This window comes from Kitasatospora sp. NPDC093102 (genome assembly GCF_040683915.1).
GTDB lineage: Bacteria > Actinomycetota > Actinomycetes > Streptomycetales > Streptomycetaceae > Kitasatospora.
In genome coordinates this window covers 1-56922 of record NZ_JBFBFA010000031.1, presented here as the reverse complement: position 1 = coordinate 56922, position 56922 = coordinate 1, and the positions used below count along the sequence as shown (strand labels likewise).

The 56922-nt window shown below is 73.0% G+C and carries 52 protein-coding genes and 2 tRNA genes (1 of these 54 only partly in view); 32 read left to right on the top strand and 22 right to left on the bottom strand.

The features are described 5' to 3' along the window. Nucleotides 1-394 carry the 5' end (the start) of a histidine kinase gene (locus AB0O11_RS28750; protein ID WP_363392575.1) on the bottom strand. The gene continues 824 nt to the left of window position 1, outside the view, so the window shows 394 of its 1218 coding nt (coding positions 1-394); the start codon lies at nucleotides 392-394; its stop codon lies off the left edge, out of view. Between the two features lie 191 nt (nucleotides 395-585). On the opposite strand from AB0O11_RS28750, the gene AB0O11_RS28745 reads away from it, so the two are divergent. From AB0O11_RS28745 to AB0O11_RS28730, 4 genes are all read left to right on the top strand, one after another. Next, nucleotides 586-870, top strand: coding sequence for a hypothetical protein (locus AB0O11_RS28745; RefSeq protein ID WP_363392572.1), 285 nt, complete (start codon nucleotides 586-588; stop codon nucleotides 868-870). A gap of 196 nt (nucleotides 871-1066) precedes the next feature. Then, entirely contained in the window at nucleotides 1067-1402 is a 336-nt protein-coding gene (locus AB0O11_RS28740) for a hypothetical protein (RefSeq protein WP_363392569.1), read from the top strand. Nucleotides 1403-1675: 273 nt separating this feature from the next. Then, entirely contained in the window at nucleotides 1676-1945 is a 270-nt protein-coding gene (locus tag AB0O11_RS28735; RefSeq protein WP_363392566.1) for a hypothetical protein, read from the top strand. Between the two features lie 386 nt (nucleotides 1946-2331). Then, the gene (locus AB0O11_RS28730; RefSeq protein ID WP_363392563.1) at nucleotides 2332-3786 is read left to right on the top strand and encodes a DUF4157 domain-containing protein; all 1455 of its coding nucleotides are present in this window, start codon (nucleotides 2332-2334) and stop codon (nucleotides 3784-3786) included. Nucleotides 3787-3833: 47 nt separating this feature from the next. Here AB0O11_RS28730 and AB0O11_RS28725 read toward each other — a convergent pair whose 3' ends face one another. From AB0O11_RS28725 to AB0O11_RS28705, 5 genes are all read right to left on the bottom strand, one after another. Further along, entirely contained in the window at nucleotides 3834-7259 is a 3426-nt protein-coding gene (locus AB0O11_RS28725; protein ID WP_363392560.1) for an ATP-binding protein, read from the bottom strand. A gap of 317 nt (nucleotides 7260-7576) precedes the next feature. Continuing rightward, nucleotides 7577-7660 (bottom strand) — tRNA-Leu (locus AB0O11_RS28720). A 134-nt stretch (nucleotides 7661-7794) separates the two neighbouring features. Further along, a complete protein-coding gene (locus tag AB0O11_RS28715) occupies nucleotides 7795-8100 on the bottom strand; it encodes a hypothetical protein (RefSeq protein WP_363392557.1) in 306 nt (101 codons plus the stop codon). 89 nt (nucleotides 8101-8189) lie between these two features. Then, nucleotides 8190-8327 carry a DUF397 domain-containing protein gene (locus AB0O11_RS28710; RefSeq protein WP_363392554.1) on the bottom strand — a complete coding sequence of 46 codons (138 nt, stop codon included), beginning with the start codon at nucleotides 8325-8327 and terminating at the stop codon, nucleotides 8190-8192. After that, complete coding sequence (locus tag AB0O11_RS28705; protein ID WP_363392551.1) at nucleotides 8290-9237, bottom strand: helix-turn-helix transcriptional regulator; 948 nt, start codon at nucleotides 9235-9237, stop codon at nucleotides 8290-8292. The genes AB0O11_RS28710 and AB0O11_RS28705 overlap by 38 nt, the downstream gene beginning before the upstream one ends. Nucleotides 9238-9396: 159 nt before the next feature. Here AB0O11_RS28705 and AB0O11_RS28700 point away from each other — a divergent pair, with 159 nt between their 5' ends. The 5 genes from AB0O11_RS28700 to AB0O11_RS28680 all read left to right on the top strand — a co-directional run bounded on the left by AB0O11_RS28700 (nucleotide 9397) and on the right by AB0O11_RS28680 (nucleotide 12677). Next, nucleotides 9397-9831, top strand: a complete 435-nt coding sequence (locus AB0O11_RS28700) for an ATP-binding protein (RefSeq protein WP_363392549.1) — start codon at nucleotides 9397-9399, stop codon at nucleotides 9829-9831. Nucleotides 9832-9845: 14 nt separating this feature from the next. Further along, a complete protein-coding gene (locus tag AB0O11_RS28695) occupies nucleotides 9846-10406 on the top strand; it encodes a hypothetical protein (protein ID WP_363392547.1) in 561 nt (186 codons plus the stop codon). Nucleotides 10407-10551: 145 nt separating this feature from the next. Further along, nucleotides 10552-11427, top strand: a complete 876-nt coding sequence (locus AB0O11_RS28690) for an alpha/beta fold hydrolase (RefSeq protein ID WP_363392545.1) — start codon at nucleotides 10552-10554, stop codon at nucleotides 11425-11427. A 443-nt stretch (nucleotides 11428-11870) separates the two neighbouring features. Further along, nucleotides 11871-12266, top strand: coding sequence for a copper chaperone PCu(A)C (locus AB0O11_RS28685; RefSeq protein ID WP_363392544.1), 396 nt, complete (start codon nucleotides 11871-11873; stop codon nucleotides 12264-12266). A 33-nt stretch (nucleotides 12267-12299) separates the two neighbouring features. Beyond that, nucleotides 12300-12677: a hypothetical protein gene (locus AB0O11_RS28680; protein ID WP_363392542.1), complete on the top strand. Its 378-nt coding sequence runs from the start codon at nucleotides 12300-12302 to the stop codon at nucleotides 12675-12677. 256 nt (nucleotides 12678-12933) lie between these two features. Here the strand turns inward: AB0O11_RS28680 and AB0O11_RS28675 are convergent, their stop codons facing one another. Then, on the bottom strand, nucleotides 12934-13806 hold the full coding sequence (locus tag AB0O11_RS28675; protein ID WP_363392540.1) for a ribosome-inactivating family protein: 873 nt from the start codon (nucleotides 13804-13806) through the stop codon (nucleotides 12934-12936). 258 nt (nucleotides 13807-14064) lie between these two features. Then, nucleotides 14065-14757 carry an alpha/beta hydrolase gene (locus tag AB0O11_RS28670; RefSeq protein ID WP_363392538.1) on the bottom strand — a complete coding sequence of 231 codons (693 nt, stop codon included), beginning with the start codon at nucleotides 14755-14757 and terminating at the stop codon, nucleotides 14065-14067. A gap of 135 nt (nucleotides 14758-14892) precedes the next feature. Between AB0O11_RS28670 and AB0O11_RS28665 the strand changes: the two genes are divergently transcribed. Together AB0O11_RS28665 and AB0O11_RS28660 are read left to right on the top strand one after the other, a co-directional pair. Beyond that, a complete protein-coding gene (locus AB0O11_RS28665; RefSeq protein WP_363392536.1) occupies nucleotides 14893-15408 on the top strand; it encodes a hypothetical protein in 516 nt (171 codons plus the stop codon). A gap of 190 nt (nucleotides 15409-15598) precedes the next feature. Then, nucleotides 15599-17152 (top strand): AMP-binding protein, encoded by a 1554-nt coding sequence (locus AB0O11_RS28660; protein ID WP_363392534.1) that lies wholly within the window; start codon nucleotides 15599-15601, stop codon nucleotides 17150-17152. A gap of 237 nt (nucleotides 17153-17389) precedes the next feature. Here the strand turns inward: AB0O11_RS28660 and AB0O11_RS28655 are convergent, their stop codons facing one another. Further along, nucleotides 17390-18352, bottom strand: coding sequence for a helix-turn-helix domain-containing protein (locus AB0O11_RS28655; protein WP_363392532.1), 963 nt, complete (start codon nucleotides 18350-18352; stop codon nucleotides 17390-17392). A gap of 72 nt (nucleotides 18353-18424) precedes the next feature. Between AB0O11_RS28655 and AB0O11_RS28650 the strand changes: the two genes are divergently transcribed. After that, nucleotides 18425-19018 (top strand): cysteine hydrolase family protein, encoded by a 594-nt coding sequence (locus AB0O11_RS28650; protein ID WP_363392530.1) that lies wholly within the window; start codon nucleotides 18425-18427, stop codon nucleotides 19016-19018. Here the strand turns inward: AB0O11_RS28650 and AB0O11_RS28645 are convergent. From AB0O11_RS28645 to AB0O11_RS28635, 3 genes are all read right to left on the bottom strand, one after another. Continuing rightward, a complete protein-coding gene (locus AB0O11_RS28645; RefSeq protein WP_363392528.1) occupies nucleotides 19008-19529 on the bottom strand; it encodes a hypothetical protein in 522 nt (173 codons plus the stop codon). The genes AB0O11_RS28650 and AB0O11_RS28645 overlap by 11 nt on opposite strands. Nucleotides 19530-19823: 294 nt before the next feature. Continuing rightward, nucleotides 19824-20345, bottom strand: coding sequence for a DinB family protein (locus AB0O11_RS28640; protein ID WP_363392526.1), 522 nt, complete (start codon nucleotides 20343-20345; stop codon nucleotides 19824-19826). A gap of 40 nt (nucleotides 20346-20385) precedes the next feature. After that, nucleotides 20386-20961 (bottom strand): nucleosidase, encoded by a 576-nt coding sequence (locus tag AB0O11_RS28635; protein WP_363392524.1) that lies wholly within the window; start codon nucleotides 20959-20961, stop codon nucleotides 20386-20388. 337 nt (nucleotides 20962-21298) lie between these two features. On the opposite strand from AB0O11_RS28635, the gene AB0O11_RS28630 reads away from it, so the two are divergent. The 10 genes from AB0O11_RS28630 (at nucleotide 21299) to AB0O11_RS28585 (ending at nucleotide 34926) form a co-directional block, all read left to right on the top strand. Beyond that, nucleotides 21299-22828 carry a hypothetical protein gene (locus AB0O11_RS28630; RefSeq protein WP_363392522.1) on the top strand — a complete coding sequence of 510 codons (1530 nt, stop codon included), beginning with the start codon at nucleotides 21299-21301 and terminating at the stop codon, nucleotides 22826-22828. A gap of 23 nt (nucleotides 22829-22851) precedes the next feature. Next, complete coding sequence (locus tag AB0O11_RS28625; RefSeq protein WP_363392520.1) at nucleotides 22852-23805, top strand: glutamate ABC transporter substrate-binding protein; 954 nt, start codon at nucleotides 22852-22854, stop codon at nucleotides 23803-23805. Nucleotides 23806-24029: 224 nt separating this feature from the next. Further along, nucleotides 24030-25397, top strand: coding sequence for a hypothetical protein (locus tag AB0O11_RS28620; protein ID WP_363392518.1), 1368 nt, complete (start codon nucleotides 24030-24032; stop codon nucleotides 25395-25397). A gap of 5 nt (nucleotides 25398-25402) precedes the next feature. Beyond that, nucleotides 25403-28087 (top strand): tetratricopeptide repeat protein, encoded by a 2685-nt coding sequence (locus AB0O11_RS28615; RefSeq protein ID WP_363392516.1) that lies wholly within the window; start codon nucleotides 25403-25405, stop codon nucleotides 28085-28087. 3 nt (nucleotides 28088-28090) lie between these two features. Then, the gene (locus AB0O11_RS28610) at nucleotides 28091-29371 is read left to right on the top strand and encodes a PP2C family serine/threonine-protein phosphatase (RefSeq protein ID WP_363392515.1); all 1281 of its coding nucleotides are present in this window, start codon (nucleotides 28091-28093) and stop codon (nucleotides 29369-29371) included. A 110-nt stretch (nucleotides 29372-29481) separates the two neighbouring features. Then, complete coding sequence (locus AB0O11_RS28605; RefSeq protein WP_363392513.1) at nucleotides 29482-30837, top strand: VWA domain-containing protein; 1356 nt, start codon at nucleotides 29482-29484, stop codon at nucleotides 30835-30837. A 373-nt stretch (nucleotides 30838-31210) separates the two neighbouring features. Next, entirely contained in the window at nucleotides 31211-32188 is a 978-nt protein-coding gene (locus AB0O11_RS28600; RefSeq protein ID WP_363392511.1) for an FHA domain-containing protein, read from the top strand. Between the two features lie 192 nt (nucleotides 32189-32380). Beyond that, complete coding sequence (locus tag AB0O11_RS28595) at nucleotides 32381-33298, top strand: ABC transporter ATP-binding protein (RefSeq protein WP_363392509.1); 918 nt, start codon at nucleotides 32381-32383, stop codon at nucleotides 33296-33298. Then, nucleotides 33295-34431, top strand: a complete 1137-nt coding sequence (locus tag AB0O11_RS28590) for an ABC transporter permease (RefSeq protein ID WP_363392507.1) — start codon at nucleotides 33295-33297, stop codon at nucleotides 34429-34431. Before AB0O11_RS28595 ends, AB0O11_RS28590 begins: the two co-directional genes overlap by 4 nt. A 90-nt stretch (nucleotides 34432-34521) precedes the next feature. Beyond that, complete coding sequence (locus AB0O11_RS28585) at nucleotides 34522-34926, top strand: globin (RefSeq protein ID WP_363392505.1); 405 nt, start codon at nucleotides 34522-34524, stop codon at nucleotides 34924-34926. Nucleotides 34927-35025: 99 nt separating this feature from the next. Here AB0O11_RS28585 and AB0O11_RS28580 read toward each other — a convergent pair whose 3' ends face one another. From AB0O11_RS28580 to AB0O11_RS28560, 5 genes are all read right to left on the bottom strand, one after another. Then, nucleotides 35026-35712, bottom strand: a complete 687-nt coding sequence (locus AB0O11_RS28580; RefSeq protein ID WP_363392641.1) for a hypothetical protein — start codon at nucleotides 35710-35712, stop codon at nucleotides 35026-35028. Between the two features lie 35 nt (nucleotides 35713-35747). Continuing rightward, entirely contained in the window at nucleotides 35748-36191 is a 444-nt protein-coding gene (locus AB0O11_RS28575) for a thioesterase family protein (RefSeq protein WP_363392503.1), read from the bottom strand. Between the two features lie 127 nt (nucleotides 36192-36318). Next, nucleotides 36319-37983, bottom strand: a complete 1665-nt coding sequence (gene ettA, locus AB0O11_RS28570; RefSeq protein ID WP_363392501.1) for an energy-dependent translational throttle protein EttA — start codon at nucleotides 37981-37983, stop codon at nucleotides 36319-36321. A gap of 351 nt (nucleotides 37984-38334) precedes the next feature. Further along, the gene (locus AB0O11_RS28565; protein WP_363392499.1) at nucleotides 38335-39768 is read right to left on the bottom strand and encodes a Cys-Gln thioester bond-forming surface protein; all 1434 of its coding nucleotides are present in this window, start codon (nucleotides 39766-39768) and stop codon (nucleotides 38335-38337) included. Nucleotides 39769-40120: 352 nt separating this feature from the next. Continuing rightward, nucleotides 40121-40741 (bottom strand): single-stranded DNA-binding protein, encoded by a 621-nt coding sequence (locus AB0O11_RS28560; protein ID WP_363392497.1) that lies wholly within the window; start codon nucleotides 40739-40741, stop codon nucleotides 40121-40123. Nucleotides 40742-41408: 667 nt separating this feature from the next. Between AB0O11_RS28560 and AB0O11_RS28555 the strand changes: the two genes are divergently transcribed. After that, nucleotides 41409-41484, top strand: a tRNA-Arg gene (locus AB0O11_RS28555). A gap of 250 nt (nucleotides 41485-41734) precedes the next feature. Here AB0O11_RS28555 and AB0O11_RS28550 read toward each other — a convergent pair. After that, nucleotides 41735-42343: a TetR/AcrR family transcriptional regulator gene (locus tag AB0O11_RS28550; RefSeq protein ID WP_363392495.1), complete on the bottom strand. Its 609-nt coding sequence runs from the start codon at nucleotides 42341-42343 to the stop codon at nucleotides 41735-41737. A gap of 75 nt (nucleotides 42344-42418) precedes the next feature. Between AB0O11_RS28550 and AB0O11_RS28545 the strand changes: the two genes are divergently transcribed. Then, the gene (locus AB0O11_RS28545; protein WP_363392493.1) at nucleotides 42419-42973 is read left to right on the top strand and encodes a GNAT family protein; all 555 of its coding nucleotides are present in this window, start codon (nucleotides 42419-42421) and stop codon (nucleotides 42971-42973) included. A 72-nt stretch (nucleotides 42974-43045) separates the two neighbouring features. Here AB0O11_RS28545 and AB0O11_RS28540 read toward each other — a convergent pair whose 3' ends face one another. Continuing rightward, nucleotides 43046-44626, bottom strand: coding sequence for an MFS transporter (locus AB0O11_RS28540; protein ID WP_363392491.1), 1581 nt, complete (start codon nucleotides 44624-44626; stop codon nucleotides 43046-43048). Nucleotides 44627-44778: 152 nt separating this feature from the next. On the opposite strand from AB0O11_RS28540, the gene AB0O11_RS28535 reads away from it, so the two are divergent. The 3 genes from AB0O11_RS28535 (at nucleotide 44779) to AB0O11_RS28525 (ending at nucleotide 47034) form a co-directional block, all read left to right on the top strand. Continuing rightward, nucleotides 44779-45468, top strand: a complete 690-nt coding sequence (locus AB0O11_RS28535; protein WP_363392489.1) for a TetR family transcriptional regulator — start codon at nucleotides 44779-44781, stop codon at nucleotides 45466-45468. A gap of 35 nt (nucleotides 45469-45503) precedes the next feature. Then, entirely contained in the window at nucleotides 45504-46313 is an 810-nt protein-coding gene (locus AB0O11_RS28530) for an enoyl-CoA hydratase/isomerase family protein (RefSeq protein ID WP_363392487.1), read from the top strand. A gap of 112 nt (nucleotides 46314-46425) precedes the next feature. Continuing rightward, nucleotides 46426-47034, top strand: coding sequence for a hypothetical protein (locus AB0O11_RS28525; protein WP_363392485.1), 609 nt, complete (start codon nucleotides 46426-46428; stop codon nucleotides 47032-47034). Between the two features lie 129 nt (nucleotides 47035-47163). On the opposite strand, the gene AB0O11_RS28520 is transcribed toward AB0O11_RS28525, so the two are convergent. Further along, the gene (locus AB0O11_RS28520; RefSeq protein WP_363392483.1) at nucleotides 47164-48390 is read right to left on the bottom strand and encodes an acyl-CoA dehydrogenase family protein; all 1227 of its coding nucleotides are present in this window, start codon (nucleotides 48388-48390) and stop codon (nucleotides 47164-47166) included. A 133-nt stretch (nucleotides 48391-48523) separates the two neighbouring features. Between AB0O11_RS28520 and AB0O11_RS28515 the strand changes: the two genes are divergently transcribed. Both AB0O11_RS28515 and AB0O11_RS28510 read left to right on the top strand, forming a co-directional pair. Next, nucleotides 48524-49159: a TetR family transcriptional regulator gene (locus AB0O11_RS28515; RefSeq protein WP_363392481.1), complete on the top strand. Its 636-nt coding sequence runs from the start codon at nucleotides 48524-48526 to the stop codon at nucleotides 49157-49159. A 119-nt stretch (nucleotides 49160-49278) separates the two neighbouring features. Further along, a complete protein-coding gene (locus AB0O11_RS28510) occupies nucleotides 49279-50718 on the top strand; it encodes a cellulase family glycosylhydrolase (RefSeq protein WP_363392479.1) in 1440 nt (479 codons plus the stop codon). 55 nt (nucleotides 50719-50773) lie between these two features. Here AB0O11_RS28510 and AB0O11_RS28505 read toward each other — a convergent pair whose 3' ends face one another. After that, nucleotides 50774-52798: a M3 family metallopeptidase gene (locus tag AB0O11_RS28505; protein ID WP_363392477.1), complete on the bottom strand. Its 2025-nt coding sequence runs from the start codon at nucleotides 52796-52798 to the stop codon at nucleotides 50774-50776. Nucleotides 52799-53005: 207 nt separating this feature from the next. Between AB0O11_RS28505 and AB0O11_RS28500 the strand changes: the two genes are divergently transcribed. Further along, nucleotides 53006-54733 (top strand): bifunctional 3'-5' exonuclease/DNA polymerase, encoded by a 1728-nt coding sequence (locus AB0O11_RS28500; RefSeq protein WP_363392475.1) that lies wholly within the window; start codon nucleotides 53006-53008, stop codon nucleotides 54731-54733. Nucleotides 54734-54736: 3 nt separating this feature from the next. Here the strand turns inward: AB0O11_RS28500 and dhaM are convergent, their stop codons facing one another. Continuing rightward, nucleotides 54737-55129 carry a dihydroxyacetone kinase phosphoryl donor subunit DhaM gene (gene dhaM / locus AB0O11_RS28495; protein ID WP_363392473.1) on the bottom strand — a complete coding sequence of 131 codons (393 nt, stop codon included), beginning with the start codon at nucleotides 55127-55129 and terminating at the stop codon, nucleotides 54737-54739. 147 nt (nucleotides 55130-55276) lie between these two features. On the opposite strand from dhaM, the gene dhaK reads away from it, so the two are divergent. After that, nucleotides 55277-56272, top strand: coding sequence for a dihydroxyacetone kinase subunit DhaK (gene dhaK, locus AB0O11_RS28490; protein WP_363392471.1), 996 nt, complete (start codon nucleotides 55277-55279; stop codon nucleotides 56270-56272). 68 nt (nucleotides 56273-56340) lie between these two features. Beyond that, nucleotides 56341-56922: dihydroxyacetone kinase subunit DhaL (dhaL, locus tag AB0O11_RS28485; RefSeq protein ID WP_363392469.1), on the top strand; the 582-nt coding region annotated here is incomplete at its 3' end.

Below are 56922 nucleotides of genomic sequence, written 5' to 3'. Positions count from 1 at the left end.
CCGCCCACCGCCCCGGCAGTGCCACCCCCGTCACGACGAGCGCACTGCCGCCGATCAGCACCGTCCACCCCAGCGCCACGTGCACCACCACGAAGGCCGGCGTCCGCCACCGCTCGGCCGCGGCCCCCTTCACCGGGGCGGGCACGGCGACGCCCAGCAGCCGCCGCGCCCCTGCCGCCAGCACCCGGCGCGCCACCGGGGGCAGTCCGGCCACCCCGAGCAGCACCGCCCACAGCGGCAGCGCCACCCAGACCGCGTCCGGCCGCCCCGACACCCCCAGCGTCATCCCGAGCGCCACCATCGCCACCGGCAGCCCCGCCAGGGCGCCGAGCACGGCGAACAGCACGCCCGTATACGTCGACCCGCGCAGCAGCAACCGCATTCCCTTGATCATGTTCGCCAGTATCGCCGGGCGTCCCGGGCGCGGTCCTCCCCCGATCGAGGGAGGATCTCCGGCACCCCCCGGGCGACCCGTCGGCAGCACGTCGGGGGCCGCCGCGAACTCGGCCGGATCACGACCACCCGTTCGCGTGAATACGAGTCGAAGCCGCCGCCAGGTCGCCGGAGTTCCAGACCATCGCATTAATGACGATCAATCAAAAGCTCTTCCGACAAGGCCTGTTGGCGACCGCATCCACCGTCGCGGCGCTGGCCGCGACGGCCTCCCAGGCCGCACCCGTCCAGCGGGACGACGGCCCGCACCGCTACAAGGTTTCCACCCGGACCACCGGGGCCTGGGCACTGCCCGCGGGCCTGGCTTCCTTCACCGTGCACGCCCGGGGTCCCGGCGGCGGCGCGGCCGGCCAGGACGGCCGGCCCGGCGACTACGGCACCGGCGGCGGCGACGGCCCGGCGGTCGCCGCCCGGTAGCGAAGCCGGCGCGCCGAGGGGCGGGGAGCAGTACGCCCCCGCCGCCTCGGCACACCCCGGCCGGCAGCACGCGCCGGGACCACCGCCCGAGTACCTGCCGCAGCCGCCCGGCACCGCTCCGGCCGCCACTCCGCAGACCGACCGAAAGGGGAACGATTCCGGCCGATTCGGCGATCGCCCTGCCGATGAACGGGCAATGGAGGGGACTTGGCCATCGCACCGGGGCTCACCCCCAGACAGCCCGGCCGGCCCGGCCATCGCGGCTCGGCCGCCGACCCGAGGGCGTCGCGCGGCCCACCCGCGGGATCCGCAGAACGGCAGCTCCGTCACCCTGGGCGGCTTCCGCCCGAACGACGACGGCCACCTGTGGTGCACGACCTCGGACGGTTCGGGGACCCTGCCGACCAACCACACGGACACCTCGGCGCACCTGGACCTCACCAAGAGCCCGATACCGGACGCGGCGGTGCTCAGCGGCCCCGACTCCCGCATCCCCAGGCTCCACTGGCTCCTCCGCGCGGCCGGCCAGTGACCCTCGCGGCCCGGTGAGCCCGGTGGCCGGTCGGTTCTCGGACCGACCGGCCGTCAGCCGCCGCCGGGCCGGTGCCTGCTCCGCCCGAACGACCTCGCAAGGTGATCACCCGATCGGCCATTTCCGCAGGTCGGAACGGTGTGTTTGACGGACCGTGAGGCCTGTTCGGATTGCGGCATCGATTGCGAGGGGTGGCGGCACATGTCTGGCTGGTTCCGGCGGGGCCGATCGGCGCCGCCACCTGCTACCTCGAACTCCACGGAGGAGACCATCATGCGTGCTGTCAAGCGTGTCCTGGCCGTCGGCGCAATCACCGCCCCGCTCGTGATCGGCTGTGCCGGCCTGGCCTCGGCCCAGGAGGGCCTGGACGCGTCCTTCGGCCAGGGCTACTTCACCGCCAACCAGAACGGCGCCGGCTTCGGCGCCAACCAGTCCTCCGTCAGCCCCGACGGCCTCTCCCACGCCACCGCCTGGACCTATGCCGACAACGAGGGCGTCACCGGCGGGTTCACCGGCGCGGGCGCCACTTGGCAGCAGGGCTGACCGAGCCCGCACCGCCGGAGGCGTGAGGCCCCCGCCGGCGCAGGGACGGGGCGGGCGCTGAAATCCGGTTCTCCGCAGGACGGAACGGCCGGTCGACCACGTGGTCGACCGGCCGTTCCCGTGGGCCCGGGAGCGGGCCCTGGTGGTCGCCCGAGCCGCCCTGATGTCCGGCGTACCGACCACCACCCATTCTTCCGTCATGTGCTGGGCTCTCGTGGTACTGCGGAGTGACGGAGCCGACGGGAGCCTGTGCCGGTGCACGGTGAGCCACGGACGCGCTGCCCACAGGGGCACCGCATCGTGCCCGTACACCCCTTACCCACAACCGCCGCACCAGGTATGTAGGAAGAGCACAGCGAAACTGCCGGCCCTACGAGCGGAGTTCCATGCACGCGCAAGAGCCGACGAAGAAGGAAAAGCAGCCGCAGCGCACCGCCGAGACCTCGGCCGCGCGGCCGGGGGAGGCTCCGAGCAGGCGGGTGCCCGATGCGCTTCTCGAACTGCAGCGCACCGCCGGCAACGCGGCCGTCGTCCGCATGCTCCAGCGGAACCGGCACCAGCACGGCGCGGGCCGGAACCACCACCAGCGCGCGGCGGGGCCGGTGCAACGGTCCGCCGTGCACGACGTGCTGCGCTCGCCGGGCAAGCCGCTGGACGAAGCGCTGCGCCGGGAAATGGAATCCCGCCTCGGCGCCGACTTCTCCGACGTCCGCCTGCACACCGACTCCGCGGCCCGCGACTCCGCCGCCGAGGTGGGTGCCCGCGCCTACACCTCCGGCAGCCATGTCGTCATCGGCAACGGCGGCGCCGACAAGCACACCCTCGCCCATGAGCTGACCCACGTCATCCAGCAGCGCCAGGGTCCGGTGGCCGGCACGGACAACGGGTCGGGCCTGAGCGTCTCCGACCCCGGTGACCGCTTCGAGCGCGAGGCCGAGGCCAACGCGATCCGGGTGATGAGCCGGACGCCCGAGCAGAGCACCCGCGGCGACCACGGCCTCCGTGCCGCCCCCGTACAGCGGGTGGCCGACGCCATGGCCCGGGGCACGGCGCGCGGCACCGACGCAACGGCCCTCCAGCGATTTGCCCAGGTCACCACCGCGGAGTTGGGGCCCGCACGGGTCTCGCAGAACGGCCTCTACCTCATGACCGTCGATCCCGGGGCGGACACCACCGTCATCTGGGTCGCGCAGGGCGCCCCAGCGCCCCGGTACTGCACGCCGACCGGGGAGAGCGGGCAGATCGCGGGGCGCACGTACGCGGAGTACGAGCCGTCAACGGCCTTCCTCGCGGACTGTGCCCACACCGCCGAGGAGATCATGCACCAGCAGCGGCTGGCCCTGGGGCAGGACGCCAGCGAATTCGCCTTGGGCGGCCACCAGTTCGGCTTGGGCGACGAGGAGAACGCGCAGGGCGCCATGGCCTACGCGAATGCCAGGCCCGGCGGCCCGGGCTCGAACGGTGAGGAGCGGCCGAACCCCGGCCAGGCGTTCGCCATCGTGGAGACCGCATGGCACGGGGATTTCGAGCGGCCCGACAACACCAGCGGATGGCCCTACCACGTGGCGGCCGTGGTCGCCGAGGACGGCGATGACCGCATCACCGTGGAGCAGGCCGCGGACGGCAACGACGCACGGGCCCGCCAAGGGCACGAGGGCATCGTCGACATGTATACGGCGGGCACGGACCCGACCAACGGGCATGCGCTGCCGCACAGCTTCCACGGGCGAAACACCGGAGGTCCGGTGCAGCACTTCTCGGTCGGCGCGATCACCGTCATCCTCCAGCCGATCAACGTGGGCGGTCTCAAGAAGGAGACCGGCCGCCGGAAGCTCATGTGACTGCCAGGCGATCGACCGGCCGACGACCGGGGCTTCTCAGGCGCTCTCTAACCGCCGACGCCCGTGGTGCGGTTGCGGTCGGCCATCGCCTCCCAGAAACGGTGCAGCCTTCTGACGGGGGTGCCGACCCAGGGCGGCGTGTGGCGGCTCACCGCGACCAGCCGCCAGCGTGCCCTGGCGTGCAGGAGCGCCTCCTGCTGCCGGCAGAACGGTTCCTCGAGCTCGGCCTGCGGCTGACGGCTCCTGGGCGGGTAAGGGCACAGCCGGAAGGGGCAGTTGGGCAGACAGGTGCTGCCGGGCTCGTCGGCCTCCGCCTTGCCGACGGTGAACTCCGGGTGCAGCGGGCCGCGGTCCTGAGTGAGGCAGGGCGGGAGCCCCTCCTGGTTCGCCAGCCTCAGCCGTTCCTCCACCTCGTCGAACTTCCCGTTGCGCCCGGTGAGGTTGTTCATGATGAGGACGTCGGCGACCAGTCGCTGGGCACGGGGGTGGAGAATGCTCCATCCCACGGAGGGAGGGATCCACAGATTGTGCTTGCGGTAGCGGTCCGGATCGGCCGGCCGGGACCCCACGTTGTCCAGGGCCATCTTCTCGTCGATCCAGATGAAGAACTCCGGATGCCCCGTCTCCAGGGCCAGCGTCGCCAGATCGCCCGCTTCCGCCACGAAGGGGTGGAGGAGCCGGTCATGGTCGACGCCGCCCGCCGCCGCACGGTGTTCGGCGCCGATCAGGGAGAGCCAGTGCGCCACCGACCGTACGGGGTCGGCGGTGCCGTGCGTCACCTGGTCGTGACCGCTGGCTGAAGCCGCCTTGTGTGAGCGCTGCCGCGGTCGGTGCTCCGCCGCGACGGCACTGGCCTCCTGCCCCACGGCATCCGGCAGCTCCCAGAGACACAACGCTTGCAGCAGACTGAGCTGGGAGTACCAGTAGCGGCTACGGCCGAGCATCTTCTCGGCCCGATTGATCAGGAAGGTCCTGGTCTCCTCGGAGGTGCTGGCGTGCCGCCGCCTTCGGTTCGCGGCGTTCTTGAAGCCCTGGGCCAGTGCGTTCTCCAGGGAAAGCGGCAGGTCGGGCTTCCTGACGGCGGCGGGTCCGAGGTGTCCCAGCCAGAAATCGAGCCGCTCCTTCGCCTCGTCACGGTACTTCTCGCTGACCGAGCCCACGAGCGTGGGGCCTATCCAGGCTCGCATGACGAAATGACGGCAGAGTTCCTCTTTGGAGAGTTCCAGGTCCTTCACTCGGCTACGGAAGATCTCGTCCTGGAGCCGCTCGTTCCCCTGGCCGTCGACGGCGCTCAACCACTCCTGGTAGGCATCCGCCCACGCTCTCTGAAGCCTGCGCTTTTCCTGCAGAAACCGCGCCACGGGATCCTCGCCCGCGGGAAAGCCCTTGAGCACGGCCCGGTACGCGGCATCACCACCCGCACCCATCTCCTGGGCTATGGCCAGCCGAACGGGATACGACTCCTCGATGCAGCCGATCTCGAACAGCAGGTCGTAGGAGAGCTGCCTACCTGCCTCGCCTGCCTCCCGCAGCACCTCACCGTACCGGTACACCAGCCGCAGCTTCGCCTCCTCGACCGTCCGTTGATCGTCCAGGACCTCCTTCCAGGCTCTCTTCAGCTCCTCGGCGATGTCACCGCGCGCCAACAGATCCGGGCTCACGGCGCCGATCTCCAGGGCCGCGGCACAGAGATCCAAGGCCTTGGCGTCCCTGCGGCCGCCGGCGGCGTCACGCAGCATACGGGTCAGCGCCTCGGCGGCATCCGGACGTTGCCGTGACAGCAGAACCAGCGCTATCAGCAATTCCCGCCCGGGGCCCGGCGGTTCGAGCGCGGGCCCCACCATCCCGACAACCTTCTCAACGTCCATGCGGCTCAGCAGATAGAACCCCAGGAATGCCTGGATGATGCTGTGCGGGAAGCGCACCTTGTTCTCGTAGCTCACCGTCAGACCGAGCTGTTGCCCGAAGGCGGCGCACTTCGCCACCTGCCGGTGGATCTGATATTCGTCCTCGGCCACGGCCTCACCACTGACCGAGGCGATCGAATCCCGTGCCACCTCCTTGATCAGCTCCAACTGGCCTGCCGTCAGGACCAGTCGGGATGCCGAGCGGGCACCCGCCGCCGCGGCTTCCGAGCCTCGCCCGACGACATCATCGAAGACCACCTCAAGGCTGTCCTGCAGCATCCCTGCGCAAGCCAGCGCGGACACCGCTACGACGGTCTCCGCGCGCTCCCCCGGGGACAACACCAGCTCGCTCTCCAGACGCCCCTCGACCAGCGCCTGCCGCCATGTCTCCAGAAGCAGCAGCCGCAGCCTTGAGCAGTCATGGCTGCGGGTGTCCAGGTGGCCCGGGTGGCGACGCAGACCCAAGTGTTCCAGGCAGTCGTGCTGTTGCAGGATCCGGGCGATCCGCATGTAGATCGGCGAGTCCGAGACATTGGCGGTTTCCACGATCCAGTCCAGCCGCCGCTCATCCGCCTCCCGCGCGTCCTGCAACAGGTATTCCAGCACCGCCTCTTCGCTGAGTGGCTCCAGCTTCATGATCGCCGCCGGCGCGCTCTCCAGCGGAGTGTGCGGGCGGGACGCGATGACCAGCGGCAGCCCCTGCCGGTACGCGCGGTCGATGGCGCGACGGATGATGTTGTCGCGGTCGTCCCGGTGCTGCTCGTCCTGTACGGCCTCCTCCAGACCGTCCGCGAGGACAACCGCCTTGTCGTCCATGCGCAATTGCCGCCAGGTCCGTTCACCCTGCGCGCTGGAGGGAACGCTCTGGTCCGCCAGCTCCAGGAAGCGGCGTTTGGCTATCTCCTCGAAATCCAGCTCGCCGTTGCCGGACGCGTCGCGCAGCTGAATCGGCACCGGGACCGCCTGCTGCTCCGCCAGCACCCGCGTCAGCTCCACCAGGACGGCGGTCTTTCCGGTTCCCACCCCGCCGATCAGCAGATAGGGCTTGCGCGTTCTGCGGTCGCGGAGCGTCTCGGCGATGACCTGGGCGAGTTCCCGCCGCCCCACGATCTGGTCGACCATCGTCCCCGACGTGGGAACCAGTTCGTGCGGGTGCTTGCGGGCCTGTTCGACGATCGGCTTCCTGCTCTTTCGGTACCGGTAGAGCAGGAAGAACCCCAGGGAGGCGGCGGCCACCAGGAAGCTGATGAATCCACTGAGCACGTTGAGCCAGGGGAGCTTCTGCGGAACGGGCTTCTGCGAACTCGACCACCAGGTCGCCCCCACCCACAAGAGGAGCAGAAGCGTGCCCACGATGCTGACGACCCAGTGGAAGGACGGCCGCCGCCGGCGCCAACTGCGGTTGGGGACGATGCTGTGGCGCGCCTCCAACCTGGTCCAGAACGTGCGCCAGTGGTACCCCAGCCACTGTCCCAGGCGGGACAGCCACCGCTGTGGGTAGAGCGTGGCCCAGGGTGCGTTGTGCGGGCGCTTCTTGCCCTCCGGAGGCCGGACGACTTTGATCATCGCTACGCTCCCTCCTGTTCAGCACTGGGAGGGGCGGGAGCATCGCCGCGTAATTCCATGGAATCACGGCCGCCGCGGATCGCAACACGGCCGCACGGGCTCCTCGGGGGTATCCACCGGCAGCACCTTGATGCGGTCGGAGTTCGACAAGCCACCCCCAAGGGCCACCTCCCCCGGGCCACCCCGCCTGACCAACCAGAACGTGATTGGGCCCTCCGCAACCGCGGAGGGCCCAATCACGTTTCCGGAAAGCAGTGAGGCCGGCCGACCCGACATTCCGTCGGATCGACCGGCCACACTGGGTCGGTTGACCTTTGTGCGCGAGGGGGGAGTTGAACCCCCACGCCCTTTCGGGCACTGGAACCTGAATCCAGCGCGTCTGCCTATTCCGCCACCCGCGCATCTGGGTGATGAGGAAAACTATAGACCATCCGGAGGGGTGCTTCCGACCACCCCCGAGCGAACGGGCGGGCCTGCGGCGGCAGGCCGCAGCAGGCGGACCGGCGCGTCCGGGCCGTCCGCCCGGCTTGCGAGGTCAGGCCCGGAACTCGTCGATGACGACCACGCCGGTCGGCCCGTACGTCTCCAGGGACTCCAGCACTCCGCCCGCTTCGTGGAGGCCGACGGTGCGGGTCACGATCCGGCCGGGGTTGAGGCGGCCGGCCCCGATCATGTTGAGCATCGTGCCGAACCGCTGGCCCTGCATGCCGAAGGCGCCAAGGATCTCCAGTTCCTTGACCATCATCACGTCGATCGGCAGCGCGACGTCGCCCTTCTCCGCGCCGGTGGTGTGCCCGAGCTGGAGGTGGCGGCCGCGCGTCCGCAGGGAGAGCACGGACACCTGCCGACGACGAGTAGACCGGTCGAGCGGAACATGCCTCGGGGCGGGGCGCCGAGTGGCGCCCCGCCCCGAGGGCGGTGAGGAGTGGATCAGCCCTTGATCGGGAACTCGCCCGACCGAACGGCTTCGACGAAGGCGCCCCACGCGGAGTCGGCGAAGACGAGGGCCGGGCCCTGCGGGTCCTTGGAGTCACGCACCGGAACGAGGCCGGGGAATCCGGGGGCCACCTCGATGCAGTTGCCGCCGTTGTCGCCGCTGTAGCTGCTCTTCCGCCAGGCGGCCGCGGCGAGCTCGTTGCTCATCATCCTTGAAACCCTCCAGCGCCTCGGTGATCAGCCGAAGCGAGTCGAACTCTGACAGACATTCGGCGCGGAGCTGATCATAGCGACGCTGATGCCTGGCCACGACGTCAGAAGCATCACTCAGATGCCCGCGATCGAGGCTCTCCGAGTACACCGAACGCTGCCCATCCGGCAGCTCCAGCAACACCATAGCCGCGTTGAAGACGATCCGACGGCACGAGAACGGAGCCACCTGAACGACGATGTTCGGGAGCTGAGCCACTCGCAGCAAATGCTCCATCTGGCTTCTCATCACATCCGGCCCACCCACGACCGTTCGGATCGCGCTCTCGTCGAGAATGACGAGTAGCAGCGGCCCATCAGGTTCAAGGAACCGGCTCTGCCGACTGAGTCGGGCCCTGATCAGCTCCTCGATTTCCTCCGGCTTGCCGGCCCCAACGCCACTGGCAAACAGGGCCTGTGCGTACTGCCTGCACTGCAACAGGCCGTACATCATGCTGTCCTGGTACGCGCGCAGCCCGACCGCGATGGCCTCCTGGTCCACATATTCCTGGAACCAATCCGGGTGCTCGATCGAGGCGTTCCAGTCCACCCGGTTGTACAGCCGCATCAGCAGGTCACCGGTGTTCAGCAGCTGCCCGAGCTCCTCGACCTCCTCGACCGACGGCCGCCGTCGCCCGCTCTCGGTCCGCGAGATCACCGTCCGGTCGAGGTGGAGCAGCTTGCCCAGGTCCTCCTGGGTGTAGCCCGCCAACTCGCGTGCGTAGCGGACCTCTTCGCCGAACATGATCGCGGAGCTTGCCGTCGGTCCGCGCTTGATCTTCCGGTGTGCCATCGCTGCTCCCACCTGTGCGTCACGTGCCCAACACGTGGATCTGGGCGTCACCGTACCTCCGCGGACCGATCATTGATACCGGAACGCGATCATCTGCATGCACAGCGTGAATGCGCGCTCCCTTCGTACGCCCCCTCCCGCCCCCTGAGGTACTCCCCCATGCTCACGTCCCGTCGCCCCCGCACGTTCGTCGCGCGCCTCGACTCCCGGACCGAATCCACGCCCCTGGCCCGGTACTTGCTCCGCGCCTACCTCTCCGGCCTGTCCGCCGGGGAGCACTACTCCGACACCGCCGAGTTGCTCCTCGGCGAGCTGTTCGCCAACGCCGTCCAGCACTCCGACGCGCCCGCCGACCGCCACATCGAGATCCGCTTCGCCCTCGCCGGCGACCGTCTGCGCCTCGAAGTCCACGATGCCGGCACCGGCCACCCCTCCCTCCACACCCCGAGCGCCGACGACGAGCACGGCCGCGGCCTGTTCCTCGTCAACGAACTGGCCGAACGCTGGGGCTGCGCCTCCCGTCCGGGCGGGATCGGCAAGTTCGTCTGGGCCCTCGTCGCCCCCGCCCCCACTCCCACCCTCGTCACCGCCTGAAAGCCCGAACCCCCATGCACCTCGCCACCCTCGCCCGCCACGCCCTCTCCCGCGGCACCACCCCCGCCGCCACCTACGCCCTCCTCGCCCGCCGCACCCACAAGCCCCTGCCCTCCGCCCGCGCCGTCTGCCTCGCCCTCACCATCCCCCTCGCCGAAACCACCCGCCGCCTCGACGACTGCTACGACGCCCTCCTCGCCAACCCCCGCCCGAACTCCGAAACCGACACCGGCGAACTCCTCGAAGCCCTCGGCGTCTTCGACGTCCCCGCCTCCCTCACCGATACCGAACTCTCCGTCGTCGACCTCTTCCTGACCGCCGTCGACGCCATGGGCGGCATCCGCCCCGGCCACCAGCACGGCCTGAGCCGCTGGTTCACCACCGGCAACCTCACCACCGCCTACCTCTCCCTCGCCGCCGCCCAACCCCTCCCCCGCACCGGCGACCCCGCCCGCTACTGGACCACCCTCGTCACCGCAGGCGAACTCCTCACCACCACCCCCGGCCCCGACACCCGCATCAAACTCGCCCTCACCCACTGCCGCACCCAAGCAGCGAAGGGCCTTTCCGGGTAGTGCGGTGATCACTCACTGAGTACTGTGAGCCGTCGAACAGTTGGGCAGCTGTCGGCTGCCCTCGTGACTCCGCGCTCGACCGCGAGGTGGTTCGCGGCATCGGAGCGGGCAACGCGCGTGCCGCCGACGCCACGGAGGTCAGAAAGTGAGCAGACAGATGCAACCGACGTTCGTCCTGGTTCACGGAGCTTTCGCGAACTCCTTCTCCTTCGCGCCGCTCCAAGCCGAACTCGGCCTCCTCGGACACCGATCCGTCGCCGTCGACCTTCCGGGGCACGGCTTCGCCGCGACCTACCTGCGGGCCTACCAGGCGCCGCAGGACCTCGAAGGGCTCGCCACCGCGCCCGGGGCCATCAAGGGCGTCACGCTCGCCGACAACGTCGCGCACCTCATCGGGATACTGGAGCGGGCCAAGCGGAACGGGCCCGTCGTCCTCGTCTCCCACAGCCGCGGCGGCCTGACGGCCACCGTCGCGGCGAACCAGCGGCCCGACCTGATCGACCGCATCGTCTACGTATCCGCGTGGTGCCCCGTCAACCTCGACGTCGTCGCCTACTACGCCGAGCCCGAGATGGCCACGGCCGACGCCGCTGGACTGGCCTCGGGGATGGTCGGGAACCCCGCCGAACTCGGGCTGCTGCGCGTCAACTTCCGCACCGCCGACCCCGGTGTCCTCGCGACCTTCAAGGCGGCTTTCCTCGCCGACGGGACGGACGAGGAGTTCCTGGCGTTCCTCAACACCTTCCAGCCCGACGAGAACCTCGACGCCGGCACCAACGACGACCGGGCACAGGCCGACACCTGGGGGCGCATCCCCAAGACGTACGTCCGGCTGACCGAGGACGCCGGCATCCCGCTCGCCATGCAGGACCGGATGATCTGCGAGGGCGACGCGCTGACGCCGGAGAACCCCTATGACGTCCGCACGCTCCCCGGCAGCCACCTGAAGTGGCTGGTCGACCCGGCACCGGCCGCCCGGGTCCTGGGCGAACTCGCCGCACTCCTGCCCACCGAAGCCTGACCGGACCGTCACGGCTCCTGCGCCGAGGTGGCCGCACCCTGGCCTGAACCGGACTGGGTACGGCCACCTCGGCCCATGGCCCCGCACAGGAAGTCGGCCCCGCCGACTTCTGGTGTTCCGAAGGAATCGGCCCGGGACCTGTCCGGCCGTTCACAGACCGGATATGGCAGGTCATCGTGCCCTGCGCACGGCCTCACGGGCACCTCACTCCCGGCCGGCGCGCGCCACTGGGCAGCCACCTCCGCACGGCGGGGCGGACACGGCAAGGCCGCCTCCACCCGAGCAAGCGCGCTTACCAGCCCCGTCGCCCGACGTCATGGAGTCGGGCCGTGCCATGACCGGATCGAGTGACCTTCCAACGGATCACCTTGCGTGATCAACAGCCGACCCGGTGTGCTGGCCGTGCGAGGCCGATGGCCGATCCCCGGCGAGGAGTCACTTCCATGAAGACACCGGTCAACACCGACATCACGGTCCGGGAGAAGTCCGCCTGGATCCGCTGGCTGCCGAACGCCCTGCCCGCCGCGGGCTACATCGGCCTGAAGAACTCCTCGGACGAACGCCTCGACATCACCAGGATCGCCAGCCCCGACTACCGGAGCATCGAGATCTGCCGGACCGTCACCGACGCCGGGGCCTCGAAGACGGTCAAGCACGACCGGGTCACCCTCTCCGCCAAGGGCGGGTTCGCCTTCGCGCCGGGCGGCTACCACCTCGCGCTGGAGAAGCCGACCCGCCTGATCACCCCCGGCGACAACGCCCGGATCGTCTTCTTCCTCGGCGACGGCAAGGTCTTCAAGGTCAGGATTCCCGTCCGCACCTCCCCCGAGCCGCACTGACCCGCGCCCGCGCCGCCACCAGGAGACCCGGACATGACCACGTACCACCTCGACCTCGGCGACAACCGGACCGAAGCACTCGCGTCCGTCAGCAAGCTCACCCTCGTCGACATCGAACTCGACATCGACGCCTGCCTCGCCGGCAACTACCAGGCCCCCGTGCCGCTGTGGGGCAGCGTGGTCCTCACACGCGGCGACCTCCGCGACGAGGCCACCACCGAGTGGGTCGAGGACCTCGGGAACACCAGCACCCGCCAGGACGCCATCCTCGTCGCGGGCGACCCCGCCGACCCCGCGTCCCCCCGCGTCCGGCTCGTCGGCGCCTGGGCCAGCGCCACCTACCACCTGGACGAGGACGACGACCCCGACGCCTTCGCCGTCAGTTTCGCCGACATCGCCGTCGAGAAGTAGCCCCCCGTGCACCCGGCCGCAGCCCTTCTCCCCGGCCCTGCGCTCGCACAGCCGACGGGTCCGCGCCCGCTCCTGGCGATCACGGGCGGAGCCGACCGGGCCGCACGCCTCGGCGCGACCCTCCAGGCCCTGGTGAACGAGGCCGATCACCTACTTCGCCAGCAGAGTCGACGGGCCTGCTTCCTGTGCGGCGAAGGGGAACGGGCCGTGGGGCGGCCCACCGGCCGGTGCCGGTGGGCCGCCCCGGGGCTTCGCCTTACCTCGGCTTGTGCATGATGGCCCCGTTGGCCTCGAAGAAGCCGGTGTAGTAGAGCACGGCCGCGATGGTGGCGACGGTGTGGCCCATGACGGAGATGGTCGCCGTGGACGGGTCGTTGCGGGCGTTGCGGATGAACTCGCTGATCTGCCCCCACTGGTTCTCGACGTTGGCGGCCAGGATGTTGCCGCGCTGCGGATCGAAGTAGTTCAGCGGCCGGTTTCGGCCGGGATCCTGGATGTTGCCCCGGACGACGTCGAAGACCACGCCGAAGCGTGACGCCTCCGAGAAGATCTGGATCGCCGTCAGCAGCGCCCGGCCCGTCGAGTCGTTGTACGCCGTCGCGCGGCCGAGGGTGCGCATGGCGTTGTAGATGTGCTCGGGGTTGAGGACGAGGCTTCCCCGCTCGTTGCCGCCCGGGATGTGGCTGTAGTTGCCGCTGGCGATGCGGTGGTTCCCGGGCACCGTCACGCCCAGCGCGCTCTGGAACTCGTTGATCCGGTCCTGGAACGCCCAGTGGGTGTTGCTCTGCGGGGCGTAGAAGCCGGCGACGTAGAGGTCGTTCGCCCAGAGGTAGACGGAGACGAGGTGGGCGTTGTTGGTGTCGAGGACGCGCACCTGGATCAGGCGGCCGTGTTCGGTGGTGGTCTCGGCGACGCCGTTGAGACCGGTCGGACTGCCGTAGGTGTACCGGTGGATGGCGTCGATCAGGTTCCAGTAGTTCTGCTGGTGGGAGTTTCCACCCGCGGTGATGTTCGAGATGCGCCAGTCGATCACCTGGTAGTTGGCCGCGGACGCGGTGCCGCTGAGCGTCGTGACCAGGCCCATGGAGATGGCCAGGGTCAGCAGGGCGGAGCAGAGTTTTTTCAGCACGGTTTCTTTCGGTCCCTCCGGATCGACGATGGAGCACTCCTGTCGCGGCACGAGGCTAGGAGCCACCGGGCGGGCGAAGTCGGCTGTCCGCGCATCGTCATGTGTCCGAGAGCGCACGGGCCGTTCGCCTGCAACTGGCTGGACGTGACACGGCCTCAGCGGTGGTGCGGGCGATCGGAGGTCGAGTGGTCGTCGGCCGGGACGCGCGGGAAGTCGCCCCGCCGACTTCCTGCGCACCACCCCTGCCTGCTGCGCCGTCTACAGCGCCGCCCGGTACGCCTCCAGCCGCTCGGCCAGCTCCTTCGGGTGACCGAGCATGGGGCAGTGGTCGCCCGGCATCTCGTCCGGCCGGAAGCCGAGCCGCTCCTCGACGTGCCGCCGCAGGAACGCGGCCGGGAAGAACCGGTCGCCGGAGGACATCAGGAACCTGGTCGGCACCTGCGGCCAGGCGGCCGCCGGCCACGGCGTCCCGAACGGAGCCGGCGACTGCTGCCGCTGGTGCTCCGCGATGAACTCCTCTGCCAGTGCGGCCGGAGTGTCGTGCACGACCAGGGAGCGCACGTCCTCCTCCGTGCCCTCCGCCACGCCCCGGGCGGCGTCGGCCTCCCTCCGGTCCGCCCAGTAGCCGGTGTTCTCCCACCACGCGCCCGGCGACTCCCCGGGAGCCGGCACCTGGGCCTGGAGCATGACCAGCAGGTCCACCGGCAGCCGCTCGCACACCAGCGGGCCCGTGAAGCCACCGAACGAGTGGGCGACCAGCACGAGCCGGCCCGTCCGCTCGCCGATCGCCGCCACCACCGCGTCCGCGTACTCGGCGAGGCCGGCCGCCTCGTCCTCGCACGGCAGGTCCGGCGCGACCACCTCATGGCCCCGCTCCCGCAGCTCGGCCGCCAGCGGCCCCCAGTACCAGGCGTCGACAGCCGCGGCATGGATCAGAACGTACGTCGCCATGATCAGTCCCCCTCAGGAATCGGTCACTCCCCGCACCGCGCCCGAGCCTACCGGCCGGTCCGCGCCCGAACCTCCGGGCGGCACCCGCATACTCATCCCAATGACCATCCGTGAACGGCCCGTTGGGGGAAGTCCTTGTTCCGCGACACCCGCCCGCGCAGCATCCGCATACCGACCCACCGCGAGACGGCCGAGGAGTGGGGCGAGCAGATCGCCGTCCTCCGCGCCGCTCCGCCCGGGTGGTTCTTCCTGCTCGGGCGGCTGTCCTCCGACGGCTACCTCTGCCACCTGGACCTCAACTACCACCTGGACGGCGAGCTCGTCGCCGTCGTCCAGACCTCGCGGCCCGTTCCGGCCGGCCACCGGGTGGGCTCCCTCACCACCCCGCAGTCCCAACTCTCCACCTTCCTGGCCAATTCGGACCGTCTCGACCCCCGAACCCACCTGGCCCCGCTCGACGGCCCGCCCACCCCGGGCGAGGTGCTGCTCCACGGCGTCCCCACCCCCGTCGAGGTCCACGACAGCCACGGTTGCCGCAGCGCCCTGATCCCCCGACTCCCCTCCCAGCAGGGCTACGCGATCGTCACCGCCGGCGCCACGCACTGGGCCACCGTCACCGACCTCGCCCTCCGACCCCCGGCGGCGTTCTGAGCGGGCCGCTCCGGACTCCCCGTGATTCACTCGAACGGGGCGGCGCGGGGGGCGCCCTGATCTGAATAACCGTCATGAATGCGCCGGTAGAGGAGCGTTCGCGCCAACCATGCACGGGGAAACCCCAGCACGACGGCGAGGTCGGGGTTAGCCTGTGGTCATGGTTGCAAACTACAAGGAAGAAGTAGCCATGTCCGACGCGGAGTTCGTCAGCGGTCCCGCCCTGATCCTCCGGTCCCTCGCCTCCGACCCCTCCCGGCGGGCCATCACCTCCGCCGACGGCGTCGAGATCACCGCCGGCGACTTCGCCGCCACCACCTACCGCCTCGCCCACGAGCTGATCGCCCGGGGCGTCACCGTCGGCAGCACCGTGACCCTGCTGACCGGCAACACCCCCGAGGCCCTGAGCGCCCGGTACGCCGCGGGCCTCGCGGGCGCCCGGGTGGTGAACCTGTACGACGGCATGAGCACCCCGATCCTCGCCGAGATCACGGCGAGCGTCGACACCACCGTGCTGCTCGTGGACGCCGAACGCTACGCCGCCGCGGCCGAGTTGCTCCCGCTGATCGACGTGCCGACCGTCCTCACCCTCGGCCCCGGGCCCGGCGGCGACCCCGACGCCGTCGGCGCGGACGCGATCGCCGCCTCCACCCACCGCCCCGCCGAACCGCCGGCCGTCCGGATCGGCCCCGACGACGACCTCGGCATCCGACACACCGGCGGCACCACCGGCATCCCGAAGGGCATCCTCAGCCTGCACGGGCCCCACCGCCGCGTCTTCGACGCCCCGATCGGCAGCGACCCCGCCGACGGCACACCCCGGCTCCTCGCCGCCACCCCGCTCGCCCACCTCGCGGGCATCATGTGCGACCTGACGCTCTACCACGGCGGCGCGGTGGTCCTCCAGCGCTCCTTCGAGCCCGGCGCGGTGCTCGCCGCCATCGAGCGCGAACGCATCACCGACCTCTGGCTGCTGCCGCCGCTGCTCTACCAGCTGCTCGACCACCCGGCGATCGGCCGCACCGACCTGTCCAGCCTGCGGCAGATCGCGTACGGGGGCTGCGCCGCCTCGCCGACCCGGATCCGCGAGGCGCTCAAGGTGTTCGGGCCGGTCCTGATGGGCGCCTACGGGATGTCGGAGGCGCAGATGATCTCCGTGCTCACCCCGCAGGAGCACGACCGGATCGGCCCGGGCAGCACCCAGGTCCCGGTCGGCCGGCCCGCCCCGGGCGTCGAGGTGGCGATCCGCTCGCCCGACGGCACCGACCTGCCGGCCGGCGAGCAGGGCGAGATCCACCTGCGCTCCGACACCGTCATGGCCGGGTACTGGAAGCGGCCCGACCTCACCGCCGCGGTACTGCGGGACGGCTGGCTGGACACCGGCGACGTCGGCTACTTCGACAAGGACGGCTACCTCTACCTCTCCGACCGGGTCAAGGACCTGATCATCGTGGTCGGCGGGCACGTCTACCCCTCCGAGGTGGAGGACCTCCTCCTCACCCACCCGGCGGTCGCCCGCTGCGCCGTCTTCGGGGTCCGCGACGACCAGGAGACGGAGCACGTCCACGTCGCCGTCGTCCCCGCCCCGGGACAGCGGCCGGAGCTGGACGAACTCCGCGCCTTCGTCACCGAGCGCAAGGGGCGGATCTACGCCCCCGAGGCGCTGCACCTCGTGGACGAGATCCCGCTGACGCCCGTCGGCAAGCCGGACAGGAAGCGCCTGCGCGAGGTCGCCGCGGGCTGAGGGCACCAGGGGTGGCGGTGCCCGGTCCACTTCCGCCCCTCGCCTCCCGACTTCACCCCAAGGTGGGGTTTGGCTCAACGGACCACGGCCCCCGTGCCGAGAAGCCAACGGGGTGGCGGCGCTGAGGGCCGCCACCCCGCCCCACCAGTCCGCCGCCGGCTGATTCTCCCGCCGGGCCGGGCCGTCGGGTGCGATCGAGATCGTGGTGGCGCTTCCCGTCGGAGCGGTGGTCCACGCTCAGCCCTCCTCCCGGCCCCGGAAGGCCCGGCGGTACTCCCTCGGCGCGACGCCGACCCGGGCCACGAAGACCGGCCGCAGCGAGACCGCCGAGGCGAAGCCGCAGTGGGTGGCGACGGTGTCGACGGGCAGGTCGGTCTCCTCCAGGAGGCGCTGGGCGGTGAGGATGCGCTGGTCGAGGAGCCAGCGCATCGGGGTGGTGCCGGTGGTGGCGGTGAAGTGGCGGGCGAAGGTGCGTTCGGACATCAGGGCGGCGGCGGCCATCCGGCGCACCGTCCAGGGGGTGCCGAGGGAGGCCAGAACCTCCGCACGCAGCCGGGCGAGCGAGTCGTCGTCGGCGGCGGCGTCCGGGACCGGAGAGGGGATGAACTGGGCCTGGCCGCCCGCCCGGAAGGGGGCGGTGACCATGGCCCGGGCGATGGTGGCGGCGGCCTGCTGGCCGTGGGCGGTGCGGACGAGGTGGAGGCAGAGGTCGATGCCCGCCGCGACGCCGGCCGAGGTCCACAGGCCCTCGCCGCCGGTGAAGAGCACCTCGGGCCGGACCGTCACCGCCGGGAAGCGGCGGGCGAGTTCGGGGACGAGCGCCCAGTGGGTGGTGGCCTCGCGGCCGTCCAGCAGGCCGGCCTCGGCGAGGACGAAGGCGCCCGCGCAGAGCGAGGCGATCGGGACACCGGCGGCGGCGACGGCCCGCAGGGCCTCCAGGATCTCCGGGCTCCGCCGGGCGCCCGGGTCCTCGACGCCCGGCACCACCACCAGGTCGCACGCGGCCAGCGCCGCCGGCCCGTCGTCGGGTACCCGCTCCAGCCCGCCGCCCAGCCGCACCCGCGCGCCCTCCGGCCCGCAGACCCGCAGGTCGAAGGCGGGCAGGCCGAACCGGGCGGACCGGTCCGTCCACACCTCGCCGATCACGGCGTAGTCGAAGGCCCGGACACCGTCGAAGATCAGGCAACCCACCGTGCGCATGGCAGGAATCTATCGATAGCTGGCATCTCCGCCCATCACGCCCCACCGGTGGCGCCGACCACCATGGACGGCATGACGAACACCGATGCCTTCGACGCCCCGCTCACCCTCGACCCCGACGCCGTCCTGCTGCTCATCGACGTCCAGAAGGGCTTCGAGGCCCCGGACTTCGGCCCCCGCGACAACCCGCAGGCCGAGCAGCGGATGGCCGAGCTGATCGCCGTCTGGCAGGCCACCGGCCGTCCGATCGTCACCGTGCAGCACTCCGCCCCGGTCGGCCCGCTGGCCGAGGGCACCCCGGGGTACGAGCTGAAGGACTTCGTCGCCGAGCTCACCCCCGCGCTGCACATCACCAAGAGCGTCAACAGCGCCTTCTACGGCACCCCCGACCTGCACGCCTGGCTCCAGGAGCGCGGCGCCCGGCAGGTGGTGGTCACCGGGATCATCACCAACGTGTGCAACGAGACCACCGCCCGGATGGCCGGCAACCTCGGCTACGACGCGATCTTCCCCACCGACGCCATGCACTCCTTCGACATGACCGGCCCCGACGGCACCACCGTCCCGGCCGCCGAACTCGCCCGCGCCACGGCGACGACCCTGCACGCGATGCGCTTCGCCAAGGTGGTGACGACCAAGGACGTCACCACCGCCGCTACGGTCTGAACAGCGGCTCGTAGGCGGTTCCCTCCTCGGCGTTGAGCAGCACGTACGAGGCCCCGAGGCCCAGCGCGAGCTCCCGCAGCCGCGCCAGGGCCTCGGCGGCGGAGGGGACGTCGAGCCCGAGCGCGGCGGCCGCCGCGTCCCGCTCGGCGTGGAGCCCGGGCTCGTCCTCCAGGTGCTCCTCGGCCGCCTCCGCGCTCTCCTCGACCGTCAGCCGGGGGCAGTCCCGCCACCACGGCACCGCCAGCAGCAGCCGGACCAGCTCGGGCACCCCGACGGCCAGCAGGGCCGCGCCGCCCTCGGAGTCGGCGTACAGCACCGGCCGCTCCTCGCCGCCCTCGCCGCAGAGGAAGAAGGTGCCGCCCGCGCCGTCCTTGGCCACCGGCTCCAGGGCCGCGCCCGAGGCGAGCACCACCTCCTCCCCGTGCTCGTAGACGTCGAGGGAGAAGTCGCCCGGCCAGGCCAGGAAGTCGGCGGCGGCGGGCTCGGCGCGGATCGCATCGAGGAGGGACATGGCGGCCACCTTACGGACCGCCACGGACAGTCCTCAGGCCGCGGGCGCTCCGCCGGGTACGTCTCCCGGGCCCGCGCCACGCCACCGGTGACCGGCACGGGGGTTCCTCGTCGTGATCGTCTCCGATTCGTCCCGGGAAGGGAGTTGATCTCCCCGCCGCGGCCGTTGTTGGGTGGCTCCTGCTGCGCCCGGGAGCGGGGACGGAACGGGGTGGGAGGGCCGCGGCGCTCCCACCCCGTTCCACGCCCTGTGCCCTCGGCGGCACCATCGGCACCATCGGCGCACTCGGCGCCGTCAGCGCCCGATCGCGCCGTCCAGCTGCTCGCGGATGATGTCCGCGTGCCCGGCGTGCCGCCCGGTCTCCTCGATCATGTGGACCAGCACCCACCGCAGCGACGGCCCCTCGGCGTCGTCCGGCCGCAGCGAGCGCACGCCCGGCCGGTCCAGGTCCGGGGCGGCCGCGGCCACCGCGTCGGACCGCTCGACCGCCTCCCGGTAGGCGGCGAGTTCCCCGGCCACGGTCGCACCGTCCAGCGGCACCTCGTCCGACTCGCCCGGCTCCTCGCCCGCGCCCCGGTAGGCCCAGGTGAACCAGTTGTCCTCGACCACGGCGAGGTGTCGCACCAGCCACAGCAGGCTCGTGCCGGAGGCGACGCCGGGGCGCCGGGCGTCCTCGTCGGAGATCCCGTCGAGCTTGGCGATCACCGCCGCGCGCAGGTAGTCGAGGAAGGCCAGCAGGGTGGTCGGTTCGTCCGCGTTCGTGCTCGGCGGACGGACGTCGGAGAGCTTGGCCGGCTCGGTGTTCCTCTCGGTCACCGCGTCACCCCGGCCAGCACCCCGACACCCTGATGGGGCGTCACCATCCCTGTGCGGCCACCCAGGCCGCGAGGTGCCGGGCGCACTCGTCCACCGACTCCTTCCAGGTGTGCCCCGCGCCGTCCCCGGCCTCGTCGCTGACGTGCTTGACCAGTCGCACCGGCACTCCGGCCCGGTGCGCGACCGTGGCGACGGCGTAGCCCTCCATGTCCACCAGGTCGGCGTGCTCGGCGAGCCGGTCGCGGGCGGCCTCCTCGGAGACGAAGAGGTCACCGGTGGCCAGCACCGGGCCGTCGCCCTTGCCGATCACCAGTGGGGCGCCGTACTCCCGCCCGGTGAGCGCGTGCAGGGTGGCGGTGTCGAGGTCGTGCTGGATCACCTGGACCACGTGGTGGGTGCCCTCCCAGCCCGGGCGCAGCGCGCCGGCCGTGCCCAGGTTGATCACCTCGGAGGGCTTCTCGCCCTGCGCGAGGACGGTGGCCAGCGCGACGGCGGCGTTGACCTTCCCGATCCCGGTGAGCAGCACGGGCAGGCGGTCGTCCAGGTGGGCGGCCTCCTCGCGCACGGCGACGACGAGCAGCGGGCGGTCGGGCGAGATCGTTCCAAGCAGACGCATACCTCCATCGTACGGAGCCAGGGGGCGCCGCACCCGGGATTGCGCGCCCGCAAGCGGACCCCCGCGCTCCGCCGGTCGGGGGAACCGCGTAGGGTGCGGCCCGCGTCGGACGGTTCGCCACCTCCCGGGAGGAGCTGCACGGGCTGCACGAGCGGTACGGGCCGCACCAACGGCACGGACAGCACCGGCCGCACCAGCAGCACGAGCCGTCCCGGGGAGCGTGCACGACATGCTCAAGATCGGCGCAAGTCGGGTGTGGCCGGGGGGAGTCGCGGCCATACTGCTGCCATCGGTCGGGCCCCGGGGACGGGCCCGGCCCCAGGGGAGGATGAGGCGGGTGGCAACACCAGTAGGCAACGGCGCGTCCGGCGCCGCGTTCCCGGCACGGCCGAACCAGCCGCCGGGGACGCCGGGCGCACCGGTCGCGACGGCCGTACCGGCGACGACGGCCGGGACGGGGAGCCCGGCCGTCCCCGGAGCGGCCCCGCTCACGAAGCCCGGCGGCACTCCCCCGGCGCCCAGACCCGGCGGGGCGCCCGCGAAGCGCCCCCCGACGGCCGTCGCCACCGGCGGGCGCGCCCGGCTCGCGCAGGCCACCCGCACGCCGCCCGGCCGGCTGCGGCTGGCCGGAGTGGTGCTCGCGGTGCTCACCGTGGCCTTCGGCGGGCTCACCGCCTGGCAGTTGGAGAGCAGGGCGCAGGCCGCCGACCGGGTGGTCTCGTACAGCCAGCCGCTCAGCCGGGACGCCGCCGAGATCCACCGCAACCTGGCCGACGCCGCCACCACCGCGGCGAGCGGCTTCCTGCTGGCCGACGCCGAGCCCGACGAGGTCCGCAGCCGCTACGAGCAGGACATCGCCACTGCCGCCAAGCTGATCGCCCAGGCCGCCGCCCGGACCACGGCGACCTCCCCCGCACAGGGCTCGCTCGCCCGGCTGAACCAGCAACTCCCGGCGTACGCCGGGCTGGTGGAGACCGCGCGGGCCGACAACCGACAGGGCATCCCGCTCGGCGGCGCCTACCTGCGGTACGCATCCGAGCAGATGCAGACCGTACTGCTGCCGGCCGCCGCCGAACTGGCCGCCGCCGAGAACCGGGAGCTGGCCGACGACTACGCCGCCGCCCAGGCGGTGCCGTGGGGGGCGTACGGCCTGGCGGTGGTCACCCTGGCCGCGCTGGCCTGGGTGCAGCTGACGCTGTTCCGCCGCACCAACCGGGTGTTCAACATCGGGCTGCTGGGCGCCACCGCCGCCGTCCTGGCCGGCGCCCTGTGGCTGACCGTCGCCGGGCTGACCACCCGTTCGGCGCTCGAACAGAGCGCCCGCGAGGGCGCGACCCCGCTGCGGGCGCTCAACTCCGCCCGGGTGGACGTGCTGACCGCCCGGCTGGCGGAGAACCTGCACTTCGTCGCCCGCGGCTCGACCACCCGGTACGCCGACCAGTGGACGAAGGCCACCGAGCACCTGGCCGGCACCGAGGACCGGTCCGGCGGCTCGCTGCCGGAGGCCGTCCGGCTGGCGCCGGCGGCCGCCGGGCCGAGTCTCCAGGACGCCTCGAAGCAGTTCGACCAGTGGCGCCGGCAGCACGACGCCGCCCGGGCGCTGGAGGTCAACAACGCCGACTACCAGGGCGCGCTGGAGGCCACCGTGACGGCCAAGGGCGGTGCGAACACCGCCGACGCCGCCTTCAACGCCACCGACAAGGCGCTCGCGCAGGCCGCCGACATCGAACAGAACGGTTTCAAGCGGGCCGCCGGGGGCACCGGCGGGGACCTGCGCACCGCCGCCGTCGCCGCCGCGCTGCTCGGCCTGGCGGCCGCGGCCGCCGCGCTGCGGGGCCTGGGCCGGCGACTGGCCGAGTACCGGTAACGGGCAGAGGGGGAGACCGACCGATGCGCACCAGAGGTTTCAGGAGAAGGACCAGGCCCGCCGCCGCGCTGGCCCTGCTGGCGTCCGGCGCGGCCGTGCTCGCCGGGGGCGGCCCGGTCGGCGCCGCACCGGCGGCCGCGACCGCCGCGCCCCTGGCCGTACAGCAGGAGCAGCAGGAGCAGGCCGACGGCTGCGACGTCAACAAGAGCGTGCCGCCGAGCACCGAGGACGGCCCCGCCGTGAAGGCCATCAAAGCCAGGCACAGCCTGGTGATCGGGGTGGACCAGAACAGCTACCGCTGGGGCGCCCGCAACCCGAACACCGGCCAGATCGAGGGCTTCGACATCGACCTCGCCCGGGCGATCGGCGCGGCCGTCATGGGCGACCCGGAGAAGGTGGTGCTCAAGCCGGTGGCCACGGCCGACCGGATCGACGCCATCAAGAAGGGCCGGGTCGACCTGATCGTCCGCACCATGACGATCAACTGCAAGCGGATGGAGGACGTCGCCTTCTCCAAGCCGTACTTCAACATCAGCCAGCGCGTCCTGGTGCCGAAGTCGTCGTCGGCGAAGAACCTCGACGACGCGGTCAAGGACAGGGCGGTCTGCGCCGCCGACGGTTCCACCGCGCTGAACGTGGTCAAGGAGATGAAGACCGCCCGGCAGGTCGTCACGGTGGAGAACCAGCTGGACTGCCTGGTCCTGATGCAGCTCGGCAAGGTCGACGCCACCATGACCGACAACGGCCTGGCGGCCGGTCAGGCCGCGCAGGACCAGACCGTGCGGATCGTGGACGGCGAGGCCCAGCCGGAGGTGGTCGGCGTCGCCATGCTGAAGGACAGCACCGACCTGACCGCCCGGGTCAACCAGGTGCTGGCCGATTACTACGCGCGCGGCGACTGGGCCCGTTCTTACGACCGCTGGCTCAAGCCGTACATGCTCAACGAGGCCGACCGCTACTGGCCGGGCACGCACTGAGCCGGTCCGGGGGGTGACGGGGAGGACGGCGCGGGAGGGGTAGCGCACGGGCCGTCAGCGGGGCGTTGACGGCGCCTTGACGCCCCGCGCCCGCTCGGCCCGAACGGCCACCGGTTAGGGTTCGGGACGATCACCACGGGGAGACCGGTGGTGGACACGGGGGTTGTCGTGGGACCGCACGTCAGGCACGTCGGGATCGCACGTGAGGAAGGAAGGACACCGCGGTGGCGGCATCGGCTGGCCCGGTACTGAGCCGGGAGGAGGTGGACCGCGCGCTCGCCCGCCTCGGCGCGGAGCGGGACGCGGTCGAGTCGGCGCTGCTCGCCCTCCAGGACCACCCGGGCCTGCGGCTGCTGGACGGCGCCGAGCTGTCCGGGCGCACCCTGGAGCGCTGGTCCGTCGCCGGCCGGGGCCTGCCGCTGCTCTGGGCGCTGTTCGACCGCTACTCCGAGGCGCTGGCCTCCGCGCGTGCCGTCCGGGCCCGCAAGGCCAAGCCCGGCGCGCCCGAACTCGCCGAGCTGAGCGAACTGCTGACCGGCGACGCGGTGACCGTCCCGGGCAGCGCGGTGCCGGACGGCCCGCAGCTGCTCGGCGCGCCCGCCAAGCTGGTCGAGCGGATCAGCCTGGACGCGCTGATGGCCCGGATGAACTCCTGGTACGCCACCGTGCTGGAGGTGGTCAGCGCCGCCGACGCGGTCTGGTCGGCCCTGCCGGCCCGGATCGACCTGCTGCTGGCCGAGCTCCAGCGGGTGCGCACCCTGGCCGCCTCGCTCGGCGTGCGCACCGGCAACCACCCGCTGGGCGACGACCTGACCGGGATCGAGAAGGACCTCACCGAGCTGCGTACCGAGGTGCGCGGGGACCCGCTGGCGCTGTGGCGCCCGGCCCGGGTGCCCGCCCAGCGCGGCACGGTCCCGGAGGGCTCGGCCTTCGCCGGCCCGGCCGGGGTGGTGGACACCGAGCGGTTCGACCGGGCCGGGCGGGCGCTGGACGGCGTCCGGCTGGAGCTGGAGGACCTGCTGCGGCTGCGCGACGAGGCCGAGGAACGCCTCCAGGGCGTCGGCGACCTGCTCCAGCGGGCCGACGCCACCCTCGCCGAGGCCCGCCGGGCGCGCGGCGAGGTGCTGGCGAAGATAGCGTCCAGCGACGTCCCGGCGGTGCCCGGACCGGCCTCGGCGCTGCGCGAGCGGATCGTCGCGGCGCTGGACCTGCGCCAGGCCGGGCAGTGGGGCCGGCTGGCGCCGCTGCTGGACGCGCTGGAGGACGCCGCCGCCAAGGAGCTGGGCCGGGCCCGGCAGTCGCTCACCGAGGTGACCCAGCCGCTGGCCGTCCGGGCCGAACTGCGCGGCCGGCTGGACGCCTACAAGGCGATGGCGGCCCGGCTGCGGGTCTCCGAGGACCCGGAAGTGATCGAGCGGTACGAGAAGGCGCGCTGGCTGCTGTGGAGCGCGCCCTGCGACCTGCGGGCGGCGGCCGCCGCGGTGGCCCGGTTCCAGCAGTCGCTGCGGCCGGCCCACACCGAGGCCGAGGCCGGGCAGGATCAGGAGGGGGTCGGCCGGCCACCGGTCGACGGACAGGTCCAGGGGGGCTGAGGGTGATGGGCGAGACGTGCGAACGGCCGGAGTGCTCCGGCAGCGGCAGGATCGACGCCGACGGCTACTGCGACGAGTGCGGGCTGGCCCCGGCGGGCAGGACCACCGCGACGCCCGCGGCCTCCGGGGCCTCCGCCCCCTCGGCCACGGCGGCCGGCCCCGGCTCGCCCTGCCCGCGCGACTGCTCCGGCACCATCGACCCGGACGGCTACTGCGACGAGTGCGGGCTGACCCCGCCCACCGGCGACACCGGCGTCACCCAGCCCTACGTCCCCTCCGCCCGGGTCTCCGCCGGCTCCGGCCACAACGGCTCCGACCACAACGGCTCCGGCCGAAGCGGCTCGGCCCGCTCGCTGTCGGCCCGCACCGGTTCGGCCCGTTCGATGTCCGGCCGCTCCCGCTCGCACCGCTCCACCCGCACCGGCAGCAGCCGCTCGCTCTCGGTCCGCTCCACCCGGGGCGGCGTCACCGCGGGCACCCGCAGCCGGCTGGGCGCCGGCCTGGTCACCGTGCCGACCGTCGAGGCGGCCGACCCGGCCCGGGCGGTGCTGGCCGACCCCGAGGTGCCCGAGCGCAAGCGCTTCTGCTCCAAGTGCGAGGCCCCGGTGGGCCGGGAGAAGAACGGCCGCCCGGGCCGCCCGGACGGCTTCTGCACCAAGTGCGGCACGCCGTACTCGTTCACGCCCAAGCTGCGCCGCGGCGACCTGGTCGGCGGGCAGTACGAGGTGGTGGGCTGCCTGGCGCACGGCGGGCTCGGCTGGATCTACCTGGCGGTGGACCGGCGGGTCAACGACAAGTGGGTGGTGCTCAAGGGCCTGCTGGACACCGGGGACGAGGACGCGCTCGCGGCGGCCGTCGCCGAGCGGCGCTTCCTGGCCGAGGTGGACCACCCGAACATCGTCCGGATCATCAACTTCGCCGAGCACCCGGACCTGCGCACCGGCGCCACCGACGGCTACATCGTGATGGAGTACGTCGGCGGGAAGTCGCTCAAGGACATCGCCAACGAGCGCCGCACCCCGGACGGCCGGCGCGAGCCGCTGCCGGTCGAGCAGGCGATCGCGTACGCGCTGGAGGCGCTGCCGGCCCTGGGCTACCTGCACGGCCGGGGCCTGGTGTACTGCGACTTCAAGATCGACAACGTGATACAGAGCGGCGACGCGCTCAAGGTCATAGACATGGGCGCGGTCCGTCGGCTCGACGACGACGGCCCGATCTACGGCACCATCGGCTACCAGGCCCCGGAGATCGCCACCGACGGCCCCTCCGTCGTCTCCGACCTGTACACCGTGGCCCGCACCCTCGCAGTGCTCACCTTCGACTTCCAGGGCTACAGCGGCACCTACCGCCACTCGCTGCCCGGCCCCGAGCAGGTCGAGGCCTTCGCCAGGTACGAGTCGTACTACCGCTTCCTGGTCCGCGCCACCGACCCGGACCCGGCCCGCCGCTTCGCCTCCGCCGAGGAGATGGCCGACCAGCTCACCGGCGTGCTGCGCGAGGTCCTCGCCCTCCAGGACGACCGGCCCCGGCCCGCACCGTCCACCCTGTTCGGCCCCGAACTGCGCGTCGTGGACACCGAGTTGGTGCTGCCCACCGAGCAGGCCGGGCTGCTCCGGGTGGCCCCCCTGGACGCGGCCGCCGCCGCCCTCGCGCTGCCTGTCCCGCGGGTCGACCCCGGCGACCCCAACGCCGGCTTCCTGGCCGTCCTGGTCACCCCCGACCCCGAGGAGACGCTCGCCGCACTGGCCGCCGCGCCCGCCGTCTCGGTCGAGAGCCGGCTGCGCGAGCTGCGCGCCCTGCTCGAACTCGGCCGCCACGGGGACGCCGCGAGCCGCCTCGCCGAGCTGGAGCAGGACCATCCGGACGACTGGCGGGTGGTCTGGTACCGCGGCCTGACCGCGCTGGTCGGCGCGCCCCGGGCCGAAGGGCCCGCCGGTGCCGGAAGCGTGGGCCCCTCCGGCCCGGGGGCGGGCGAGGAGGGCGAGCGGGCAAGCGCCGAAGGAGCGCCGGAGCGACGACCGTCGGCACCGGGTCAGGAGCCCCCGGAGGCGGGCGGGCGAGCCACGTCCGGCCTGCGGGCCGCCGCGGAGGCCTTCGACGCGGTCTACGACGCGTTCCCCGGCGAGGCCGCCCCCAAGCTGGCCCTCGCCATCTGCGCCGAACTGCTCGGCGACGGCGGCGACGCGGCCGAGTTCTACCGGCTGGTGTGGGCCACCGACCACGCCTACCTGAGCGCCGCCTTCGGGCTGGCCCGGGTCCGGCTGGCCGAGGAGGACCGGACCGGCGCGGTCCGCGTCCTGGAGACCGTCCCGGCCGCCTCCAGCCACTACACCGCCGCCCGGATCGCCGCCGTCCGGGCCCGGCTGCGCGAGCGCCGGCCCACCGACGACCTGGCCGCCGACCTCGGCGCGAGCTCCGCGCAGCTGACCGCGCTGCGGCTGGACGCCCGCCGCCGCGAGGAACTCGCCGTCGAGGTGCTCGACGCGGCCCTCGGCTGGGTCGGCGCCGAGGCGGCCGCCGGCCGGCGGGCCACCGATCTGGTGGTACTGGGACGTCCCGCACAGGAGCGGGAACTGCGCTTCGCCCTGGAACAGTCCTACCGGGTACTCGCCCGGTTGGCCGACCGGGCGGAGACCAGGATCGAGATGGTGGAACGGGCCAACCGTGCCCGTCCCAGGACGTGGGTGTAGCAGATGCCGCAGCAGACCGAGTGCCCGAGCTGTTCGGAGCCGATGGACCCGGAGGACGCCTACTGCGGCTCCTGCGGGACCGGCCGGGACGGCCGGGCGGCCCCCGGCGCGATGCCGGCGAGCTGGGCCGCCGCGCACGGCGAGGCCGTACCGTCGCCGCGCGGGCCGGTCTGCGTGCACTGCGGGCAGCCGCAGGTCGCCGCGGACGGCTACTGCGAGGGCTGCGGCGGCGCCCAGCCGCGCCCGCGCGACCACATGGAGAAGGCGCTCGGGGGCGTCGCCGGGGTCAGCGACCGCGGCGTGCGCCACCACCGCAACGAGGACTCCTTCACCGTCGCCGCGACCTCGCTGCCCGGCGGCGAGCCGGTCGTGGTCGCCGTGGTGTGCGACGGCGTCTCCTCCTCCGACCGCCCGGACGAGGCCTCCGAGACCGCCGTGGACGCCGCCTCCGAGTCGCTGCTGACCGCCCTGGAGGCCGGCCGGGACCCGAACCAGGCGATGCGCCAGGCCATCGCCGACGCCGCCAAGGCCGTCGCCGACCTCGCCGGCCCCACCCGGCCCGACCTCAACGCGCCCGCCTGCACCTACGTCAGCGCGATAGCCGCTGGCGGCCGGGTCACCATCGGGTGGGTCGGCGACACCCGGGCGTACTGGATCCCGGACGACCGCGCGGCCGCCGAGCCGTTCCGGCTCACCCAGGACGACTCCTGGGCCGCCCGGATGGTCGAGGCCGGGCTGATGGGCGAGGCCGAGGCCTACGCCGACCCGCGCGCGCACGCGATCACCGGCTGGCTCGGCGCCGACGCCGAGGAGGTCCTGCCGCACACCCTCGACTTCACCCCGCACGTCCCCGGGGTGGTGCTGATCTGCACCGACGGGCTGTGGAACTACGCCGAGGCGGCCACCGACCTGGCGTACTACGTGCGCCCGGACGCCCGCACCGAGCCGCTCGCCACGGCGCAGACCCTGGTGAAGTTCGCGGTCGCGGCCGGCGGCCACGACAACATCACCGTCGCCGTGCTGCCGATCGACCCGCCGGCCGCCGTCGAGGAGGCCGACCAGACCCCGACCGCGCTGGACCTGCCGCTGGTCACTGCGCGGCCCGCCGGCCGATCGGCCGCGCAGGAGGACGAGGACCACGAACCGACCCTGCCGGACATCCCGGTGATCGGCTCGCCCGCAGCCCCGCTGCCTCCGGCCCCGCCCGCGCGCCCGGAGGTCCCGCCGGCGCCGTCCGTCCCGTCCACCGTCCCGCCGCAGCCGCCGCACCCGCCGACGGCCTGACCGACCGCCCGCCGGACGCCCCGGCGCCACGGCCCGCCGGCCCGCCCGGCGGGCCCCGCCCGACCGTCCCGAGCACGTCCACCCCTCACCCGACGGGAGCCGACCGCCCCATGGCAACACTGGCGAAGCCGAACCTGCCCAGGTTCAACGTGGAGATCTTCCAGAACGAGTACCTGGCCGACGGCGCCCGCGAGGTCAACGCCATCGTCACCGTCACCGCGACCGGCGGCGGCACCTCCGGCGGCCGGCCGCTCGGCTTCGCCGACGCCACTCCGGCGGGCACCGACAGCGCGTCGGCCGTGGTCATCCTGGTGGACTGCTCGGGCTCGATGGACTACCCCAAGACCAAGATCAACGGCGCCCGCGAGGCCACCGCCGCCGCCATCGACGCGCTGCGCGACGGCACCGCCTTCGCCGTGGTCGCCGGCACCCACGAGGCCCGCGACATCTACCCCGGCGACGGCACCCTCGCCACCGCATCCGCCACCACCCGCGAGCAGGCCAAGGAGTCGCTGCGCCGGCTCACCGCGGCCGGCGGCACCGCGATGGGCACCTGGCTGACCAAGGCCGACACGCTCTTCCTCACCCGCCGCGACATCGCCATCCGGCACGCCATCCTGCTCACCGACGGGAACAACGAGCACGAGTCGGCCGAGGAACTGGCCCGCAACATCGAGCGGGTGACCGGCCACTTCACCGCCGACTGCCGCGGTGTGGGCACCGACTGGCGGATCGACGAGCTGCGCAGGATCTCCTCGGCGCTGCTCGGCACCACCGACATCGTCGCCGAACCCTCCGGCCTGGCCCAGGACTTCCGCGCGATGATGGCCGGCGCGATGGGCAAGCAGGTCGCCGACGTCGCCCTGCGGATCTGGACCCCGGCCAACGCCACGGTCAGGTTCGTCAAGCAGGTCGCCCCCACGGTCGAGGACCTGACCTCCCGCCGCACCGAGGCCGGCCCCCGGGCCGGCGACTACCCCACCGGTTCCTGGGGCGACGAGAGCCGCGACTACCACGTCTGCGTCGAGGTGCCGGCCGCCTCGGTCGGCAACGAGATGCTCGCCGCCCGGGTCAGCCTGGTGCTGCCCGAGAAGGTCGCCGGCGGCACCTCGGAGGTGCTCACCCAGGGCCTGGTCAAGGCGGTCTGGACCGACGACCTGGCCTCCTCCACCCGGATCAGCCCGCAGGTCGCCCACTACACCGGGCAGGCCGAGCTCGCCTCCTCCATCCAGGAGGGCCTGGAGGCCCACCGGGCCGGGGACGTCGACCGCGCGACCTCCAAGCTGGGCGCCGCCGTCCGGATCGCACACGCGACCGGGAACGAGGGCACCTACAAGCTGCTCCAGAAGGTGGTGGACGTGGTGGACCCGAAGGAGGGTACGGTTCGGTTCCGTAAGAACGTGAGCGAGGCCGACTCGATGACCCTTGAGACCCGGTCGACCAAGACGGTACGTGTGAAGAAGTGACCGCTGAAGACGTGACCGGGCCGGCACCCCGGCGCGACACCGCACCGAGCCGGCCCGAAACGAGGGGGACCTGATGCCGATCTGCCCGAGGGGCCACGAGTCGCAGGCCGAGGACTGGTGCGACTTCTGCGGCTTCCCGATGACTCCGCCGGCCCCCACACCCGGGGCGCACGGAGGCTACCCGGGGGCGCACGCAGCCAACCCCGCGCCCGGCACGCACGCCGGGCACCCGGGGCACGGCGCGCCCTTCGGTGCGCCGCCGCCTCCGCCGCCGATGTCCCCGGGGGCCGTCCCGCCGCCCGGGGCACCCCTGCCGCCCCCCGGCATGGTGCCCCCGCCTCCGGGCACGGTGTCCCCGCCTCCGCACGGGGCCATGCCCCCGCACGGGGCCGTCCCGCCGCAGGCCGGGCCGCAGGGCCTCACCGCGGGCCTGACGGTCTGCCCGATCTGCCGCAGCCCGCAGACCGGACGGTTCTGCGAGGAGTGCGGCTACGACTACGAGCTCTCCACGCCCTCGCGCCGCCAGGTGCCCGGCGCCGGCCACACCCCGCCCGGCCCGGCCCAGCAGCCGCCGCTGAACATCCCGGCGTCCTACGGCGGCACCCCACCGCCGGCCCCGACCGGCCAGGACCCGTACGGTCACGCCCCGGTCGGTCAGCCGCCGCTCGGCCAGCCTCCGCTCGGACAGCCTCCGCTCGGACAGCCTCCGGCGGCCCAGCAGGCCGTCGCCCCGCCCGCCCCGCAGCAGCCGCACACCTACGGCTACCCTCCGCCGGAGGGCGCGTTCCCCGACACCTCGGTGCGGGAGGACTCCGGCCCGGTGTACGCCCATCCGGCCGGCCCCGGCCCGAACAGCCGCGGCGGCGACTTCGGCACCTCCTTCAACCTGGCCCCGCCGCAGCCGCAGCAGCCCCAGGAACCCGCCCCGGCCGAGCCGGTACGGACCAACTGGATCGCCGTGGTGTCGGCCGACCGGGACTACTTCACCGAGATGATGGCCCGCAGCGGTCCCGAGGCGGCCGGCCTGTTCTTCCCGCCGTACTGCCCCGAGCGCCGGATCCCGCTGACCGGCCGCGGCCAGCTGCGGATCGGGCGGCGCAGCCAGCACCGCGGCACGGTGCCGGAGATCGACCTGTCCGTACCGCCGGAGGACCCGGGCGCCTCGCACCAGCACGCGCTGCTCGCCGAACAGGCGGACGGCAGCTGGGTCCTGGTGGACCAGGACTCGACCAACGGCACCACCATGAACGGCGGCGCGGAGCCGATCGCCCCGCACACCGCCGTGCCGCTGAACGACGGCGACCGGATCCACATCGGCGCCTGGACCACCATCACCGTGCACCGCGGCTGAACGACGGCCGACCGTCAGCTGAAAGTCCATCGGGCAATTCGCCCGATGGACCGCCGGTGACAACTCCGGCCGGGCCGGGCGGAATTCGACATCCGCCCGGCCCGGCTTTGTTTGCCCCCCTCCTCAAAATATCCGCAAATTCGCTGTCCCGGATGTGCACAAGAGCCTTCACAACCCCTAGGCTCAGGGCACATGACTGCTGCTATATCCGCTGACGGCATCCGCCAGCGGTACGGGGATGTGCAGGCCGTCGACGGGGTGTCCTTCACCGTCGAGGCCGGCGAGTTCTACGGGATCCTGGGCCCCAACGGCGCCGGGAAGACCACCACGATGGAGATCCTGGAGGGCGTCCGGAAACCGGACGAGGGCCGGGTCCAGCTCCTGGGCATGGAGCCCTGGCCGCGCAATCCGAAACTGCTCCCGCGAATCGGCGTGCAGTTCCAGGCGTCCGCTTTCTTCCGGAAACTGACGGCCCGGGAGACCATCCGCACCTTCGCGTCGTTCTACGGGGTCGGCCCCAAGCAGGCCGACGCGATGCTGGAGCGGGTCGGCCTCTCGGACAAGGCCGAGACCCTGACCGACCAGATGTCCGGCGGCCAGGCCCAGCGCCTGTCGATCGCCTGCGCACTGGCCCACGACCCGGAGCTCGTCTTCCTGGACGAGCCCACCACCGGCCTGGACCCGCAGTCCCGGCGCAATCTCTGGGACCTCCTGCGGGACATCAACGCCGAGGGCCGCACGGTCGTGCTGACCACGCACTACCTGGACGAGGCCGAGGTGCTCTGCGACCGGGTCTCGATCATGGACCACGGCAAGATCCTGCACACCGGCGCCCCGGCGGCGCTGATCCGCGAGATCGACGACACCGTCCGGATCAGCGTGGCCTCCGGCCAGCTCCCGCTCGACCGGGCCCGGGAGCTGCTGACCGCGGCCGGCGCCGACATCGCCACCCTGGAGGACGACACCGTCTCGCTCTCCGTCTCCACCCGCCTTCCCGCCCCGGTGCTCAGCGTCCTGGCCGAGCAGAACGCGCTGCGCGGCCTGGAAGTGCGCGGCGCCACCCTGGAGGACGTCTTCCTCCAGCTGACCGGACGGGAGTTCCGCGCATGACCGCCACCATCCCCACCGAGCCGCAGGCGTCCGGCCGGCGCGGCGGCCCGGCCGCCGGCGAGCGGGAGCGGGTCAGCGCGTTCTGGAGCCTGTCCCGCGCCATGCTGCTCGGGATGAAGCGCGACCGCACCGCGACCTTCTTCATCCTGCTGTTCCCGCTGGTGTTCCTGGTGTTCTTCGGCACCGTGACCAAGAGCTCCGGCAGCCCGCACGCCAAGGTGGCGCAGGTCGGCGCGGTGAAGCTGTTCGACTCGATCCAGGGCGACGAGCGGGCCGGACTGGACAAGGTCCTCACCGTCACGAAGACCGACGACGAGGCCGCCACGCTGGAGAAGGTCCGCAAGGGCGACTACGACGCGCTGATCAAGCAGGGCCCGGACGGCAAGGTCGAGCTGCGCTACACCGCCGCCGACCAGGTCCGCGCCGGCGCGCTCCAGGGCATCCTCAACTCGGTGGTCCAGAACGCCAACCAGGCGGCCACCGGTCAGAAGCCGGCCTTCGTGCTGGACTCCCAGCAGGTCGAGGACAAGTCGCTCAAGCCGATCCAGTTCCTCACCCCCGGCCTGCTCGGCTGGGCCGTCGCCACCGGCGCGGTGTTCGGTGCCGCGCTGACCCTGGTCAACTGGCGCAAGTCCAAGGTGCTGCGCCGGCTGCGGCTGGCCCCGATCAGCGCCGGCACCGTGGTCTCCTCCCGGGTCCTGGTCTCGCTGCTGACCGCGTTCCTGCAGACCGCCGTCTTCCTGGTGGTCGCGACCAGCTTCTTCGGGCTGAAGCTCACCGGCAACTGGTGGCTGGTCATCCCGCTGGTGGCCTGCGCGACCCTCGCCTTCATGTCGATCGGCCTGCTGGCCGGCTCGGTCGCCAAGACCGAGGAGGCCGCCAACGGCATCTCGCAGATCATCGTGCTGCCGATGTCCTTCCTGTCCGGCTCGTTCTTCCCGCTGGACGGCGCCCCGGGCTGGCTGAAGACCGTCTCCGAGGTCATGCCGCTGCACTACCTGGTCAACTCCGCCCAGTCGGTGCTCACCCGCGGCGGGGGCGTCATGGACGCCCTGCCGACGATGGGCGGCCTGCTGCTCTTCGCGGCCGTGCTGACCGGCATCTCCTGGAAGCTGTTCCGCTGGGAGGACTGACCCTCCCCGGTCGACATCCACCGATCCCGACGGGGTCGTACGCCTTTGGTCCCGGTGTACGACCCCGTCGGCGTCTGCGACCATGGTCGGGTGAGAGAGATCCGGCGAGGCACGTTGAGCGAGGAGACCTTCTACGACCAGGTCGGCGGTGAGCCGACCTTCCGGCGGCTGGCCCACCGGTTCTACGAAGGCATCGCCGAGGACGAGTTGCTGCGGCCGATGTACCCCGAGGAGGACCTCGGGCCGGCCGAGGAGCGGATGGCCCTCTTCCTGATGCAGTACTGGGGCGGCCCGCGCACCTACAGCGAGCGGCGCGGCCACCCGCGGCTGCGGATGCGGCACGTGCCGTTCAAGGTCGACAAGGCCGCGCACGACGCCTGGCTCACCCACATGCGGGCGGCCGCGGCGAGCCTGGAGCTGCCGGCCGAGCACGAGCAGCAGCTGCTCGAGTACCTGACCTACGCCGCCGCCTCGATGATCAACACCCCGGGCTGAGCCCGTTCCCGGAGCCCGTACGCCGTGCTGCCGGACCGGGGCTACCGGACCGGGGGCCAAGGGACCGGGGCTACCGGACCGGGGGCCAAGGGACCGGGGCTACCGGACCGGGCTGAGCCCCAGCCCAGCGCCCGGCGCGGCCACGGTGCGCACCGCCACCGAGCCCGCCGGGGCGCTCAGCCGCAGCCAGCCGCCCGCCCGGTGCACGGTCAGCGGGGCGCCGGGCTTCAGGAAGCCGATCACGTACGCGGCGTGCAGCGCGCGCAGCGGCAGCTCGGGCAGCACGGTCACCGGGCGGGACCAGATCTCGTCGGCCAGCGCGTCCAGCGCCGCTCGGCTCTGGTGGTGCGCCGGGACGGCCTCGCTGCGCTCGCGGAACTCCTGTACCCCGGCCATGAGTTCGGGGTACACCTCGGCCGCCGGCGGGGCGCCGACCGGGCGCCAGCCGGTGCGCGGCGGCAACAGCCCCGCCCAGGCCGGGCCGGTCACCGGCGCGGGCAGCACGACGGTGCCCGCCTCGGCGTCCACGCCGTCCAGCAGTTGGCCCGCCGAGACGGTCAGGTCCACCGGCTCGTCCAGGCCGCCCAGCCGCACGGTGCGGATCGCCAGCACGCCCGAACCGCCCAGCGGCAACCGTCCGAAGACCGCCAGCACGCCGTCCCCGTCGCCCGGTCCCACCGCCTGGAGCCGGACGGCCGCCGCCCGGTCGAAGCGCAGCAGGCGCAGCAGGAAGGCGGAGAGGTCGGCGGCCTCCCCGGTGTCGGCCAGGGCGAGACGGGCGGTGATGGTCACAGCGGTTCAGCTCGAATCGTCAGGTGGGGTCAGACGGCGGCGACGGCCGGCTCTTCGTCCATGAAGCGGCCGAGGAACTCCCGCTCCACCGGCGAGATCCGGCGCGGCCGGCCCTCGGCCAGATCGTAGGGGACGACCACGGTGGACGCCCGGACGTACACGACGTCGCTGCCGTCCTCGGCGACGTCCTTGATCTCGTACGAGACGGTCAGCGAGGCGCCGCCGATCTTCGTCACCCAGGTCTCGATGGTGACCGGCTCGGGCCGGTGCACCAGCGGACGCTTGTAGTCGATCTCGTGGCGCGCCACCACCGAGCCGCCCGCGAACTCCCCGGCGCCGGCCGCGGCGGCCTGGGTGAACATGAAGTCGATCCGGGCCTCCTCCAGGTAGCGCAGGAAGACCACGTTGTTGACGTGCCCGAAGGCGTCCATGTCGGACCAGCGCAGCGGGCAGGCGTAGATGTGGCGAGCCACGGGAGTTCTCCTCGGTGTCCGGTCACCCGCCGCCGTGCACCGCCGGTGCGGCGGACGGTGGCGACGGGCCGCGGCCCGGCAGGCCGCCCCGGAGGGCAGTCTGCCGGGCCGTCGTGACGGCTGGGTGTCAGCCTCGGGTCAGCTTCTTGTACGTGGCCCGGTGCGGGCGGGCGGCGTCGGCGCCGAGCCGCTCGATCTTGTTCTTCTCGTACGACTCGAAGTTGCCCTCGAACCAGAACCACTTGCTGTCGCCCTCGTAGGCGAGGATGTGGGTGGCCACTCGGTCCAGGAACCAGCGGTCGTGGGAGATGACCACGGCGCAGCCGGGGAACTCCAGCAGGGCGTTCTCCAGCGAGGAGAGCGTCTCGACGTCGAGGTCGTTGGTGGGCTCGTCGAGGAGCAGCAGGTTGCCGCCCTGCTTGAGGGTGAGCGCCAGGTTCAGGCGGTTGCGCTCACCACCGGAGAGCACACCGGCCGGCTTCTGCTGGTCCGGGCCCTTGAAGCCGAAGGCCGACACGTAGGCGCGGGACGGCATCTCGACCTGGCCGACGTTGATCCAGTCCAGACCGTCGGAGACGACCTCCCAGAGGGTCTTCTTCGGGTCGATGTTGGCGCGGGTCTGGTCGACGTAGCTGATCTTGACGGTGTCGCCGACCTTGACCGTGCCGCTGTCCGGGGTCTCCAGGTCCTGGAGCATCTTGAACAGGGTGGTCTTGCCGGCGCCGTTCGGGCCGATGATGCCGACGATGCCGTTGCGCGGCAGGGTGAAGCTCAGGTCGTCGATCAGGACCTTCTCACCGAAGGCCTTGTTGAGGTTCTCGACCTCGATGACGATGTTGCCCAGGCGCGGGCCCGGCGGGATCTGGATCTCCTCGAAGTCCAGCTTCCGCATCTTGTCCGCCTCGGCCGCCATCTCCTCGTAGCGGGCCAGACGGGCCTTGGACTTCGCCTGGCGCCCCTTGGCGTTGGAGCGGACCCACTCCAGCTCCTCCTTGAGGCGCTTGGCGCGCTTCGCGTCCTTCTGGCCCTCGACCTTCAGACGCGACTGCTTGGTCTCCAGGTAGGTGGAGTAGTTGCCCTCGTAGCCGATGGCGCGGCCGCGGTCGAGCTCCAGGATCCAGCCGGCCACGTTGTCCAGGAAGTACCGGTCGTGGGTGACGGCCACGACGGTGCCCTTGTACTTGGCCAGGTGCTGCTCCAGCCAGTTCACCGACTCGGCGTCCAGGTGGTTGGTGGGCTCGTCGAGCAGCAGCAGGTCCGGGGCCTCCAGCAGCAGCTTGCAGAGCGCGACGCGGCGCTTCTCGCCACCGGAGAGCTTGGTGACCGCCCAGTCGCCGGGCGGGCAGCCCAGGGCGTCCATGGCCTGCTCCAGCTGGGCGTCCAGGTCCCAGGCCTCGGCGTGGTCCAGCTCCTCCTGGAGCTTGCCCATCTCCTCCAGCAGGGCGTCCGAGTAGTCGGTCGCCATCAGCTCGGCGATCTCGTTGAAGCGGTCGAGCTTCCCCTTGATCTCCTTGACGCCGTCCTGGACGTTCTCCAGGACCGTCTTGGTCTCGTCCAGCGGCGGCTCCTGGAGCAGCATGCCGACGGTGAAGCCGGGCGAGAGGAAGGCGTCGCCGTTGGAGGGCTGCTCCAGGCCGGCCATCATCTTCAGCACGGTGGACTTACCGGCACCGTTGGGGCCCACGACGCCGATCTTCGCTCCGGGGAGGAAGCTGAGCGTCACGTCGTCAAGGATGACCTTGTCTCCGTGAGCCTTGCGCACCTTGCGCATCGTGTAGATGTATTCCGCCACGTGAGATCGCTCCGGCGTCGTCGGGAGTAATTCGGCTTGCAGCCTTCCATTGTGCCGCACCCGGCCCGGAGCCCCGAATCGCCCAGGTGACCCCACAGGGGTATCCGCAGCCGCTTCCCACCGGCGGGAGCCCGGCGGCCCGGCTCCCCCTCCGCCACTGCCGCCCCACATCCGGAAACACGACGGCCCGGTTCCGCCCCTCGGCCCCCTCACCACGGCCGGAGCCGCTCCCCGCCCCGCACAGCGCGACGGCCCGGCTCCCCGCAGCAGGTGCGGGGAGCCGGGCCGGTTGCCGCTCTCAGGGCCTCGGGAGGTCAGTGCCTCCCGGCCCGCTCGGGCGGTTCAGTCGGTTCAGGCGGCGCTGCGACCGTGGCGGCCGCGGCGGCGCAGGACGAAGACGGCGGCGCCACCGGCCACGACCAGGCCACCGGCGACGGCGGCGAGGATCGGGGTGGAGTCATTGGCACCGGTCTGGGCCAGGCCACCGGTGCCCGGGGCGGCACTGGTGGTCGCCGGGGCGGGCTGGCCGGCGCCGTTGCTCGGGGTGCCCGACGGGGCCGCGCTCGGGGTGCCCGACGGGGTGCCGGTCGCGGCCGGGGTGGTCGGGGCCGGGGTCGGGGTCACGCCGACCTTGCAGTCGAGGACGCCCGTGAACTGCTTGGAGTAGCCGTTCGGGCCGGTCACGGTGAAGTCGTAGCTGGTCTTCTCCTCGACCTTGACCAGCACGGTCTCGGTCTTGCCCGGCTGGACGGCGACCTGCTGCTTGCCGACCGTCACGGTGGCGGCCTCGTCACCGGTGTTGGTGACGGACACCCGCACGCCGCCGGCGGCGCACTCCTCCTTGGCGGAGCTGTCGATCAGCGCGCCCTTGCCCTGCTTCCAGGTGGCCTTGGCGCCGGCCGCGACGTTCACCTTGGTGGAGCCGGCCAGGATCATGGTCTGGCTGTGGCGGCCCTGGTTGTCCACCTTGCTCATGAAGACCCGGCCGCTGAGGACGTTGGCCTCGGCGGTGGCGTTGATGGCGGCCTTGCCGTCCGGGGTGCCGGCCGGCACGTCCAGGTACAGCGGGGTGTCCTTGCCGATCGGACCGGTCAGGCTGCCGTTGACCGGCTTGTTGTCCTTGTCCAGCAGCTTGATCTTGTCCGCGGCGTCACCGGTGACGCTCAGCTTGACCTCGTTCGCGCTGGAGTTCAGCAGGAACGGGCCGAGCTTGCCGCCCGACTTCCCGGAGACCGAGTCCGGAGCGAGGGTCAGCGAGGGCTTGGGCTCGGCCGCGACGCCCTTGTTGGCGTCGCCGACCAGGTAGTCGCGGAGCTTCTTGGCCTTGTCGTTGCGCGGGATGGCGTTCTTGTTGTCCGAGAACTTCCAGATCGCGGCCTGGGTGCCGGCGGCGGCGTCCGCGTCGCTCAGGCCGTCGACGTGGATGGCCGTGGCCAGGGAGGCCAGGCTCGCCTGCGGGTACGAGTTGTCCAGGATCCAGCGGATCTTGGGGGCGTTGGCGTTGCTGTTGAGGGAGCTCGCCGCCCAGTCCGCCTCGTGATACTTGGCGTTGCTGTCCAGGTAGACCGGGTTGTCGAAGTCGATGCAGTACGTCCGGAGCTTCTCGCCCGCGCCCGTCTTGAGGGTGAACAGGCCGCCGTCGACGGTCCGGCCGTCGACCTCGACCTTCTCGCCGAGCATCTCGTTCTGGACTTCCGCGGTCACGCCCGAGGCCGGGGTACCGGCCGCGGCCGCCGCACCGGCTGCGAACAGGCCACCGCCCAGCGCCAAGCTGGTCGTGAGCATGACAGTGGTTATCCGGGACAGACTCCGCCCCTGCCTCTGAAACATCTGGGATCCCTCCGGGCCCGGCCGCACCGAGTGGGCAGCCCGCCGACTTGCCGTTCCGCAAGTGCCCCCTGTGGCACAGCTGCGGTATGAACCAGACGATCCTATTGAGCCCCGGAGGCCTCGAAACCCCCATGCGAAATCAGGACGATTCCGTATCTGGATCGTTATCAATCCCCTCGGGTCCCACACAAGTTGACGGTCGGCCGGAAAACCGCCGGTCGTTTTCTGTTATCCGGCCGGATTGCGCGTGCGGGCGCAACAACCTTCTCGATCAACATATTTGTCGACAGGGAAGGTCACCGACCCGTCAGGTCAGGGCGCCTGCGGCGTCACCTCCCCGCTCCCTCTCGGCCACCTCGCCCGACTCCCCGGTGGCCACCCTCCCGCCCGGCGGCAGCGCCCGCACGACCGGCGCCGCGACCGCCGCCGGGGCTGCCGAGGAGGGCGACCCGGACGCCACCGCGGAGCTCCTGCGCGCCTCCACCGCGCTGACGATCCACTCCGGCACCGCCTCGCCCCCGGCCTCCGCCCCGGCCGGCCCGGCACCACCCGGCGGCTGCCCGCGCACCCCCGCCGCCCACCGGAACGCCGTGGTACCGCGGGTGAGGTCGTGTCCGACCGATCGGGCGTCGATCTCGGCCCGACTCCGCCTCACCTCTCCGTCCATCCACTCGCGCACCCGCAGCCGGCCGCTCACCAGCACCGGATCGCCCTTGGCCAGCGAGCCGATCAGGTTGACCGCCAGTGCCCGCCAGGCCGTCACCGCCACCCACTGCGTCTCGCCGTCCACCCAGCACTCGCGCTGCCGGTCGTACCGCCGCTCGGTGCAACCGAGCCGGAAGCTGGCCATCGGCACCCCGCCGCTCGTTTCGCCGTAGCTCACCTCCGTCGCCACATTGCCGATCACCGTCACGTGCGTCTCGCTCACGGCACACCCTCCGTTCTCACCGATGCACCGTACGGAATCGATCGGTGCGCCTTGAGCGTGCACTCGGGAAGAAATCCCGGCGACCGACTTCCGAAATCCTGTGGATAACTCGGGCCTGTGGAACTGTTGTCACTCGCGGGGGTGAATTTCAGCGTTCCGCCGCCGCTTCGACCCCCATCTCTTCGCGGCCATGACAACAAACCCGCTGCTCCTCGCCCCGCCGGCGCACCCGGGAGCCCGCCCCGGAACCCGCCCGGGAACGCTCTCCGGAACGCACCCCGGCAGGCGTCCGCGCACGTCATCCGACCGGCGCAACCGCGATTAAGGCCCCCACCCGCACCGTCGGCGACGCATTCTCCGTGCCGAATCCATAACGGGTGAGGAGGCAGCCCCGTAACGACTGCACAACGTCCGGCTCGGAACACTCCCAGACCGCTGCACTCACGGCCTTCACCTGCGATTATCGGACCGCCCCACCGAACCGACACACCGACGGCGGTGTCGTCACACCCGGCCTGGGAACTGGACACCCTTATCCTGTCCCCGACAGGGCGAGGGCCCACCACCCCCACCCCCACCCTCAGGCACGGGGCCGGACAGCGCGCGCCCCGGCGCTCGCCAGCCCGATCCCGGCCACGGTCGCGCCCGCCAGGGCGCCGCCCGTCCCGCCCCCATAGCTCAGCGGATAGAGCACCCGCCTTCTAAGCGGTAGGTCGCAGGTTCGAATCCTGCTGGGGGCACCACCCGCCAATTCCGCAGGCCACCACGCCGACGGACACTTTCCGTGCCCGTTCCGGACCAGTCGGTGATCCCGCGCACCAACCGCCTACGCACCCGCTGCACAGAACTCGCGACCATACGTGTCGTGGCCGCCGCGGAAGCGGGGCCGAAAACAGGGTCAACCGGAACAAGCGGAATTCCCGGCGAATCCCCACCCGAACGCACCGGTCCGCCCCGACCGGGCCGGGCCACCCCCGACCGGACCGCCCCGGCCTACGCCGCCAGCCCGGCCAGATAGGCGTCCAGCAGCTCCGCCTGGCGCTCCGCCGGGAAGTCCTCCGGGGCGAACAGCGCCTGGACCACCAGGCCCAGCACGAAGGCCTGCGCCCCCGCGGCGAGCGCGGCCGGGTCGGCCTGCGCCGGGAGCTCCCCCAGCCGCTGGGCGTCCGCGACGTGCTCCGTGAGCGCCGTGCGCGAGCGTGCGTAGCGGCCCGCGTGCGCGGCCGCCAGCTCCGGATCGGCCAGGGCGTGGTCCCAGGAGCCGACCCAGATCCGGTTGTCGGCCGCGGACTCGCCGTCCAGCGGCAGGACGTCCAGCAGCGACGCCCGCACCCGGGCCAGCCCGGCCGGCGGCAGGCTGCCGTCGGTGGGGGCGGTGCGCCGGGGCCGGCCCAGCGAGCGCCGGTCCAGCTCCTCCAGCGCATGGCTCAGCAGCGCCCGCTTGTTCGGGAAGTAGTGCGTCAACAGTCCGGTGGAGGCGCCCAGTTCGGCGGCCACCGCGCGCAGGGTCAGCCCCTCGAAGCCGCGGGTGGAGAGCACTCGCCACACCCCCTCGGAGACTTCCGAGCGGCGGGCGTCATGGTCTCCACGGGCCGGTGTCATGGGGGCTATCGTACATACCAAACGTTTGTTATGAATGATCCAGCCAACCTCAGCACCACCCGTGAAAGGCCGCCCGTGTTTGCCGTACCGCTCACCGAGAACGCCGAACTGCGCCCGCTGGAACCCTGGCAGGCCCCCGAGTTCCTGACCCACCTCGACCGCGCCCGCGCCCACACCGACCCGTGGATCCCCTGGGCCACCTTCTCGGTCGACCTCGACTCCGCCCGCGCCACCCTCCAGCGCTACGCCGACGGCCTGGCCGCCGACCAGAAGCGGATCTACGGCATCTGGCTGGACGGCACGCTGGTCGGCGGCGTGATGTTCGTGAGCTTCGACGCCCGGTCCGGCGTCTGCGAGATCGGCGCCTGGACCGAACCGGCCGGCGAGGGCCACGGGCTGATCACCGCCGCCGTCAAGCAGCTGCTCGACTACGCCTTCGTCACCCGCGGCATGCACCGCGCCGAGTGGTGGTGCTCCTCCGTCAACGCCCGCAGCCGGGCGGTCGCCGAGCGGCTCGGCATGACCCGCGACGGCGTGCTGCGCGAGTGGTACCCGTACAACGGGGTCCGCTACGACAAGGAGATCTGGGCCATCCTGGCGCCGGAGTGGACGGCCACCCGCCAGGGCTGAGCCACCCGCGAACACGGCGGGGCCCGGTGGACAACCCCGTTCCACCGGGCCCCGCCGCTCGAACCGCGCCGCTCAGGCCGCCCGGGCCCCCGCCACCGGTCGCTCCGCGGCCACGGCCCCCGGCTCGGCCGCCTCGCCTCCGTCCAGGGCCGCGCCACCGACCACCCGCAGCCGCCACACCAGCAACACCACCAGCACCAGCACCCCGCCGGCCGACAGGAAGACCACGTCCAAGGCGTCGGTGAAGCTGCGCACCGCGTGCTCACGCGCGGCCCCGGTGAGCGTCCGGACGGCGCCCAGCGGCGAGCCCTGCTCGCCGCCCGCGAAGACCCGGGCCAGCACGGTGCCGAACACCGCCGCACCCAGCGCGTTGCCGAGGTTCTGGAAGAACCGGATGCCGGTGGTCGCCACACCCAGCTGGTGCACCGGCGCGGCCTCCTGCACCACCACGATCAGCTGGCCGATCAGCTGGCCCAACCCGCAGCCCAGCAAGGCGAGTTCGACCAGCACCGTGGACAGCGCGGTGGTCGGCCCGCTCAGGCCGAGCAACAGCAGGGCGAGCGCCGCGCAGCCCGCGCCGGCCAGCAGCAGGACCCCGACCGAGCGGCCCCGGGCGAGCAGCCGGCCGGCGACCAGGCCGGAGGCCGTCATCCCGGCCGCCATCGGGATCAGATACAGGCTGGCCGAGGTCGGGGCGATGCCCCGGGCGAGCTGGAGGTAGAGCATCACGTGGACGATCGCGCCGATCATGCCCATCCCGACCAGGCCCTGGATCGCGAAGCCCAGCCGCACCACCGGAATCCGGAACAGTGACAGCGGCAGCACCGGCGCGGCGGCGACGGCCTGGCGCCACAGGAAGAGGCCGAACGCGGCAAGCGTGGTGGCGGCGAGCCCGAGGATCACCGGGGAGGTCCAGGCGTAGTCCCTGCCGCCCCACTCGGTGACCAGCAGCAGCCCGACCGCGAACGCGGCGGCCAGGGCGGAGCCGAGGAAGTCCAGGCCACCGCGGCCCGCCGCCCTCGGCAGCTTGATCACCAGGGCGACGCCGACCAGCACCACCAGGCAGAACGGCAGGTTGACGTAGAAGATCCAGCGCCAGCTGACGTGCTCGGTGAGCAGCGCCCCGACCAGCGGGCCGATCGCCATGCCCAGCCCCGCGACGATCCCGCCCATGGCGCCGCCCTTGGCGTCGGCGCGCCGGCCCGGCTCCTTGAACTGGGCGATGACGACCATGGTGACGCTCATCAGCCCGCCGCCGCCGATGCCCTGCACGGCCCGGAAGACGATCAGCTGGCTCATCGACTGCGCCGCCCCGCACAGCGCCGAGCCGAGCGCGAAGGTGGCAACCGCCCCGAGGAGCACGCGCTTGGCTCCGTAGGAGTCGCAGAGCCTGCCGTAGAGCGGCAGCAGCGCGGTGGCGGCCAGGGCGAACGCGCTGACCAGCCAGGGCAGCCGGTCGACGCCGTGGACGGGGTCCAGGTCCCGGACGATCGGCACCGTGGCCGCCGACACGATGTTCATGTCGAGCACCGCCAGCACGATCGTGACCAGGCAGAGCAGCATGCCCAGCCCGCGCTGGGCCTGGGTCATCAGGGCGGGTGCGGTCGGGTCGGGCGCGGTCTGCGCGGGTGCGCCCAAGGTCTCGGATGGCATCGGAAAGTCCCCCCGGAATCAGTGGAGTCGGGCCCGGGCCGGTGCGGTCGGCGGGCTCGGCACCACCATGGCAGGCTTTTTGTACTTGGTCAATTCTTCATCCAAGCCAATCATTCAGCTCGGTCAATCTTTGATCCTGGTACGGTTCCCCCATGGCGACCCGCACCGGCATGAACCTCAGCCGCGACATCGACCTCGACACGCTCCCGCTGCGCGAGCGCAAGAAGATCCAGACCGGCATCCGGATCTGGAGCACCGCGATCGCCCTGTTCGCCGAGCGCGGCTTCGACCAGGTCTCGGTGGCCGAGATCGCGGCCGCCGCCGAGGTGTCCAAGATGACCGTCTTCAACTACTTCCCGAGCAAGGAAGACCTGGTCATGGGCCCCATGGAGCAGCACCTCGACGAGCCGGCCCAGGTGGTGCGCGAGCGCGCCCCGGGCATCTCGGCGGTGACGGCGCTGCGCGAGCAGTACCTGTCCGCGCTGGAACGGTTCGACCCCGCCACCGGCCTGAGCGACCAGCAGGTCGTACTCGACGTGATCCGGCTGATCCACCACACCCCCGCCCTGCTGATGCGCGCCACGGCGGGCTTCGACCACCAGGCGCAGTCCCTGCTGACGGCCGAACTCCTCGCCCAGGACCCGGACCGCGACGAGCTGACCGCGCGGATCGCCGCCGCTCAGCTGCTGGCCACCCGCCTGGCGCTGACCGGCGAGAACCAGCGCCGGATGCTCGCCGGCGAGAGCGCCGCGGACGCCCTGTCCGCCGCACTGGAGGGGGCCCGCCGCGCCTTCGCCCTGGTCGAACACGGCCTCGGCGACTACTGCGCCCGCGCCGCCTGAGAGAGTTGGCGCACCACGACCGACCGGAGGTGCGCATGGACCAGCCGCTGCTCACGCGGAACCGCTCCACCCTGCCCGCCCAGGCCGAGGGCCTCAACGCGTACGTCGGCGAGGACGGCGTCGCGGTCCTGGAGTTCGCCCGCCCGCACCGCCGCAACGCGGTGACCCTGGCGATCTGGCAGGCGCTGCCCAAGGTGCTGGAGCAGCTGGCCGGCCACGATGGCGTGCGCGTCCTGCTGCTCACCGGCGCCGGCAACACCTTCAGCGCGGGCGCGGACATCGCCGAACTCTCCGAGGTGTATGGCGATCCGGACCGTGCGGAGGCCTACCACGCGACCAACGTCGCCGCCGAGGAGGCGCTGGCGGCCTTCCCCCACCCGACGCTCGCCGTGGTGCACGGCGCCTGCGTCGGCGGCGGCTGCCAGCTGGCCGTCGCCTGCGACCTGCGGTTCGTCGCCGAGGACGCCCGGCTCGGGATCACCCCGGCCAAGCTCGGCGTGGTCTACTCGGCGGTGCCGACCGTACGGCTGGCCCGGCTGATCGGCCCGGCCCGGGCCAAGTACCTGCTGTTCTCCGGCGAGTTGGTGACCGGCCGGGACGCGCTGCCGCTGGGTCTGGCCGAACGCGTCCTGCCGGAGGCCGAACTGGACGCCGCCGCGCTGGACTTCGCCCGGCTGCTGACCCGCCGCTCGACCCACACCATCGGCGCGGCCAAGGCCGTCCTGGACGCCCCGCCCGAGCAGGCCGACGAGGTCCTGGCCCCCTGGCTGCTCCGCTCCCGGGAGGGCTCGGACGTCCGCGAGGGACTGGCCGCCTTCCTGGAGGGCCGCCCCGCCCGGTTCTGAGCCGAGCCCGCCACCGGGCCCGGGTCGCCGGCGGACGGGGCCGCACCGGCACCCGTACGATCATCCGACCGAAATCCGTCCGCCCCTTCACGCCCCCGGAGCACCCACCCCGATGACGACCGAGGCCGAGGCCGCGCCCGCCCCCACCCCCCGGACGATCTGGGCCCGCCGCATCACCGACGGCCTCGAACCGAAGAACGTGATCATCGCGCTGCTCCCGGTGCTGGGCGGCCTCCGCTACGGCTGGCCGGGCATCGGCTGGGCGGCGTTCGCCGTGCTGTTCGCCGCCGTCGTCCCGACCCTGTTCATCCGGCGCGGCATGCGCCGGGGCACGGTGGCGGACCGTCACGTCGGCCACCGGCAGCACCGGCTGACCGTCCTCCCGCTCATCATGGGCTCGGTGCTGCTCAGCTTCGCGGTGATGATCGGACTGGACGCCCCGGCCGACCTCACCGCGCTGGTGCTGGCGATGTTCGCCTCGCTGGTCCCGATCCTGGTGATCACCGCCTGGTGGAAGGTCTCCGTGCACACCGCCGTGGCCACCGGCGCGGTGGTCTGCCTCGCCATCGCGCTCGGCCCGCTCTGGCTGCTGCTCGGACCGCTGGTCCCGGCGATCGGGTGGTCCCGGGTGGTCCTGCGGGACCACACCACCGCGCAGACGATCGTCGGCGCGGTGGTGGGCGCGCTCACCGCCGGGCTCACCTTCTGGGCCGCCCGATAACGGGCCGCCCACTGACGGTCCGGCCGGTGACGGGCCGCCCACTGACGGTCCGGCCGGTGACGGGCCGCCCACCGACGGTCCGGCCGGTGACGGGCCGCCCACCGGACTGTCCACTGCTGGACCGACCGGCTAGCGGATCGGCATCCCCGAGATCGCCCGGGCGATCACCAGCCGCTGGATCTCGCTGGTCCCCTCGAAGATCGAGTAGATCGCGCTGTCCCGGTGCATCCGCTCCACCTGGTACTCCCGGGTGAAGCCGTTGCCGCCGAGGATCTGCATCGCCTGCGCGGTCACGTACTTGGCGGTCTCGCCCGCGTAGAGCTTGGACATCGACCCCTCGGCCGCGGTGAACGGCTGGTTGTTGACCGCCATCCAGGAGGCCCGCCACACCAACAGCCGGGCCGCGTCGATCCGGGTCCTCATGTCGGCGAGCTGGAAGGCCACGCCCTGGTTGTCGATGATCGGCCGGCCGAACTGCTCCCGGGTCCTGGCGTAGTCCAGCGCCACCTCGTACGCGGCCCGGGCGATGCCGATCGCCTGCGCGCCGACGGCCGGGCGGGAGGCCTCGAAGGTGGCCATCGCCGCGTTGCCCTTGCCGCCCGGGCGCTTGACGCCCTCGCGGGCCCGGGCCAGCCGCTCGTCCAGCTTGTCCTTGCCGCCGAGCAGGCAGCTGCCGGGCACCCGGACGCCGTCCAGCACCACCTCGGCGGTGTGCGAGGCGCGGATGCCGTGCTTCTTGAACTTCTGGCCCTGGCTCAGCCCCGGGGTGCCCGGCGGGACGACGAAGGAGGCCTGGCCCTTCGCGCCGAGCTCCGGGTCGACGGTGGCGACCACCACGTGCACGGCGGCGATCCCGCCGTTGGTGGCCCAGGTCTTGGTGCCGTTGAGCACCCACTCGTCCTTCGCCTCGTCGTACACCGCCCGGGTGCGCAGCGCCGAGACGTCGGAGCCGGCGTCCGGCTCGGAGGAGCAGAAGGCGGCCACCTTGACGTCCTCCGGGGTGCCGAACATCTGCGGGGTCCAGGTGCCGATCTGCTCGTCGGTGCCGTTGGCCAGCACCGCGACGGCGGCCAGAGTGGTGCCGACGATGGACAGCCCGATGCCCGCGTCGCCCCAGAACAGCTCCTCCATGGCGATCGGGATGCCGACGCCGGAGGGGTCGAAGTACTGCTGGGCGTAGAAGTCCAGCGAGTAGATGCCCAGCTTGGCGGCCTCCTGGATGACCGGCCAGGGGGTCTCCTCGCGCTCGTCCCACTCGGCCGCGGCCGGTCGCATCACGTCGGCGGCGAAACCGTGCAGCCAGTCGCGTACGGCGAGCTGGTCCGCGCCCGGGTCCAGCGAGAACGTGCTGCTCATGGTGCTTGCCTCCGAAGACGTGTGCGGCCGACCAGGGTGTTACCTCCGGTAACATCGTGGGAGTCTGCTACTGATTGGTAACCGGTGTCAACGCCCAGGCAGACCCCGCCGAACCGATCCCGAGGAGCAGCGCATGTCCCGAGAGCCCCGCCGCGAGCAGCTGCTCAACGCCGCCGACCGGGTCATCCAGCGCGAGGGGCCGGGCGCCAGCATGAACGCCATCGCCGCCGAGGCCGGCATCACCAAGCCGATCCTCTACCGCCACTTCGGCGACCGGAACGGCCTCATCGGCGCCCTGACCGAGCGCCACACCAGCGGACTGCTGGCCGCCGTCCGGGCCGCCCTCGCCGAGCCGCTGGAGCGCCGCGACCGGGTCGAGCACGTGCTGGACACCTACCTCGCCGGCATCGAGGCCCGCCCCCAGGTCTACCGGCTGCTCACCCACCCCGAGCCGGGCGACCCGAACGGCGCCGGCAACGCGCTCGCCCCCGCGCTCAAGCAGATCGCCGAGGAGATCACCCGGGCCGTGCAGAGCCAGGTCGACCTCGGCGCCGACCGCGACCTGCTCGCCGAGGCCTGGGGCCGGGGCATCACCGGCATGGTGCTGGCCGCCGGGGACTGGTGGCTGGAGACCAGACCCTGCTCGCGCACCCGGATGGTGCAGGCGCTGGCGGACCTGCTCTGGGGCCGGCTGGCCGCCGCCGCGGACCTGCCGACCGCCGTCCTGCCGCCCGCGCCCGCCGAGTCCCCGGCCCAGGCCGCCGGCTGAACTCCCCCTGCACGCAAGGCCCTTGCCCGCACGAGCCTCGCGTGCACGACCCTTGTGCGGCGGGCGGCAGCACGGGCATCATCGGGCCCCACCCCCACCCCCGCCGTGTGAGGTCCCCGATGCGCCTGCGCCGCACCGCCGTCGCCCTGCTGCTCGCCGCCACCGCCGCCCTCACCGCCGTCCCGGCCTCGGCCCACGGCGGACGACCGGACCGCTTCCCCACCGGCACCGTCACCGCCGCCGACGGCCGCACCGCCCTCACCGACGCCGAGGGCCGCCACCTGCGACTGCGCGGCTTCAACCTCGACAAGTACGCCGAGGCCACCGCCGCCGACCTCGACGCCATCGCCGCCCAGGGCTTCACCCTGGTCCGGCTGCCGGTCTCCTGGACCAGGCTGGAGCCCGAGCGCGGCCGGCTCGACCCCACCGAGCTGCACCGCCTCCAGCGGCTCCTCGACCGGGCCGACCGGCTCGGCCTGCTGGTCCTGGTCGACTTCCACCAGGACGTCTACGGGCCGAAGTTCGGCGGCGGCACCAACGGCATCCCCGTCTGGGCCACCCGGGACGACGACCTGCCGTTCACCCCGGACCCGGACGACTGGTTCGCCGGATACTTCCAGCCCGCCGTCCAGGCCGCCTTCCGCCACCTCTACGACGACCCCGACCTGCGCGCCTGGCAGGCCGACTTCTACGCCCGGCTCGCCCGCGAACTGCGCGGCCACCGCTCGCTGCTGGGCTACGACCTGTTCAACGAGCCGTTCGGCCCGGTGGACGGCGACCCGAGCGACCCGGCCGTGCTGGCCGCCGCCTCCGCCGCCCTGGAGCAGGGCCGGCTCGCCGACATGTACCGCCGCCTGATCGCCGCCGTGCGCCGCTCCGACTCCCGCGCCTGGCTGTTCGTCGAGCCGACCGTGCTGGTCGGCCAGGGCGTGCCCACCCGGCTGCCCGGCTTCGCCGACCCGCGCCCCGGCGCACCCCGGCTCGGCTACGCCCCGCACTTCTACGACACCGCGGTCGAGGGCGGCGCCGACTGGAACCCCGCCGACGGCTTCGTGGAGCAGTACACCGCCGCGATCACCGGCTACCCGGCCGCCCACCGCCTGCCCGTCCTGGTCGGCGAGTGGGGCCCGCCCGACTCCCGCACCCCGGGCAACTCCGAGCTGGTCCGCCGTCAGGTCGCCGCGATGGACGGCTTCGCCGAGGGCTGGACGATGTGGTACTGGTGCCGGGGCAACGGCGGCTACTGCGCGCTCGACCCGGCCGGACGCCCCGCCCCCGGCGACGAGCCCGCCTTCGGCCCCTACCCGGTGGCCGTCGCGGGCACCGACGTCCGCGCCGACGGCGGCACCGTGCGCTGGCGCGCCGACGGCACCGGGCGCGGCAGTGAACTCCTGCTGCCCCCGGCCGCGTTCCCGCACGGCGCCCGGATCGCCGTCTCCCCCGCCGACGCCCGGGTCGAGGTCGTGCAGCCGACGGACGGGCGTGCGGGAACCGTACGCATCCGGCTCCCGCACGCCCGCCCGGGCACGACCGTGACGGTCTCGCTCACCGCGCGTTAGGGCCCGTCCCGTCGATCGGCTCGGCCCCGGGAACGACCGGCAGGACGGGCCCCGGTCACACCAGCCCGCGGCGGGCCAGCAGCGGCCCGGTCTCGGGTGCCCGGCCGACCACCGCGCGGAAGGACTCCAGCGGGTCCCGGCTGAACCCGCGCGCCAGCAGCTCGCGCCGGAACAGCTCACCGCTCTCCCGCACCGGGCGCCCGTTGCCCTCGAACCACTGCACGGTGTCGGCGTCCAGCACCTCCGACCAGATGTACGCGTAGTACGCCGCGCTGTAGCCGCTGGAGAAGATGTGCTGGAAGTACCCCGTCCGGTAGCGCGGCGGGATCGCGTCCACCGCGATCCCGGCCGCCGCGAGCGCCCGCGCCTCGAACTCCTCGGCGTCCGTGATCTCCCCGCCCTGCGGCACGGTGTGCCACGCCCAGTCCAGCAGGGTGGCCGCCAGGTACTCCACCGTCCGGAAGCCCTGCCCGAAACCCTCGGCCGCCGTCATCCGCTCGACCAGCTCGGCCGGCAGCGGCTCCCCGGTCGCGTGGTGGCGGGCGTAGTTGGCCAGCACCTCCGGCCGGACCATCCACATCTCGTTGACCTGCGAGGGGAACTCGACGAAGTCCCGGGGCACCGAGGTGCCCCAGAACAGCGGGTAGCGCACGTCCGAGAACAGCCCGTGCAGCGCGTGCCCGAACTCGTGGAACAGCGTGCGCACCTCGTCCCAGTCCATCAGCGCCGGCTCACCGGGCGCCGGACGCGGGATGTTGAGGTTGTTCAGCACCACCGGCCGCTGCCCGGTCAGCCGGGACTGGGCGACCAGCTCGGACATCCACGCGCCGCCGCGCTTGGACGCCCGGGCGTGGAAGTCGCCGATGAACAGGCCCAGCGGGCTGCCGTCCTCCTCGAACACCTCGTAGACCCGCGCGTCCGGGTGGTGGGCCGTCAGGTCCGGCCGCTCCGTGAAGCTCACCCCGTACGCCAGGTTGGCGGCGAAGAACACGCCGTCCCGCAGCACCCGCTCCAGCTCGAAGTACGGGCGCAGCACCGCCGCGTCCACCTGGTAGGAGCTCTGCCGGACCTTCTCCGAGTAGTACGCCCAGTCGTGCGCGGCGATCTCCCCGATCCCGTCCGCGGCGGCCTCCCGGGCCAGCTCCCCGGCCTCCCGGCGGGCCATCGCCACGGCCGGGCCGACCAGCCGGGACAGCAGCGCGGAGACCGCCTCGACGGTGCCGGCCGTCTCGTCCGCCACCACGTACGCGGCGTGGCTCGGGTACCCCAGCAGCGCGGCCCGCTCGGCGCGCAGCGCGGCCGTCCGGACCGCCAGCGGGCCGTTGACCTCGACGCCCCGGCCGATCGAGGCGGCCAGCAGCCGCTCGCGCACCGAGCGGTCGGTGAGTTGGGACAGCTCGGCCTGACCGGAGGTGTTCCGCACGCTCAGCACGTACTTCCCCTGGTGGCCGAGCACCCGGGCGTTCTCCGCGGCACCGGCGATCGCGCCCTCGGCCAGCCCGGCCAGCTCCTCGGCCGAGTCCAGGACCAGCGCCGCGGCCCGGGTGTCGGCGTTCACGTTCTGCTGGAACGTGGTGCCGAGCGCGGCGAGTTCGGCGTTCAGCTCGCGCAGCCGGGCCTGCTCGGCCGCGCCCAGCCGGGCGCCGGAGCGCACGAAGGCGGTGTACCGGCGCTCCAGCAGGCGCAGCGACTCCGGGTCCAGGCCGAGCCCGGCGCGCTCCTCGTACAGCGCCTCGATCCGGGCGAACAGCGCGAGGTCCAGGTGGATCGCGTCGTGGTGGGCGGCGAGCAGCGGGCTCACCTTCGCCTCCACCTCGTCCAGCACGTCGGTGGTGTCCGAGGAGGACTGGTTGAGGAACACCGCGTCGACCCGGCGCAGCAGCGCCCCGGAGCGCTCCAGGGCCACCAGGGTGTTCTCGAAGGTCGGCAGGCTCCGGTCGGCGGTGATCGCCGCGATCTCGGCCAGCTGCTCGGCCATCCCCCGCTCGTACGCGGGCAGGTAGTGCTCCTCGCGGATCTCGGCGAACGGCGGGAGCTCGTAGACCAGCGAGCTGGCCTGGAAGAACGGGTTCTCGGTCATTTCGCGAACCATACGCCGTGTCCCCCGCCCTGCCCACGCGCTTTCCCTCCCGTTGCAGATGCCTGCTCGCCGCCCGCCGTCGTACCCACCCGTTAACGTCGAGGCTGCGGACCCGTCGGTCGCGGGCCCGCGGCGCGCCCGCCCGCGGGCCCGCGCCCCGTACCCGTCCCCGCACGCCCGACCGCGCGCCGGAGAGGAGCAGCCCCCGTGGCACCCAGGACCGCCCTCGCGCCCGACCCGCACGGCCCCGGCGGCCGGCTCCAGCCGCTGGACGACGCGGGCGCCCCGCTCGGCCCGCCGGAGTCCGTCCGCGACCTCGCCGCCGCCGTCGCCGCCCGGGAGGCCGCCGGGAGCGACCGCCGGCCAGGGCCGCGCTGGGTCTGGGCCGCCGCCGACTCCGGGTACGCCCCGCTGCTGCCGTGCCTGCCCGACCGGCTCGCCCGCTGCCACGACCTGCGGCTGGTCGAGGCGTTGCTGCTGGCGCACGAGGGCCGGTTCGGCGCGCCCCGCTCGCTCGGCGCCGCCTGGTCCCGGCTGCGCGGCCTGCCCGTCCCGGAGGACCTGCCGGAGCCCGGCCTGGCCGAGGCGGACGGCGGCCAGGACACCCTGTTCGCCCCCGACCGGCTGCAACTGCCGCCCGGCGCCGACCCGCTGGCGGCCGTGGTCGCCGTCCACGCCGAACAGCAGCGCCGGATCGCCGCCATCGCCGACCCGGGCGCCCGGCAGCGGTTCCGGCTGCTGGTCGCCGCCGAGTCGGCCGGCGCCCTGGTGGCCGCCGAGATGGCCCACAACGGGCTGCCCTGGCGGGCCGACGTCCACGACCGGCTGCTGACCGAGCTGCTCGGCCCCCGCCCGGCCGTCCCCGGCACCCAGCCCAGGCTCCTCGCCGAACTCGCCGTCGACCTCCAGCAGGCCCTCGGCGCCAAGCCGTTCAACCCCGACTCGCACACCCAGGTGCTGCGCGCCGTCGCCGAGGCGGGCATCCAGCTGGGCTCCACCCGCTCCTGGGAGCTCAAGGGCGTCGACCACCCGGCCGCGCAGCTGCTGGTCCGCTACAAGGAGCTGTCCCGGATCCACGTCGCGCACGGCTGGGCCTGGCAGGACGCCTGGGCCCGCGGCGGCCGGTTCCGGCCCGAGTACGTGGTCGGCGGCGTGGTCTCCGGCCGCTGGGCCAGCCGCGGCGGCGGCGCCCTGCAGATCCCGCGCATCCTGCGCCGCGCCGTGGTCGCCGACCCGGGCTGGCTGCTGGTCGTCGCCGACGCCGCCCAGCTGGAACCGCGGGTGCTCGCCGCGCTCTCCCGGGACACCGGGCTGGCCCGCACCGCCGCCGGCGGCGACCTGTACGAGGCGCTCGCCGCCCACGCCTTCCAGGGCGACCGGGACAAGGCCAAGCTCGGCCTGCTCGGCGCCATGTACGGGCAGACCAGCGGCGACATCGGCCCGCTGCTGAACACCCTGCACCGCCGCTACCCGGCCGCCATGGGCTACGTGGAGGCCGCCGCCCGCACCGGCGAGGACGGCGGCGTGGTCGCCTCCCGGCTCGGCCGGGTCTGCCCACCGGCCTCCGCCGACTTCCTCGACCTCACCGAGGCCGAGACCGCGGGCGAGGCCGGCGGCCGCACCGCCCGCGCACGCGGCCGCTTCACCCGCAACTTCGTCATCCAGGCCAGCGCCGCCGACTGGGCACTGGCCCTGCTCGCCGCGCTGCGCCGCCGGCTGAACGAACTGCCCGCGGCGAGCCCGGCGGACCGCCCGCACCTGGTGTTCTTCCAGCACGACGAGGTGATGGTGCACACCCCGGCCAACCTCGCCGACGAGGTGGCCGCCGCCGTCGCCGGGGCGGCCGACGAGGCCAGCCGGCTGGTGTTCGGCGACACTCCGGTGCGCTTCCCGCTCAGCACCGCGGTGGTGGACTGCTACGCCGACGCGAAGTAGCCGCTACAGCTTCCGGAAGGAACGCGCGTCCTCGGCCGCCGCGACCACCTCGGCCAGCCCCGCCCCGGTCGAGGCGGTGACGGCGGCGGCCACCGCGCCCTCCACGAACGGCGCGTCCACCAGCTTCACGTCCGGGCGCGGCTCGTCCTCCAGCACCGTGACGGCGGTGAGCACCGAGCTGCCGAGGTCCGGCAGCACGACCACGCCGGCCCCGGCGTCGGCCCGCTCGATCGCCCCGGCGATCAGGTCGTAGCTGGTGCCCAGCCCGCCGTCCTCGGTGCCGCCCGCGACGACCACCCGCACGCCGTCCGAGGCGAGTTCGCCGAGCAGCTCGCGCAGCCCCTCCGCGAGCCGGGCGCTGTGCGAGACCAGAACAATGCCCACGTTTCCGCTCATGTCCGCGACCCTACGACCGGATCCCGCTGCTCCGGGAGAGTGATCGGAATCCCGCGTGTCGCACCCCGTGCCCACCACCCCCGTCTGGCGTAGCGTCGGGGCAACGGCGTCGACCGCCGTGGCGTCCTCACCAAGGGAGCGAGAGCGTTGAAGAAGCTGATCAACACCCCGGAGAGCGTCCTGGAGGACGCACTGGCCGGAATCGCCGCCGCCCACCCGGAACTGACGGTGGACGTCCCCAACCGGGTGATCACCCGGGCCGCCCGCCCGACCCGGCCCAAGGTCGCGCTGATCTCCGGCGGCGGCTCCGGCCACGAACCGCTGCACGGCGGCTTCGTCGGCCCCGGCATGCTCGACGCCGCCTGCCCCGGCGAGGTGTTCACCTCGCCCGTCCCGGACCAGATGCTGGCCGCCGCCAAGGCCGTGGAGACCGGCGCCGGCGTGGTCTTCATCGTGAAGAACTACACCGGCGACGTGATGAACTTCGAGCTCGCCGCCGAGCTGGCCGCCGAGGAGGGCCTGGAGGTCCGCACCGTCCTGGTCAACGACGACGTCGCGGTCGAGGACTCCACCTGGACGGCCGGGCGCCGGGGCACCGGCGCGACCGTGCTGGTCGAGAAGACCGCCGGCGCGCTGGCCGAGCGCGGCGCCCCGCTGGACGAGGTGGCCGCCCTGGGCGAGCGGGTCAACGCCGCCTCCCGCTCCTTCGCCGTCGCGCTCACCGCGGCCACCGTCCCGGCCGCCGGCAAGCCCGGCTTCGACCTGCCCGAGGACGAGATCGAGGTCGGCGTGGGCATCCACGGCGAACCCGGCCGCCGCCGCGAGAAGCTCCGTCCGGCCCGTGAACTGGCCGCCGAGGTGGTCGAGACCATCCTGACCGACCACCACCTGACTCCGGGCGACGAGGTGATCGCCCTGCTCAACGGCCTCGGCGCGACCCCACTGCTGGAGCTGTACGTGGTCTACGGCGAGGTCGCCGCCAGGCTCGCCGAACGCGGCATCACGGTGGCCCGCAGCCTGGTCGGCAACTACGTCACCAGCCTGGACATGGCGGGCTTCTCGCTCACCCTCACCAAGGCCGACGCCCAGCTGCTGGAGCTCTGGGACGCCCCGGCCGACACGCCCGCCCTCAGGCGGGCCTAGAGGGCGGGCCTTCACCCGGCCCGACAGGACCCACAGGACGCGCCCCGATCCGCACCGAAGGAGACCGGATGGACCCCGACACCCCGCAGTTCGACATCCCACTGGCCGAGGCCTGGATCCGCGCGATCGCCGCCGCCGTCGAGAGGGAGCAGTCCCGGCTCACCGAGCTGGACTCCGCGATCGGCGACGGCGACCACGGCAGCAACCTCCAGCGTGGCTTCGCCGCCGCCCTGACCGCCCTGGACGGCCTCCAGCCGGCCGGGCCCGGCGCCGTCCTCACCAAGACCGGCACCACGCTCATCTCCAAGGTCGGCGGCGCCTCCGGCCCGCTCTACGGCAAGGCCTTCCGCGCCATCGGCGCCGCCCTGCCCGAAACGGCCGGTCCTGCCGACGTCGCCGAGGCCCTGTCGGCCGGCCTGGACGCCATCCGCCTGCTCGGCAAGGCCGAACCCGGCGACAAGACCATCGTGGACGCCTGGACCCCGGCCGTCGCCGCCTTCCGCACCGCGGCCGCCACCGGTGCCGGCCTCCCCGCGTCGGCGGCCGCGGCCCCCCCCGCCCCCGAACAGGGGGCCCCCGCCACCGACCCCCACCACGCCCGCAACGGGCGCGCCAGCAACCACCGCGAACGCAGCAAACGCCCCCACGAA

Coding starts and splice junctions, on each gene's coding strand:
- AB0O11_RS28745 (WP_363392572.1), top strand. CDS start 586: ATGACGATCAATCAAAAGCTCTTCCGACAAGGCCTGTTGGCGACCGCA.
- AB0O11_RS28740 (WP_363392569.1), top strand. CDS start 1,067: ATGGAGGGGACTTGGCCATCGCACCGGGGCTCACCCCCAGACAGCCCG.
- AB0O11_RS28735 (WP_363392566.1), top strand. CDS start 1,676: ATGCGTGCTGTCAAGCGTGTCCTGGCCGTCGGCGCAATCACCGCCCCG.
- AB0O11_RS28730 (WP_363392563.1), top strand. CDS start 2,332: ATGCACGCGCAAGAGCCGACGAAGAAGGAAAAGCAGCCGCAGCGCACC.
- AB0O11_RS28725 (WP_363392560.1), bottom strand. CDS start 7,259: ATGATCAAAGTCGTCCGGCCTCCGGAGGGCAAGAAGCGCCCGCACAAC.
- AB0O11_RS28705 (WP_363392551.1), bottom strand. CDS start 9,237: ATGGCACACCGGAAGATCAAGCGCGGACCGACGGCAAGCTCCGCGATC.
- AB0O11_RS28700 (WP_363392549.1), top strand. CDS start 9,397: ATGCTCACGTCCCGTCGCCCCCGCACGTTCGTCGCGCGCCTCGACTCC.
- AB0O11_RS28695 (WP_363392547.1), top strand. CDS start 9,846: ATGCACCTCGCCACCCTCGCCCGCCACGCCCTCTCCCGCGGCACCACC.
- AB0O11_RS28685 (WP_363392544.1), top strand. CDS start 11,871: ATGAAGACACCGGTCAACACCGACATCACGGTCCGGGAGAAGTCCGCC.
- AB0O11_RS28680 (WP_363392542.1), top strand. CDS start 12,300: ATGACCACGTACCACCTCGACCTCGGCGACAACCGGACCGAAGCACTC.
- AB0O11_RS28670 (WP_363392538.1), bottom strand. CDS start 14,757: ATGGCGACGTACGTTCTGATCCATGCCGCGGCTGTCGACGCCTGGTAC.
- AB0O11_RS28660 (WP_363392534.1), top strand. CDS start 15,599: ATGTCCGACGCGGAGTTCGTCAGCGGTCCCGCCCTGATCCTCCGGTCC.
- AB0O11_RS28655 (WP_363392532.1), bottom strand. CDS start 18,352: ATGCGCACGGTGGGTTGCCTGATCTTCGACGGTGTCCGGGCCTTCGAC.
- AB0O11_RS28650 (WP_363392530.1), top strand. CDS start 18,425: ATGACGAACACCGATGCCTTCGACGCCCCGCTCACCCTCGACCCCGAC.
- AB0O11_RS28645 (WP_363392528.1), bottom strand. CDS start 19,529: ATGTCCCTCCTCGATGCGATCCGCGCCGAGCCCGCCGCCGCCGACTTC.
- AB0O11_RS28635 (WP_363392524.1), bottom strand. CDS start 20,961: ATGCGTCTGCTTGGAACGATCTCGCCCGACCGCCCGCTGCTCGTCGTC.
- AB0O11_RS28625 (WP_363392520.1), top strand. CDS start 22,852: ATGCGCACCAGAGGTTTCAGGAGAAGGACCAGGCCCGCCGCCGCGCTG.
- AB0O11_RS28615 (WP_363392516.1), top strand. CDS start 25,403: ATGGGCGAGACGTGCGAACGGCCGGAGTGCTCCGGCAGCGGCAGGATC.
- AB0O11_RS28610 (WP_363392515.1), top strand. CDS start 28,091: ATGCCGCAGCAGACCGAGTGCCCGAGCTGTTCGGAGCCGATGGACCCG.
- AB0O11_RS28605 (WP_363392513.1), top strand. CDS start 29,482: ATGGCAACACTGGCGAAGCCGAACCTGCCCAGGTTCAACGTGGAGATC.
- AB0O11_RS28600 (WP_363392511.1), top strand. CDS start 31,211: ATGCCCCCGCACGGGGCCGTCCCGCCGCAGGCCGGGCCGCAGGGCCTC.
- AB0O11_RS28595 (WP_363392509.1), top strand. CDS start 32,381: ATGACTGCTGCTATATCCGCTGACGGCATCCGCCAGCGGTACGGGGAT.
- AB0O11_RS28590 (WP_363392507.1), top strand. CDS start 33,295: ATGACCGCCACCATCCCCACCGAGCCGCAGGCGTCCGGCCGGCGCGGC.
- AB0O11_RS28565 (WP_363392499.1), bottom strand. CDS start 39,768: ATGCTCACGACCAGCTTGGCGCTGGGCGGTGGCCTGTTCGCAGCCGGT.
- AB0O11_RS28550 (WP_363392495.1), bottom strand. CDS start 42,343: ATGACACCGGCCCGTGGAGACCATGACGCCCGCCGCTCGGAAGTCTCC.
- AB0O11_RS28540 (WP_363392491.1), bottom strand. CDS start 44,626: ATGCCATCCGAGACCTTGGGCGCACCCGCGCAGACCGCGCCCGACCCG.
- AB0O11_RS28535 (WP_363392489.1), top strand. CDS start 44,779: ATGGCGACCCGCACCGGCATGAACCTCAGCCGCGACATCGACCTCGAC.
- AB0O11_RS28530 (WP_363392487.1), top strand. CDS start 45,504: ATGGACCAGCCGCTGCTCACGCGGAACCGCTCCACCCTGCCCGCCCAG.
- AB0O11_RS28525 (WP_363392485.1), top strand. CDS start 46,426: ATGACGACCGAGGCCGAGGCCGCGCCCGCCCCCACCCCCCGGACGATC.
- AB0O11_RS28520 (WP_363392483.1), bottom strand. CDS start 48,390: ATGAGCAGCACGTTCTCGCTGGACCCGGGCGCGGACCAGCTCGCCGTA.
- AB0O11_RS28515 (WP_363392481.1), top strand. CDS start 48,524: ATGTCCCGAGAGCCCCGCCGCGAGCAGCTGCTCAACGCCGCCGACCGG.
- AB0O11_RS28510 (WP_363392479.1), top strand. CDS start 49,279: ATGCGCCTGCGCCGCACCGCCGTCGCCCTGCTGCTCGCCGCCACCGCC.
- AB0O11_RS28505 (WP_363392477.1), bottom strand. CDS start 52,798: ATGACCGAGAACCCGTTCTTCCAGGCCAGCTCGCTGGTCTACGAGCTC.
- dhaM (WP_363392473.1), bottom strand. CDS start 55,129: ATGAGCGGAAACGTGGGCATTGTTCTGGTCTCGCACAGCGCCCGGCTC.